53 protein-coding genes, 1 pseudogene and 1 riboswitch (1 of these 55 running past the window's edge) are annotated in these 56950 nt (G+C 59.6%); of the genes and pseudogenes, 35 read left to right on the top strand and 19 right to left on the bottom strand.

Annotation, left to right across the window (positions count from 1 at the left end):
• From B5G34_RS04455 to B5G34_RS18880, 15 genes are all read left to right on the top strand, one after another.
• On the top strand, positions 1-568 hold the 3' portion of the coding sequence (locus tag B5G34_RS04455) for a DUF2877 domain-containing protein (RefSeq protein ID WP_162609419.1). 2 nt of this gene lie to the left of the window's left edge; only the last 568 of its 570 coding nucleotides appear in the window; only part of the start codon is in view: it crosses the left edge, with 1 base visible at position 1; its stop codon occupies positions 566-568.
• The gene (gene fdrA / locus B5G34_RS04450) at positions 555-2111 is read left to right on the top strand and encodes an acyl-CoA synthetase FdrA (protein ID WP_242956832.1); all 1557 of its coding nucleotides are present in this window, start codon (positions 555-557) and stop codon (positions 2109-2111) included. Before B5G34_RS04455 ends, fdrA begins: the two co-directional genes overlap by 14 nt.
• 15 nt (positions 2112-2126) lie before the next feature.
• Positions 2127-3551: a DUF1116 domain-containing protein gene (locus B5G34_RS04445; protein WP_087334660.1), complete on the top strand. Its 1425-nt coding sequence runs from the start codon at positions 2127-2129 to the stop codon at positions 3549-3551.
• A gap of 42 nt (positions 3552-3593) precedes the next feature.
• Entirely contained in the window at positions 3594-4394 is an 801-nt protein-coding gene (locus B5G34_RS04440; RefSeq protein ID WP_087334657.1) for a cyclase family protein, read from the top strand.
• Between the two features lie 80 nt (positions 4395-4474).
• A complete protein-coding gene (locus tag B5G34_RS04435) occupies positions 4475-5062 on the top strand; it encodes a hypothetical protein (RefSeq protein WP_087334655.1) in 588 nt (195 codons plus the stop codon).
• Positions 5059-5892, top strand: coding sequence for a xanthine dehydrogenase family protein subunit M (locus tag B5G34_RS04430; protein WP_087334653.1), 834 nt, complete (start codon positions 5059-5061; stop codon positions 5890-5892). The genes B5G34_RS04435 and B5G34_RS04430 overlap by 4 nt, the downstream gene beginning before the upstream one ends.
• A 13-nt stretch (positions 5893-5905) precedes the next feature.
• On the top strand, positions 5906-6382 hold the full coding sequence (locus B5G34_RS04425; RefSeq protein ID WP_087334651.1) for a (2Fe-2S)-binding protein: 477 nt from the start codon (positions 5906-5908) through the stop codon (positions 6380-6382).
• A complete protein-coding gene (locus B5G34_RS04420; protein ID WP_087334649.1) occupies positions 6379-8700 on the top strand; it encodes a xanthine dehydrogenase family protein molybdopterin-binding subunit in 2322 nt (773 codons plus the stop codon). Before B5G34_RS04425 ends, B5G34_RS04420 begins: the two co-directional genes overlap by 4 nt.
• Before the next feature lie 102 nt (positions 8701-8802).
• The gene (locus tag B5G34_RS04415; RefSeq protein ID WP_087334647.1) at positions 8803-10119 is read left to right on the top strand and encodes a uracil-xanthine permease family protein; all 1317 of its coding nucleotides are present in this window, start codon (positions 8803-8805) and stop codon (positions 10117-10119) included.
• Between the two features lie 136 nt (positions 10120-10255).
• A complete protein-coding gene (locus B5G34_RS04410; RefSeq protein ID WP_087334646.1) occupies positions 10256-10816 on the top strand; it encodes a sigma-70 family RNA polymerase sigma factor in 561 nt (186 codons plus the stop codon).
• The gene (locus B5G34_RS04405) at positions 10797-11873 is read left to right on the top strand and encodes a DUF4179 domain-containing protein (RefSeq protein WP_140397192.1); all 1077 of its coding nucleotides are present in this window, start codon (positions 10797-10799) and stop codon (positions 11871-11873) included. Before B5G34_RS04410 ends, B5G34_RS04405 begins: the two co-directional genes overlap by 20 nt.
• Before the next feature lie 503 nt (positions 11874-12376).
• Complete coding sequence (locus tag B5G34_RS04400; protein WP_087334642.1) at positions 12377-12778, top strand: hypothetical protein; 402 nt, start codon at positions 12377-12379, stop codon at positions 12776-12778.
• Entirely contained in the window at positions 12765-14057 is a 1293-nt protein-coding gene (locus tag B5G34_RS04395; RefSeq protein ID WP_162609418.1) for an IS4 family transposase, read from the top strand. The genes B5G34_RS04400 and B5G34_RS04395 overlap by 14 nt, the downstream gene beginning before the upstream one ends.
• A 495-nt stretch (positions 14058-14552) precedes the next feature.
• On the top strand, positions 14553-17339 hold the full coding sequence (locus tag B5G34_RS04390) for a DNA methyltransferase (protein WP_087334638.1): 2787 nt from the start codon (positions 14553-14555) through the stop codon (positions 17337-17339).
• The gene (locus B5G34_RS18880; protein ID WP_204245904.1) at positions 17339-18238 is read left to right on the top strand and encodes a hypothetical protein; all 900 of its coding nucleotides are present in this window, start codon (positions 17339-17341) and stop codon (positions 18236-18238) included. Before B5G34_RS04390 ends, B5G34_RS18880 begins: the two co-directional genes overlap by 1 nt.
• 120 nt (positions 18239-18358) lie before the next feature.
• On the opposite strand, the gene B5G34_RS04380 is transcribed toward B5G34_RS18880, so the two are convergent.
• Entirely contained in the window at positions 18359-19429 is a 1071-nt protein-coding gene (locus B5G34_RS04380; RefSeq protein WP_087334637.1) for an alanine/ornithine racemase family PLP-dependent enzyme, read from the bottom strand.
• 151 nt (positions 19430-19580) lie between these two features.
• Here B5G34_RS04380 and B5G34_RS04375 point away from each other — a divergent pair, with 151 nt between their 5' ends.
• Genes B5G34_RS04375 through B5G34_RS04365 form a run of 3 tightly spaced genes read left to right on the top strand, consistent with a single transcriptional unit; the run spans position 19581 to position 21458 of the window.
• A complete protein-coding gene (locus tag B5G34_RS04375; RefSeq protein ID WP_087334635.1) occupies positions 19581-19964 on the top strand; it encodes a GntR family transcriptional regulator in 384 nt (127 codons plus the stop codon).
• The gene (locus tag B5G34_RS04370; RefSeq protein ID WP_087334633.1) at positions 19957-20817 is read left to right on the top strand and encodes an ABC transporter ATP-binding protein; all 861 of its coding nucleotides are present in this window, start codon (positions 19957-19959) and stop codon (positions 20815-20817) included. The genes B5G34_RS04375 and B5G34_RS04370 overlap by 8 nt, the downstream gene beginning before the upstream one ends.
• On the top strand, positions 20814-21458 hold the full coding sequence (locus tag B5G34_RS04365) for an ABC-2 transporter permease (protein WP_087334631.1): 645 nt from the start codon (positions 20814-20816) through the stop codon (positions 21456-21458). Before B5G34_RS04370 ends, B5G34_RS04365 begins: the two co-directional genes overlap by 4 nt.
• 44 nt (positions 21459-21502) lie before the next feature.
• Here B5G34_RS04365 and B5G34_RS04360 read toward each other — a convergent pair whose 3' ends face one another.
• Positions 21503-22375: a rhomboid family intramembrane serine protease gene (locus B5G34_RS04360; RefSeq protein ID WP_343286553.1), complete on the bottom strand. Its 873-nt coding sequence runs from the start codon at positions 22373-22375 to the stop codon at positions 21503-21505.
• Between the two features lie 110 nt (positions 22376-22485).
• Positions 22486-24807, bottom strand: a complete 2322-nt coding sequence (locus B5G34_RS04355) for a polysaccharide pyruvyl transferase family protein (RefSeq protein ID WP_087334629.1) — start codon at positions 24805-24807, stop codon at positions 22486-22488.
• Between the two features lie 251 nt (positions 24808-25058).
• Here B5G34_RS04355 and B5G34_RS04350 point away from each other — a divergent pair, with 251 nt between their 5' ends.
• The 4 genes from B5G34_RS04350 (at position 25059) to B5G34_RS04335 (ending at position 30226) form a co-directional block, all read left to right on the top strand.
• Positions 25059-26015 (top strand): radical SAM protein, encoded by a 957-nt coding sequence (locus tag B5G34_RS04350; RefSeq protein ID WP_087334627.1) that lies wholly within the window; start codon positions 25059-25061, stop codon positions 26013-26015.
• Positions 26016-26017: 2 nt separating this feature from the next.
• Positions 26018-27262 (top strand): adenosylhomocysteinase, encoded by a 1245-nt coding sequence (locus B5G34_RS04345; protein WP_087334625.1) that lies wholly within the window; start codon positions 26018-26020, stop codon positions 27260-27262.
• A 94-nt stretch (positions 27263-27356) separates the two neighbouring features.
• Positions 27357-27451: riboswitch (SAM riboswitch) on the top strand.
• A gap of 74 nt (positions 27452-27525) precedes the next feature.
• Positions 27526-28707, top strand: coding sequence for a methionine adenosyltransferase (metK, locus tag B5G34_RS04340; RefSeq protein WP_087334623.1), 1182 nt, complete (start codon positions 27526-27528; stop codon positions 28705-28707).
• A 133-nt stretch (positions 28708-28840) separates the two neighbouring features.
• Positions 28841-30226, top strand: coding sequence for an MATE family efflux transporter (locus B5G34_RS04335; RefSeq protein ID WP_242956829.1), 1386 nt, complete (start codon positions 28841-28843; stop codon positions 30224-30226).
• A 79-nt stretch (positions 30227-30305) separates the two neighbouring features.
• Here B5G34_RS04335 and B5G34_RS04330 read toward each other — a convergent pair whose 3' ends face one another.
• From B5G34_RS04330 to B5G34_RS04320, 3 genes are all read right to left on the bottom strand, one after another.
• A complete protein-coding gene (locus tag B5G34_RS04330; protein ID WP_140397191.1) occupies positions 30306-31961 on the bottom strand; it encodes a hypothetical protein in 1656 nt (551 codons plus the stop codon).
• An 81-nt stretch (positions 31962-32042) separates the two neighbouring features.
• Positions 32043-32711: a response regulator gene (locus B5G34_RS04325; protein WP_087334619.1), complete on the bottom strand. Its 669-nt coding sequence runs from the start codon at positions 32709-32711 to the stop codon at positions 32043-32045.
• Positions 32712-32716: 5 nt separating this feature from the next.
• Entirely contained in the window at positions 32717-34333 is a 1617-nt protein-coding gene (locus tag B5G34_RS04320; protein ID WP_087334617.1) for a sensor histidine kinase, read from the bottom strand.
• A gap of 202 nt (positions 34334-34535) precedes the next feature.
• Between B5G34_RS04320 and B5G34_RS04315 the strand changes: the two genes are divergently transcribed.
• The 8 genes from B5G34_RS04315 (at position 34536) to atpC (ending at position 40906) form a co-directional block, all read left to right on the top strand.
• Positions 34536-35237, top strand: a complete 702-nt coding sequence (locus B5G34_RS04315; protein WP_204245903.1) for a F0F1 ATP synthase subunit A — start codon at positions 34536-34538, stop codon at positions 35235-35237.
• 35 nt (positions 35238-35272) lie between these two features.
• Positions 35273-35491: an ATP synthase F0 subunit C gene (atpE, locus tag B5G34_RS04310; protein WP_207754525.1), complete on the top strand. Its 219-nt coding sequence runs from the start codon at positions 35273-35275 to the stop codon at positions 35489-35491.
• A 14-nt stretch (positions 35492-35505) separates the two neighbouring features.
• On the top strand, positions 35506-35994 hold the full coding sequence (gene atpF / locus B5G34_RS04305) for a F0F1 ATP synthase subunit B (RefSeq protein ID WP_087334611.1): 489 nt from the start codon (positions 35506-35508) through the stop codon (positions 35992-35994).
• Entirely contained in the window at positions 35991-36515 is a 525-nt protein-coding gene (atpH, locus tag B5G34_RS04300) for an ATP synthase F1 subunit delta (protein ID WP_087334609.1), read from the top strand. Before atpF ends, atpH begins: the two co-directional genes overlap by 4 nt.
• On the top strand, positions 36512-38032 hold the full coding sequence (gene atpA / locus B5G34_RS04295) for a F0F1 ATP synthase subunit alpha (protein WP_087334608.1): 1521 nt from the start codon (positions 36512-36514) through the stop codon (positions 38030-38032). The genes atpH and atpA overlap by 4 nt, the downstream gene beginning before the upstream one ends.
• Positions 38020-38901 carry an ATP synthase F1 subunit gamma gene (gene atpG, locus B5G34_RS04290; RefSeq protein ID WP_087334606.1) on the top strand — a complete coding sequence of 294 codons (882 nt, stop codon included), beginning with the start codon at positions 38020-38022 and terminating at the stop codon, positions 38899-38901. Before atpA ends, atpG begins: the two co-directional genes overlap by 13 nt.
• A gap of 199 nt (positions 38902-39100) precedes the next feature.
• Positions 39101-40501, top strand: coding sequence for a F0F1 ATP synthase subunit beta (atpD, locus tag B5G34_RS04285; protein WP_087334604.1), 1401 nt, complete (start codon positions 39101-39103; stop codon positions 40499-40501).
• Positions 40502-40906, top strand: a complete 405-nt coding sequence (atpC, locus tag B5G34_RS04280; RefSeq protein ID WP_087334602.1) for an ATP synthase F1 subunit epsilon — start codon at positions 40502-40504, stop codon at positions 40904-40906. It abuts the gene before it with no gap.
• 53 nt (positions 40907-40959) lie between these two features.
• Here atpC and B5G34_RS04275 read toward each other — a convergent pair whose 3' ends face one another.
• The 12 genes and pseudogenes from B5G34_RS04275 to B5G34_RS04225 all read right to left on the bottom strand — a co-directional run bounded on the left by B5G34_RS04275 (position 40960) and on the right by B5G34_RS04225 (position 50566).
• A complete protein-coding gene (locus tag B5G34_RS04275; protein WP_087334600.1) occupies positions 40960-42810 on the bottom strand; it encodes an ABC transporter ATP-binding protein in 1851 nt (616 codons plus the stop codon).
• Positions 42807-43358: pseudogene (locus B5G34_RS04270) on the bottom strand (ABC transporter ATP-binding protein); the annotation flags it as partial. The pseudogene B5G34_RS04270 and the gene B5G34_RS04275, both read right to left, overlap by 4 nt.
• Before the next feature lie 663 nt (positions 43359-44021).
• Positions 44022-44288, bottom strand: a complete 267-nt coding sequence (locus B5G34_RS04265; protein WP_087334598.1) for a Txe/YoeB family addiction module toxin — start codon at positions 44286-44288, stop codon at positions 44022-44024.
• Positions 44278-44556, bottom strand: a complete 279-nt coding sequence (locus B5G34_RS04260) for a type II toxin-antitoxin system RelB/DinJ family antitoxin (RefSeq protein ID WP_007493621.1) — start codon at positions 44554-44556, stop codon at positions 44278-44280. Before B5G34_RS04260 ends, B5G34_RS04265 begins: the two co-directional genes overlap by 11 nt.
• Before the next feature lie 161 nt (positions 44557-44717).
• On the bottom strand, positions 44718-45218 hold the full coding sequence (locus B5G34_RS04255; protein WP_087334596.1) for a hypothetical protein: 501 nt from the start codon (positions 45216-45218) through the stop codon (positions 44718-44720).
• A 720-nt stretch (positions 45219-45938) separates the two neighbouring features.
• Positions 45939-46481, bottom strand: coding sequence for an NADH peroxidase (locus tag B5G34_RS04250; protein WP_087334595.1), 543 nt, complete (start codon positions 46479-46481; stop codon positions 45939-45941).
• A 146-nt stretch (positions 46482-46627) separates the two neighbouring features.
• Positions 46628-46798 (bottom strand): hypothetical protein, encoded by a 171-nt coding sequence (locus B5G34_RS18695; protein ID WP_162609417.1) that lies wholly within the window; start codon positions 46796-46798, stop codon positions 46628-46630.
• A gap of 13 nt (positions 46799-46811) precedes the next feature.
• The gene (locus tag B5G34_RS04245; RefSeq protein WP_087334593.1) at positions 46812-47177 is read right to left on the bottom strand and encodes a helix-turn-helix transcriptional regulator; all 366 of its coding nucleotides are present in this window, start codon (positions 47175-47177) and stop codon (positions 46812-46814) included.
• A 228-nt stretch (positions 47178-47405) separates the two neighbouring features.
• On the bottom strand, positions 47406-47849 hold the full coding sequence (locus tag B5G34_RS04240; RefSeq protein ID WP_087334591.1) for an Hsp20/alpha crystallin family protein: 444 nt from the start codon (positions 47847-47849) through the stop codon (positions 47406-47408).
• 311 nt (positions 47850-48160) lie between these two features.
• Positions 48161-48757 (bottom strand): cytidylate kinase-like family protein, encoded by a 597-nt coding sequence (locus B5G34_RS04235; protein WP_087334589.1) that lies wholly within the window; start codon positions 48755-48757, stop codon positions 48161-48163.
• 61 nt (positions 48758-48818) lie between these two features.
• Entirely contained in the window at positions 48819-50081 is a 1263-nt protein-coding gene (locus B5G34_RS04230; protein WP_087334588.1) for an anti sigma factor C-terminal domain-containing protein, read from the bottom strand.
• Complete coding sequence (locus B5G34_RS04225; protein WP_087334586.1) at positions 50078-50566, bottom strand: sigma-70 family RNA polymerase sigma factor; 489 nt, start codon at positions 50564-50566, stop codon at positions 50078-50080. The genes B5G34_RS04230 and B5G34_RS04225 overlap by 4 nt, the downstream gene beginning before the upstream one ends.
• Positions 50567-50844: 278 nt before the next feature.
• Between B5G34_RS04225 and gdhA the strand changes: the two genes are divergently transcribed.
• A complete protein-coding gene (gene gdhA / locus B5G34_RS04220; protein ID WP_087334584.1) occupies positions 50845-52200 on the top strand; it encodes an NADP-specific glutamate dehydrogenase in 1356 nt (451 codons plus the stop codon).
• A 26-nt stretch (positions 52201-52226) separates the two neighbouring features.
• Here gdhA and B5G34_RS04215 read toward each other — a convergent pair whose 3' ends face one another.
• A complete protein-coding gene (locus B5G34_RS04215) occupies positions 52227-52670 on the bottom strand; it encodes a hypothetical protein (protein ID WP_087334583.1) in 444 nt (147 codons plus the stop codon).
• 80 nt (positions 52671-52750) lie between these two features.
• Here B5G34_RS04215 and B5G34_RS04210 point away from each other — a divergent pair, with 80 nt between their 5' ends.
• The 4 genes from B5G34_RS04210 (at position 52751) to B5G34_RS04195 (ending at position 56630) form a co-directional block, all read left to right on the top strand.
• Positions 52751-52969 (top strand): helix-turn-helix transcriptional regulator, encoded by a 219-nt coding sequence (locus B5G34_RS04210; protein ID WP_087334581.1) that lies wholly within the window; start codon positions 52751-52753, stop codon positions 52967-52969.
• Positions 52970-53029: 60 nt separating this feature from the next.
• Positions 53030-54613 carry an FAD-dependent protein gene (locus tag B5G34_RS04205; protein WP_087334579.1) on the top strand — a complete coding sequence of 528 codons (1584 nt, stop codon included), beginning with the start codon at positions 53030-53032 and terminating at the stop codon, positions 54611-54613.
• Between the two features lie 102 nt (positions 54614-54715).
• On the top strand, positions 54716-55201 hold the full coding sequence (locus B5G34_RS04200) for an RNA polymerase sigma factor (RefSeq protein ID WP_087334577.1): 486 nt from the start codon (positions 54716-54718) through the stop codon (positions 55199-55201).
• The gene (locus B5G34_RS04195) at positions 55194-56630 is read left to right on the top strand and encodes a hypothetical protein (protein WP_087334575.1); all 1437 of its coding nucleotides are present in this window, start codon (positions 55194-55196) and stop codon (positions 56628-56630) included. The genes B5G34_RS04200 and B5G34_RS04195 overlap by 8 nt, the downstream gene beginning before the upstream one ends.
• Positions 56631-56950 lie beyond the last annotated feature (320 nt).

Here is a 56950-nt window from a genome sequence, read left to right as displayed (position 1 = left end):
GCTGAGAGCCGGACCAACCCCGCCATTGTCCGCTGCCAGAAGCCTGCGCCGCTTTCTGGCCTGCGCCCCCGGCGACGGGCTCTCACCTCTGGCCCTAAACCGGGTGGAGGGTCCCTTTGCCACCCTGCTTGTCCCCCGGCTGGAGGTGCTGCGGCGTGCAGTGCGCGCCGGAGACAGCACTGCGGCTCTGGCTGCCGCCCGGCGAGTGGCCGGCTGCGGTCCCGGCCTGACCCCATCCTCCGATGATCTTCTCTGCGGATATCTGTCCCAGCTGCCCCGTTCCAGCCAGTGGGCCGATCTGACGGCCGGTCTGGCCCGGGCGGCGGCGGAAGAGACCAACGATATCAGCGCCGCCCTGCTGCTTCGGGCGGGAGACGGACTGTATTCAGAAGATGTGCTGGCCCTGATCGCCTGTCTGAGGCACGGACGCGACGGCCAGGAACTGACCGCCTGCCTGCTGCGGGTGGCCCGTTTCGGCAGTAGTTCCGGCTATGATTTCCTCACAGGGGTCTACTTCGGCATCCTTGACGCCTGTGCCATTGGAGGGATACACATTGGTCAAACTTGAGGTACGAAAAAACGCCTACTTCGACTCTGTTACCTTGATGATCATTTCCAAGGATGTGAAAAAGCTCCCCGGCGTCAAAGAGGCTCTGGTGGGCATGGGCACAGACCTGAATCGTGAGATCGCGGAAAAGATCGGCCTGGCCGGCGAGGGCTTCGACTCCGTCACCGCCAACGACTTCTTTGTGGCTGCGGAGTGCGACAGCGAAGCGGATTTCCAGGCTGTGGTCGCCAAGGTGGACGAGTTGCTCAACAAAAAGGCGGAAAGCAAGGCGGCCGCCTATACCCCTCCCACCCTGGAGGGCGCATTGAAAATTGATCCCAATATCAACATGGCGGTCATCTCGGTTCCCGGCAAATACGCCTATGAGGTGGCTCAGAACTGTCTGGAGCACGACATCAACGTCATGCTCTTCAGCGATAACGTAACTCTGGAGGAGGAAAAGGCGCTGAAGGAATACGCCGCTTCCAAGGAGCTGCTGGTCATGGGACCGGACTGCGGCACTGCCATCGTCAACAACACGCCCCTGGCCTTCGCCAACGTGGTGCGCAGCGGCGACATCGGCATGGTGTGCGCCTCGGGCACCGGCGCACAGGAGGTCTCCAATCTGATCGACCAGCTGGGCGGCGGTATCTCCCAGCTGCTGGGCACCGGCGGTCGTGATCTGAAGCTGGACATCGGCGGCATCATGATGCGCCTGGGATTAGATGCCCTGATCCACGATCCCAAGACCAAGGTCCTTACCCTGGTCTCCAAGCCCCCCGCCGCTGAGATCGCCGCCCAGATCCTGGATCAGGCGGCCGCCGGCGGCAAGCCAACGGTGGTCTGCTTCATCGGCGGCGACCCCACCGAAATCGAGAAGCGGGGCCTCTACGCCGCCGTCTCTCTGGAGGACGCCGCCCACAAGGCCGTGGCCCTCTCCCGGGGCGAGACGCCGGAGGATTTCACCGGCTTTGCCATGGGACAGCAGCAGGCGGAGGAACTGGCTTCCGCCGAGGCCGCCCGGATGCTTCCCGGCCAGAAATATGTCCGTGGTCTGTACACCGGAGGCACCCTCTGCGACGAGGCCATGAAGCTGATGATCGGCAAGCTGGGCCACATCTGGTCCAACATTCCCCTGCATCCGGAAGACCTGCTGGAGAATGCCCGCAACGGCAGCAGCAAGGAGCACACCTTCCTGGATTTCGGCGACGACGAGTTTACCGTGGGCCGTCCCCACCCCATGATCGACCCCTCTCTGCGGGCCGAGCGGGTGATCACCGAAGCGGCCGACCCCGGTGTGGCAGTCGTGCTGGTGGACTGCGTGATCGGCTACGGTTCCCACGAGGATCCGGCCCAGGATCTGTCCCAGGCCATCCGTACCGCCAAAGAGCTGGCCGCCAAGGAGGGCCGTTACCTGGCGGTGGTGGCCTCCGTATGCGGCACCGAGGGCGATCCCCAGAGCCTGTCCGGCTCCCAGATGAAGCTGGCCAATGCAGGGGCGGTGGTGCTGCCTTCCAATGCCCAGGCCACCCGCTTCGCTCAGCTCATTCTGGACCGTCTGTAAGGAGGGGGGAGCAAAATGAGCAAAGTCAACGAATTGTTTGAGAAAAAGTTGTCGGTAGTCAACTTCGGCATTGAATCCTTCTATCAGGATCTGCTCAAGCAGAACAAGCCCGCCATCCATGTGGACTGGAAGCCTGTGGCCGGCGGCGACAAGAAAATCGCCGGCTATCTGCGCAAGCTGCGCAAGCCGCCTCTGGGTGAGGAGATCGCCCAGGCCAATCAGGAGGCCCTTCGCCGCATCCTGGCGGCCCAGCCCACCCTGGTGGGTATGTCCACTGCCGGCGAGGCCATCCCCGGCATGACCCCCACCACCATTCTCCATGCCGGACCTCCCGTCACCTGGGAGCGGATGTGCGGCCCCGTCCGGGGCGCCGTCATGGGCGGTCTGATCTACGAAGGCCTGGCCAAGAATCTGGAGGAGGCGGAGGCCCTGGCCGCCAGCGGCAAGATCACCTTCTCCCCCTGCCACCACCACGACGCGGTGGGCCCCATGGCAGGCGTGGTGACCTACTCCATGCCCGTGTGGCACATGGTAAACAAGGCCTTCGGCAATGACGCCTACTGCACCATGAATGAAGGTCTGGGCAAGGTCCTCCGCTTCGGCGCCTGTGATCAGGAGGTCTTTGACCGCCTCCATCGGATGCGGGACGTCTACTATCCCGTGCTCAAGCAGGCTCTGGAACGCCACGGCGAGATCGACATGAAGGTCATGATCGCCCAGGCCCTCCAGATGGGCGACGAGGCCCACAACCGGAACAAGGCGGGCACCTCCCTCTTCATCCGTGAGATCCTGTCCGATCTGTTGGACACCGACTTCTCCATGGAGCAGAAGCAGGCGGCCCTCTCCTTCCTCAACAACAACGACCACACCTTCCTCAACCTGTCCATGCCGGTGTGCAAATGCACCATGGACCCCATTTTCGATATTCCCCACTGCACCGTGGTGGCTACCATGTGCCGCAACGGCACCGATTTCGGCATCCGTATTGCCGGTCTGGGGAAGGACGCCTGGTTCACCGCCCCCGCCGAAATCGTCAAGGGCCTCTACTTCCCCGGCTTTGATGAGGCCGACGCCAATCCCGACCTGGGCGACAGCTGCATCACGGAGACCACCGGCATCGGCGGCTTCTGTATGGCGGCCGCACCGGCCATCGTCCAGTTCGTGGGCGGGCAGGTCCAGGACGCCATCAACTACTCCACCCAGATGTACGAGATCACGGTGGGAGAGAGCAACACCTACAAGATCCCCGCGCTGGACTTCCGGGGCGGCGCGGTGGGTATCGACCTGCTGAAGGTGGTGGAGACCGGCATCCGGCCCATCATCAATACCGGTATCGCCCACAAGGATTACGGCGTAGGCCAGGTGGGCGCCGGACTGGTCCATCCCCCGGAGGAGTGCTTCCGTAAGGCGATCGAAGCCTGTGCGCAGGCTTGGACCTGAAGAAGAAAAAACCGCAATCAACTGCAGACAGGAGGTATTCACATGAGTAAGTGGTCTGACATCAAGATGTACGAGTTGTCCATCCCCATCGGCGTCAACACGCCCCCCTGGCCCACCTATGAACCGCTGCAGATGAAGTTCTTCAAGCGTCTGGCCCCCAACGGCGCCAACGGTCAGCTGATGACCCACTCCAACCACGTGGGCACCCACCTGGACGGACCGCTGCACTTTGATACCGCCGGCCGCGACATGGCCTCGCTGGAGCTGACCAAGCTGTGCGCCCCCGGCGTCGTGGTGGACCTGTCCGATCAGAAGGAAGACTTCGGCATCTACACCCCCGAAGACATCGAGAAGCGTGTGGAAGTCAAGGAAGGCGATATCCTCATCATCAACACCGGCTATCACATCTACGGCTGGGACTCCCCCACCGCTGACGAGCGCCGGTACATGCTCCGTCACCCCGGTCCCTCTCTGGACTTCGTGAAGTGGGTGCGCGAGAAGAAGATCAAATGGATCGGCGTGGACTGCGGCTCCGCCGACCACCCCATGAACACCAAGATCCGTGAGTGGGAGCCCATGGAGGCCCAGAAGTGCGACAAGATCTTCCAGGAGAAGTACGGCAAGTCCCTCAACGAGATCTATCCCTGGCCCGATCACTATCAGGCCATGCACATCGAGCTGTTCTGCCAGCCCTACGAGGCCATTCACGCCGAGTGCCTGGGCGGCGATATCGACAAGCTGTCCAACAAGCGTGTCGTCATCGGCTGCTTCCCCTGGAAGCTGGTGGGCGGCGAAAGCTGTATCTCCCGCATCATTGCGTTTGACGGCTTCGAAGACGTATAATCGCCCGAATCGCGGGCAGTTCCTTCCCCCCGCTGGAACTGCCCGCCCTTGCCCTGTCCGCGGGAAGGGAGGCGTGAGGAATGCCCCAGCAACTGTACGCTTATGGGGGTATGATCCTGGTCATCGCGGTCATCACCCTGCTTTATTATTGGAAAAGCACACCGGCCCGACAGGCCGCAGACCGGTTCGGTCTGCTGTTTCTGGAGGCCCGGGATTATGCTATGAACGGCTGGAGGTCCACGCCGGAATATGACGAACGGCCTGACGGGGGCATCTGCCTGCGCCCTGCGGCGGAGCAGCCTCAGCCGGCCCGGAACGCCATGGAACGGGGACGCGATCCCACCTTTGCCCGGTACGACAAGGAGCTGGAGTCCGCGCTGAGGGATCTGTTCCAGGCCTTGGGCTCCAGCGGCGCTCTCAAACGGCGCTACTACGATTATTACAACAACGTCTATCTGCTCCATAAAAACTTTTCCAACATCTGTTTCCAGCCTGAGCCGGTCTGTCTGAGCCGGGATGAGTGGGACGATCTGGCCACCTACACCGGCGACCGCGGCAGGATTATTCAGATCCTGGCCCAGCGGCTCTCCGACAAGGCCCGGCGGCAGTTGCTGGAGCAACGTACCAACAGCGGCACTTTGCCCTGTGAGAAGGAGGGGATCGGATGAAAGCATTTGAGTATTTCGCACCCGCCAGTCTGGAGGAGGCCTTTGATCTGCTGGACCGGTTTGGCCCGGAGGGCAAGCTCTTCAACGGCGGAACGGATGTGGTGATCCAGCTGAGAGACCACCTGATCGCCCCTAAGGCGGTCATCGATATCAAGCGCATCCCCGGCCTGAAAACCCTTACCTATGATCCCCAGGGCGGCCTGACCATCGGTGCCTGCATGACCATGAACGAGATTGGAAACGATCCCCAGGTCATTGCACATTATCCCACCCTGGCCAAGGCGGCCCTGAGCGTAGGTTCCAAGCAGGTGCGCAATCGAGCCACCTGCATCGGCAATATTGTCAACGCATCTCCCCTGGCAGATACCTCCACCCCCCTGCTGGCCCACAACGCAGTGGTCATTGCCCGCAGCCGGGAGGGAGAGCGTTCCATCCCCCTGGAAGAATTTTTTGTCTTTGTACGGAAAACCAGCCTGAAGCCCGGCGAGATCGTCACTGCCATTCAGGTTCCCCCCGCACCCGGAAGCCGCGGAGAGTTCACCAAGATCTCCCGCCGGCGGGAAGTGGACCTGTCCACCATCTGCGCCACCATTTTGAAGGCAGAGGATGGCTGGCGGGTGGCCTATGGTTCTGTGGCTCCCACCCCCATCCGGCTGAAAAAGACCGAGGCTCTGCTGAACGAAGGGCCCCTGACCGACGCGGTCATCGAAGAAGCCGTGGAGCTGGCCCGCTCGGAAGTCTCTCCCATTGACGACGTGCGCGCCACCAAAGCCTACCGGCTGGAGGTCGTGGGCGTGGTACTGGCCCGGAGCCTGCGGGCCCTGATGTAAGGAGGGACGGGGCATGAAATACCGAGTCAATTTCTTTGTCAACGAGGAGCCGGTGGAGCTCTACGTAGACGCTAACAAAACCATGCTGCGGGTCCTCCGGGAGGAACTGGCCCTCACCGGCACCAAGGAAGGCTGCGGCGCCGGCGAGTGCGGCGCCTGTACCGTTATCGTGGACGGCAAACCTATCAACGCCTGTCTGGTGCTGGCCCCCGAGCTGGACGGCATGCACATCACCACCGTGGAGGGACTGGCAAAGGACGGACAGCTCACCAATGTGCAGCAGGCCTTTGTGGACCTGGCCGCGCTCCAGTGCGGCTTCTGCACCCCCGGTTTCATCATGTCCGCCACCGCCCTTCTGCAGGAAAATCCCTCTCCCTCCCGGGATGAGATCGTGGACGCCATCAGCGGCAACCTGTGCCGCTGTACCGGATATGCCCGGATCATCGAAGCCATTGAACTGGCTGCCAGGAAAGGAGGCGGACAGACATGAAGTCGGTGGGCGTCTCTTACCAGCGGGTAGATGCCATCAAAAAAGTGACCGGTCAGGCCACCTATGTGGATGACATCATCATGCCCAGAATGCTCTATGCCCAGGTCAAGCGCTCCCCTTATCCCCATGCAAAAATCCTGAAAATCGACATCTCCAAGGCCCAGGCCCTGCCCGGCGTGCGCAGCGTCATCACCGGCGATGAGTACACCAAGCGCTGCGGCCTCTACCTGGAGGATAAGAACTTCCTGGCCGTCGGTACCGCCAAGTATCGGGGCGAGGCGGTGGCTGCCGTGGCCGCTGAGACCCCTGAGATTGCTGACGAGGCCGTCTCTCTCATCGAAGTGGAGTATGAGGAACTGCCCGCGGTGCTCAACGCTCTGGAGGGCATGAAGCCCGACGCTCCGCTGATCCACCCGGACCTGCACACCTACAAGGTGGCCCCCATCTTCCATCCAAAGCCCCATACCAACATCTCCCACCACTATAAACTGCGCAAGGGCGACGTGGACGCCGCCTTCGCCCAGTGCGATGTAGTCACCGAAAACTCCTACTACATCCCCCATGTACAGCACGTTCCTCTGGAACCCCACTGCGCCGTGGCCCAGTACGAGCTGGACGGCAAGATCACTGTCTGGGGCTCCATCCAGTCTCCCTATGCGGTGCGTCAGGCTCTGTCCACCGCCTTTGACATCCCGCTGAACAAACTGCGGGTCATCTCCCCCTACGTGGGCGGCGGCTTCGGCGCCAAGGCGGGCACCACCCTGGAAGGTATCATCATCCCCCTGGCTAAACGCAATCCTGGCCGTCCGGTGAAGCTGTGCTACAGCCGAGAGGACGAGTTTGAGAACTCCTATGTGCGCCAGGGTCTCCACGCCAAGATCAAGACGGGCATCAACAAGGATGGCAAGATCATGGCCGTCAAGACCGAGTTCGTGTGGGACGGCGGCGCCTACACCGAGTACGGCGTCAACATCACCAAGGCCGGCGGCTGGGCCTCTGCCGGACCCTACGACATCCCCAATGTGTGGACCGACAGCTACTGCGTCTATACCAACCATCCCGTGGGCGGTCCCTACCGCGGCTTCGGTATGTGTGAGATCCACTTTGCCATCGAGCAGAACATCGACGAGGTGGCCGAGGCCATCGGCATGGATCCCATGGATGTCCGCCGCATCAACGGCCTGCGGGTGGGCGGCGTCACCGGCACCGGCGAGGTGATGGAGGTCTCCGGCTTCCATGACTGTCTGGAGCAGGTGGTCAAGGACATCGAGTACGACAAGCCCGCCGTGGACGTTTCTCCCACCATCAAACGCGGCAAGGGCATTGCAGCAGGATGGAAGTCTCCCTCCCAGCCCACCAACGCCGGCAGCTCCGCCATTATCCGCATGAATGAGGACGGCACCTATATCCTTATGACCAGCGGACAGGAGATCGGCCAGGGCTCGGAGACCGCGCTGATCCAGATCGCCGCGGAGACCCTGGATGTGGACCCCGATCTGATCTCCTGCCGGTTTGGCGACACCGACCATACCCCCTACGAGTGGCAGACCGTGGCCAGCCGTACCACCTACTGCGCAGGCAACGCCATCAAGCTGGCCTGCGAGGACCTGAAGAACAAGATCCTGGACATGGCCCAGATCAAGCTGGGCGCCTGGAAGCGGGATCTGGAAATCAAGGACGGCTATGTGGTCCATAAGATATACCCGGACCGGAAGGTACCTCTCAGCGAGTTTGCTCTGGGCCTGGCCTTCCCCGACGGCTCCGGTGTAGGCGGCCCGGCCATCGGCGTTGGTACCTTTACCCTGGAAAACAACCTGAATGTGGACCACGAGACCGGTATGGGCTCCCATCCCGCCGCCTTCTGGACCATCGGCTTCAACGGCGCCGAGGTGGAGGTGGATACCGAGACCGGCCGCATCAAGGTCCTGAAGATGTGCTCCTGCTTTGACGCCGGCAAGGTCATCAATCCTCTGACCTATACCTGCCAGGCGGAGGGCGCCATGGTGCAGTCTCTGGGCACCGCCCTCTTTGAGGAGCTGAAGCTGAAGGACGGCAAGATCCTCAACAAGAGCTTTGTAGACTATAAGATCCCCACAGCGGACGACGCCCCCGAGCTGATCGTCAAGTACGTGGAGCATGCTGAACCCACCGGCCCCTACGGTGCCAGAGGCGTGGGCGAGCCTCTGATGGTCCCCGGCGCCCCCGCCATCGCCAACGCAGTTTATGACGCCATCGGCGTTCGTTTCTCCCGCATGCCCATCACGCCGGACGACGTCCTTCGGGCCCTGCGGGAAAAGAGGGAGAGAGAAGCAACCTGACATTTCGGACCGCCGGTCCGCAGAGAGAGGGGGAAAAGGGCGGACCGGAACTTGACAGCGTGCAGAAAGAGAGTATTATAATCGTTGGAGGGAGGTAATCCAATGGCCAGAAAGATCGACACCAGCCAAGGCATTTACAATGCCCCCGAACAGCTGGGATGGCCCAGAACACTGGTTCTCGGCTTCCAGCACATGTTCGCCATGTTCGGCGCCACTGTCCTGGTCCCCATCCTCACCGGCCTCAGCATCTCCACGACCCTGCTCTGCGCGGGCGTGGGCACCCTGCTCTTCCACCTGATCACCAAGGGCAAGGTCCCCGCGTTCTTAGGATCTTCCTTCGCGTTCCTGGGCGGCTTCGCGGTCGTCGCGCCCCTGCTGGAGGACGGCTCTCCCAATAAGGAGATGCTGCCCTACGCCTGCGGCGGCATCGTCATCGCCGGTCTGCTCTACCTGGTCCTCTCCGGTCTGATCACCGTGTTCGGCATCAAGAAGGTCATGCGCCTGTTCCCGCCGGTGGTGACCGGCCCCATCATCATCCTCATCGGCCTGATCCTGTCCCCTTCGGCCATCACCAACGTGCAGAGCTGCTGGTGGCTGGGCGTCATCACCATGGCCATCATCGTGGGCTGTGCCGTGTTCGGCCGGGGCATGATCGGCATCATCCCCATCCTGCTGGGCGTGGTGGGCGGCTATGTCATCGGCGCCATCACGGGCCAGGTAAGCTTCACCCTGCCGGATGCCGTGGTGGCTATCCCCGACTTCACCCTGGCCAAGTTTGAGATCGGCGCCATCCTGACCATGGCTCCCATTGCCCTGGCCACCATGATGGAGCATGTGGGCGATATCTCCGCCATCAGCGCCACCTGCAAAAAGAACTTTATCGCCAACCCCGGCCTGAACCGCACCCTGCTGGGCGACGGTCTGGCCACCTCGCTGGCCGGTCTGGTGGGCGGCCCTGCCAACACCACCTACGGCGAGAACACCGGCGTGCTTGCCCTGTCCAAGGTCTATGACCCCCTGGTCATCCGCATCGCGGCCATCCTGGCGGTCATCATGTCCTTCATTCCCTTCCTGGAGACTATCATTGCCGCTATGCCTTCCGCCGTTATCGGCGGCGCGTCCTTCATCCTCTATGGCATGATTTCCGCAATCGGCGTGCGCAATATGGTAGAAAACCAGGTAGACCTGACCAAGCAGCGCAACCTGATGATCGCCGCTATCATCCTGGTCTCCGGCCTGGGCATCAACTCCATCGGCGGCCTGCAGCTGGGCCCCTATGTCAACCTGTCCGGTCTGGCCTGCGCCGCTATCTTCGGTATCATCCTCAACGCTATCCTGCCCGGCAAGGACTTCGAGTTCGATATGAGTGATCTGGCAGATCAGGACTCTTCCATCACCATCATGAACAACGAAGAATAAGCTATGGGCTGACGCCCTGACTGCTTCTCCCCCTCTGACGCCCCCCGGCTGTGGCCGGGGGGCAATTTTTATGAAACCAATTTCCCCTTTTCGGTGTTAAGATAGGTGAAAGCGCTTTCGCTCTGGAGGTGAGTGGATGGAGGAAATGGAGCTGATCCGGCGCATGAAACGGAGGGATCCCAAAGCCCTGGAGGCTTTGATGGACCGGGATATGACCTTTGCCTGTGGGGTGGCCTCCTCCATTCTGCGGGACGCCCCCAGGGATGTGGAGGAAATCGTATCCGACTCCTTCCTGGCTCTGTGGGACAATTCCCACAAGCTGGTGCCCGGCAAGGTGCGGGGCTATCTGAGCACCATCGTCCGCAACCGAGCCAAAAACCGCCTGCGGGAGCTGGGACGGGAGCTGCCCCTGGAGGAGGACCTTCTGGATCTGGAGCCCTCAGCCGCACCAGGCCCCGCCGAATCCCTGGAGCAGGCGGAACGTCAGGCCCTGATGGCCCAGCTGCTGGATGCTCTCTCCTGCCAGGACCGGGCCATTTTTTTGCGCCACTATTATTACGGCCAAACGGTGGCCGAGATCAGCGCCGCCCTGGCTGTCAATCCCTCCACCGTGAAAGTGCGTCTCCACCGGGGACGCAAGAAGCTGAAGGAACTGCTGCTGAAAAGGGGGTATCTCTGTGAAAACGCGGATTTCTGACCTGCTGGACGGTTGGGGGGATCACTCGGTGGAACTCTCTCCCGGGCCGGAGGTGTCCCCGGAAAGGATACGGGAACGCACCATGAAACTACTGCATACCAAACCCAAACGCCGGCTCCTGCCCCGGCTGGCGGCCTGTGCCGCCGTGGCTGCGGCTCTCACCATCTCCGCCGTGGCTGCCTATCAGATCTGGGGCCCTGGCAGCCTATTCGACTCCTTTTTTACCATTGAAAACGGCGCTCTGGACGAGGGGCAGAAGGCTCTGCTGGACGAGATGGGTACCACCGATCTGGAACCCTCCGTCAGCAATGGCATTACCATTACACCGTTGGCCTCGGTGGCCGATGAGTACAGCTGCTACCTCCGTCTGCGGGTGGAGGCCCCGGAGGGTACCGTCCTGCCCGATATGGATACCCAGGAGGATCATGTGTTCCGGGATGTGGACCTGCGGGATACCGCTACCGAGGAAAGGCTGGACTGGGGGATGCAGAAAGCGCGCTTCCTGCCCGACAGCACCCCTGGAGACAATGTGGTGGAACTGGTCTTTATGCTCTATGGCCGTCCGGGCGGTGCAAACTGGAACGACGGTGTATCCAAGACCCTGTATCTGACCGATCTGGTACTCTCCCCTCGGGAGAACACCTCCGGAGATGAGTCCATGGTTCTGGAGGGCACGTGGAGTTTTTCCATGGATCACCTCTACCAGAGCAAAAGCCTGGAGGTGGACCCCGCCGGGGCCGTCCGTCTGGACGCTGAGACCCAGACCGCGGTCACGATGGAGTCGCTGACGCTCTCTCCGCTGTCCGTCAGCTTTATCCTCTCCTACCCTTCAGACGCGGGCCCCTTTGTCCACTATGAATTGACCTTCGTCTGCAAGGATGGCTCTGCCGTCACCATCAACGGGGCAAACGGATATGGCGATCCAGGCCCGGATGGACCGGGAGGCCGGGATTATTTCTACGGCGTCTCTGCCTTTGATATCCCGATCCCGCTGGAGCGGATCGACCACATCCAGTTCGGGGACTGTTCCATTTTCCTGCCGGAAACAACTCAATAGGTAAAAAGGTCCCAGGCCGTTGGCCCAATACTATTAAGTTAGGACCTGCCAAGGGGCAAATCTTCGGATTTGCCCCTTAACTCTTTTTTTCGGGCGGCAAGAAGCGTAAAGTTAAACCTTGAACTTTCTTGCAAATTATTCATAAAATGTTCGTAAAAAGTACATAATAAGTTCACAGGTGTATACCATTATAAAATTGGCAAATGGCCTTGGTAGCCCACATAGCCCACAAACTTATTGGATTTGTAAGAGAGACAACACAGTTTTTGAATTAGATGTTTTGAATAGCTAAATGTAGACAGAATTTTCTTTCAAAGTGACAGATTGCTATCATATTTGACCGATACGCACTGCACGCAATAACGGTTTAGCCCCGCCGGAGGGCTGCCGTTAGGCGTGCAGTTTTTTATTTTCCGGCGAGCTGACGCAGGCGCTCTGGACGGTGGAGCATCGCAAGCCGACAGCTTGAACACAGACAGCCGTCAGATAAAGGAGCATCAATTATGAAGATGAAGATATTTGTTGTTAAATTTTTAATTAAGCACGGCCTTCTTCCAGAGGAAGAACTGAAGGTCGAGATTCCTGTCCCCGCTACGGAGACTTCTGGCAATGTAAAGCTGAACGCAATGATGCTTGTCGGGTTTGTCCTTGCCGTACTGACCCAGGCTCTTAGCGATAACAGGGGTGGCGTTGTGTGTCACATGGCCACTTCCGTTTCCGTTACGGTAAGTTGTGACGGCCTATCTCGCAAGGTGTATGAGAGTAGTAGCCTCATCCCTTGCAATGGTCGTGAGCATCACCTCTGGCTGCTGAACATACGCAAGAGCATCCATAGGCCGTTAGAGACATTCCTGGTGAATGCCGCCCTGCATGACCAAGTGGTGGCCGACCATGAGCACGGATGACATACTAGCCGCCCTGGACAGCACAATCGCCGACACAGCCGCTGAGAACAGCGGGGACCGGGAATTTTCCCGGTCCCGCCGTCTCACACTCCCGGTCATGCTTCGTCTGCTCATCGGAGCCGAGGGCGGGTCCTTGGCCTCCGTCCTACGGGCCGCAGGCATCGAAGTGACCCCCGCCGCGCTGTCCATGCGTCGCGGCCAGATAGACCCCGAGGTCTTCCAGGAGGTATTCGACCGATTTAACGCCGCTTGCACCGACACAGCCACCTTCCGGGGCTACAAGGTACTGGCCTGCGACGGCACCGCCGTCAACAAGCCCCGCAACCCCGACGAACCCAGCTTCGTGACCCACGGAGGCACGCCGGAGGGATACAACCAGCTCCACCTAAGCCCCCTATACAATCTTTTGGACCGCACATTCACCGACGCGGTCATCCAGCCCGCTCCCCAAAAGGACGAAATAGGCGCGTTGGTGGAGATGGTGCAGCGGAATAATTTTGATCAGAAAACGGTCCTAATTATGGATAGAGGGTATGAAAGTTATAATTTGATGGCACATTGCATCGAAAAACCGAACTTGGACTTTGTGCTGCGGGTCAAGCAGAACCACTCCGCTATGCGGGAGATTGCCCGCCTGCCCATGTTCGAGTTGGACTGTGACATCGCGTTCACTGTCTCCACCACGCAGACAAACGAGGACAAGGCGCGGGGGTACATCCATCTGCACGTGCCGAAGAAGAGCAAGCCCGGTTCCAAGACCAGCCGCACCCGTTGGGACCATCCCAGCCCCTACTCCATGCGGTTAAGGATATGCCGTTTTCAACTCGACGATGGGGCGGGGACCTTCGAGACGATAGCCACCAGCCTGCCCCGGTCCTTCACGCTTCAAGATATCAAGGAGCTGTACCATATGCGCTGGGGCATCGAAACAAGCTTTCGTGATTTAAAGTATAGCATCGGCCTGGTCAACCTCCACGGCAAGTCAGACGCCTATGCCACCCAGGAGATATGGGCCGCGCTGACCGCGTTCAACGCCAGCAGCCGCATTGTCCGCGAGGTGGTGGTTCGGCAGCCGCCGGGGAGCGCCTACGCCTACCGGGTGAATTTCAAACAGGCGGTGGCCATTGTAAAAGAGGCTATCCGCAATCCGAGCGGGGACTACTCCGACCTAGAACGCCAAATCGGCAGAAACCTGGTGGCCGTCCAGCCGGGGCGGCATGACCAGCGCAACCTGCGGGCCAAGGGCTGGGTAGGCTTTTTGTACCGCGTGGCGGCATAATGCACAAAAGAGACAGGGGGTGCGGTTTTTGGACCGCACCCCCTGCTGGCATTTATTTTTGAAAAGGCCGAAATTAGAGGTCCAAACCGGGGATTTTCAAAAAATAAATGCCAACCCCACAGCGGGGTGGGCGGGGGCTCGGCCAGACAGCGGACGCCGTGAAAAAATCTCAACTAGTCCGCCCCATGCCCTAAAAATTCGTTCAAATCTTGAAAATGCCCGAGAATGACGCTGTTGCGTTCCTCTCTACTAGTCCCCGGAACGGGCCAAAAATTCGGTTCCTTGGTTTTCGGGAAAACCACCGCCGTCATTTTCACAAGAGGAACAGTGTCGTTAAGATAGCAAAAACCGAAACTCTCAACTAGTCACCGCAATGCCTAAAAAATTGCCGCAGAACGAAAGAAACGCAATAGCCGCTTGCTCCATCTGGAAAAATCAACTAGTCTGTGGTATGCTAAAGAAAATCAGAAAATCATCCGCAGGAGGACACACGCCATGACAGATGCACAACAGCGGAGTGCCGCGAAACAGTTTGCCGCCGACTGGGCTGGCAAGGGCTACGAGAAGGGACACAGCCAGACCTTTTGGCTTGCCCTGCTTTCCAAAGTCTATGGCGTGGCCGAGCCGGACAAGTTCATCACCTTCGAGGACCAAATCATGCTGGACCACACCAGCTTCATCGACGGCTTCATTCCGTCCACCCATGTCCTGATTGAGCAAAAGGGCATCGGCAAGGACCTGAACAAGCCCATCAAGCAGTCCGACGGTTCCCTGCTGACACCGTTCCAGCAGGCCAAACGCTATGCCGCCGAGTTGCCCTACTCCCAGCGCCCACGCTGGATTGTGACCTGCAACTTTGCCGAGTTCCATGTCTACGATATGGAGCGGCCCACGGGCGAGGCTGAGGTCATCAAGCTGGCCGATTTGGAAAAGGAATACTACCGCTTACAGTTCCTGGTGGACACCGGGGACGAGAATGTGCGAAAGGAAATGGAGATTTCCCTGCAAGCAGGTGAACTGGTGGGCGTTCTCTATGACGCGCTTTTGAAGCAGTACAAGGACCCTGGCGACCAGGAAACGCTGAAAAGTCTGAATATGCTGTGCGTCCGTCTGGTGTTCTGCCTGTATGCCGAGGACGCGGGCATCTTCGGCGGGCATGGTATGTTCCACAACTACTTGCAGGCGCACCAGAGCGAGGCCCGCCGCGCCCTTATCGACCTGTTCAAGGTGCTGGATACCAAGCCGGAGGACCGGGACCCGTACATGGACGACGACCTCGCCGCGTTCCCCTATGTCAACGGCGGTCTGTTCGCCAATGAGAGCATCATCATTCCCCGGCTGGATGAGGCCATCGTGGATCTGATCCTGAACCGGGCCAGCGCAGACTTCGACTGGTCCGCAATCTCGCCCACTATCTTCGGCGCTGTCTTTGAAAGCACCTTGAACCCGGAGACCCGGCGCGCCGGCGGGATGCACTACACCAGTATTGAGAACATCCACAAGGTCATTGACCCGCTGTTCCTGGACGGACTGAAAGAGGAACTAGAAACCATCAAGGAAATCACCGTAGACCGTACACGGGACGCAAAGCTGCGGAGCTTCCAGATGCGGCTTGCAGGCTTGACCTTCCTCGACCCCGCCTGCGGCTCCGGCAACTTCCTGACGGAGACCTATATCTCCCTGCGGCGGCTGGAAAACGAGGTGTTGTTCCTGTTACAGCGCGGCCAAATCGCCTTTGGCGACGGCGGCGCGTTCAATCCCATCCAAGTGTCCATCGGCCAGTTCTACGGCATCGAAATAAACGACTTCGCCGTGACCGTTGCCAAGACCGCCCTGTGGATTGCGGAAAGCCAGATGATGAAGGAGACCGAGGACATCGTGCATATGTCCCTGGACTTCCTGCCGCTGAAATCCTACGCCAACATCGCAGAAGGCAACGCCCTGCGGCTGGATTGGGAGGGTATCGTGTCCAAGTATGAGTTGGACTACATCATGGGCAACCCGCCGTTTGTAGGCTACTCCCTGCAAAGCAAGGAGCAGAAGGACGATATTCTCTCCATCTATGTAGACGAAAAGGGCAAGCCCTACAAGACCTCCGGAAAAATTGACTATGTTTCCGGTTGGTATTTCAAGGCCGCCCAGTTGATGCAGAATACTGCCATTCGGACAGCCTTTGTGTCCACCAACTCCATCACCCAAGGCGAACAGGTAGCGGGCGTCTGGAAACCGTTGTATGACCGTTTTGGTATCCATATCGACTTTGCACACCGTACTTTCCGCTGGGATAGCGAGGCCAGCTTAAAAGCCCATGTGCATTGCGTAATTGTTGGCTTTAGTATTGCGGAGAATCAGCAGAAAAAGCGGCTCTATACATCCGAGCGAATGCAGATTGTAGAGAATATCAATGCGTATCTTCTCGATGCACCGCTTGTATTTGTTGAAAGCCGGAACCGCGTAATTGCAGATGTTCCCAAAATGGTTTATGGCAACAAGCCAGTTGACGGCGGCAATTTGATTATTGAAGCGAGCGAATACGACGACTTTATTAAACGCGAACCGTTAGCGCAAAAATACATCAAACGGCTGGTTGGGGCAAGGGAATTTATCAACGGTGAACTTCGCTGGTGTCTATGGCTTGTTGGCGTATCTCCCGCAGAATTGCGGCATATGCCCGCAGTCATGGAACGAATTGAGAAGGTAAAGAAAATGCGGGAAAATAGCCCGGATGAAGGGGCGAGGAAGTTGGCGCTGACACCTGCACAATTCCGTGAAACAAATAATCCTCCATCTGCTATTGTTGTTCCTTGTCACTCAAGTCAAAATCGCAGATATGTTCCGATGGACTTTATCGATGATTCCATTGTTGTAACAAATGCGGTTCTATTTATTCCGGCTGCATCTATTTACCACTTTGGTATTCTGACCTCCAATGTTCATATGGCCTGGATGCGGGCGGTCTGTGGCCGTCTAAAGAGTGACTACCGCTATTCCAAGGATGTTGTCTACAACAACTTCCCATGGCCGACGCCCACGGACGAACAGAAGGCCAAAATCGAGCAGACCGCCCAGGCCATTCTGGATGCCCGCGCCCTATACCCGGATTGCAGTCTGGCCGACCTCTACGACGAGGTAGCCATGCCCCCGGAACTCCGCAAGGCTCACCAGCAAAACGACCGCGCCGTCATGCAAGCCTACGGCTTCGACATCAAGACCACCACCGAAACCACCTGCGTGGCTGACCTCATGCGGATGTATCAAGCATTGACCGAAAGGAGCAAATGATGAAACAGTTTATTTACCTTGATACGGATATTGTGAATTCCATTATTGCTCAAAAAGAAAAGGGTCTCGTTCTTGAAATGGCAAGTGAGCAAGAGGACACTTCGGGCGACAACAAAGCTAAATCTGGAAGTGTCACGCTTGATGGTTCGGTCGGTGGCGGTATCTGGAAATTTGCGCAAGCCCAGGCTGAGCTAAGCGGCACGGGAGAATTAACGCTTAATAGCCATTCTCAAACCGTTCTTAAAGAAATCGCGACAAAAACTTTACATGATGCGGCATTTGATATTGCTTATAAGCAAATCAAAACAGAACGCGATACAGACCCAACCAACGCAGATTTGGGTTCCTTTGTCGAACTGACGCAAACCTTTGATTTTGTTGACTTGGAATATATTGAAAACCTTTTTTCGGACAAAAACAGTTTTTTAGCCTTCATGAAGAAATCCGAAAGGGAAAAAATCGAAGCTCGAGCGGCGCAAGAAATCTCTGAGCACCTCAATCGAGAGCAACAGCGAAAAAACGGGAACGAACTCAAAAACAGAGTAAAAGAACTCGTTGAAGCAAACAACAGGCAGTATGAGAACATTTCTGATATTGTAAAAGCCATGCGACAGATAGTTCCATACACTCGTATGCTGGTATCTCCCGATGGCTATTTAATTCCTCTGGAGGATAAATATTTCCGAGACAACCCGCAGACTATGGGATTCAAACATGGCGGATATGTTACCTGCGTAGGCTATGTTACCAACGTAATTGGAGAGACCAGCACTCCGGACTCGGACAACATTTTCGCTCAATTGCAATTTATGGTAAATCAAGTTTTGGTTTCGATTTTGCCGACAAGAGAGAAAGATTTGTTCGTTATTCACCCGATAGCGATTTATTATGGGGAATGACGCTTACAGTAAAAAAGGCCCCACCCACCTGTTTCAAGAAACAGGTGGGTGGGGCCTTTTTTATAATAGGATTTTTCTTATCTTAATTGTATTGGCCGTTGGCCTGGGACCTTTTTCTGCTTATTTCACCACGATATCCACATAGGCGGAGGTGGTGGCATCCAGCACCGCCATATAGCCGCACCGGAATTCCAACCAGTCCCCCACCTGCACCCGCCCGGCGCAGTCCTCCACGTCCACGATCAGGTGGTCGGAGCTGGCCCCGATCATCTCCGCCCCCGGCAGCACGGGGGTCAGAGCGGCCCAGGCCACATCCTGCTTGCCGGCGGCGCAGATGGCCCGCAGGCGCACGCCACGGTCCGGGTACTCCGGGGTGTCCCCCTTGCCGTCCCGGCCCAGCTCCCCGATGGGCACCGAGGGCTTGCGCCGCAGCTCCACCACCTGGACCTTGAACCGGAAGGCATCCTGATGGAGGCCCTCCAAAAACCGGTTGCCGGTGGTGTCCTCGCCGTAGAGCACCGCCTCTCCCATCCGCAGCTGGTTGACTCCGACGGGCATGACCCCCTCCTCCAGCAGCCTGAGGGCGCAGGTACCGCCCGCCGACACCACCGAGATGGAAAAGCCGTAGGTTTCATTGAGATAGTCCCGCAGCTCCACCAGGATGGCGGTATTATCCACCGAGGGCAGCACGCTGCCGTAGCACCCCACATTGGTGCCCAGGCCCACCAGTTCCACCCCGGCGCACCCCTTGATCTGGGGGGCGATTTCATCCAGCTGCTCCCGGCCGAACACCCCCTCCCGCAGGTCGCCCACGTCGATCATCAGGATGATGGGGTGGACCTTGCCCTGCCGGAGGGCAGCGTCAGACACCGCCCGGATCACCTCGATCTGGCTATGCATGCTCCAGTCCGCCCAGCGGACCACGTCCTCCGCCTCCGGGATGGCGGGGATGCGGATGAGCAGATACTTCAGGCCGGGAATGGTCTCCTTGGCGGCCCTGATATTGCGCAGGCGGCTATCGGCAAAGGAGGTGATTCCCCCCGCCATGGCCGCCCGGATCACCTCGGGCCGGGCGGAAAAGCCCTTGGTGGCAAAGGCCAGCTCCACCCCCCGCCGGGTACAGAAGTCATGGAGTTTTTTGGCGTTTTCCGTCACTTTTTTGGTATCAATCTCCAGGATAGGCGCATACATGACACGTTCCTCCTTTTGATGCTCTTCTGTTTCCATCATACCGGGTATTTGCACCCCTGGCAAGAAAATTTTTCCCACCCCTTGACAAGCGTGTATATCTGTGTTATTACTGTATATGTCAAGTATATACAGAATGACAACGAGGTGCACCATGGATATCATCATCAGCAATTCCGGCGGCGTGCCCATTTATGACCAGATCACCCGGCAGATGAAGGGCCTCATCCTCCGGGGGGAGCTGCGTGAGGGGGAGGCCCTGCCCTCCATGCGGCTGCTGGCCAAGGAGCTGCGCATTTCCGTCATCACCACCAAACGCGCCTATGAAGAGCTGGAGCGGGAGGGGTTCATCACCACGGTGCCAGGCAAGGGGTGCTTTGTGGCTCCCCGAAACCTGGAGCTGGTCCACGAGGAGACCCTCCGCCGGGCAGAGGAGCATCTGTCCCAGGCGGTGGACATCGCCAAGACCGGCGGGATCACCCTGGCCGAACTGACCGAAACCCTCAGCCTTCTGTATGGAGAGGAAAGCTATGAATAACGCATTGGAAGTATCCCATCTCACCAAGGACTACGGCTCCTTCAAGCTGGACGACGTGTCCTTCACCGTGCCCGGCGGCACCATCATGGGGCTCATCGGGGAAAACGGGGCAGGCAAGTCCACCACCATTAAGTGCATCCTGAACCTCATCCATCGGGACGGGGGGACCATCACCGTCTTTGGTCGGGACAACCGGGAGGAAGAGCGGGAGGTAAAGGAACAGATCGGCGTGGTGCTGGACGAGTGCCTGTTCCACGACCTGCTCCAGCCCAGACAGATCGGCAAGATTCTCTCCAGTCTCTACCCCAACTGGGACAACAAGCTTTTCGAGCACTACCGAAAGAAGTTCGGCCTCACCGAAAACAAGACGGTGAAGGAGTTCTCCCGGGGCATGAAGATGAAGCTGGCCATCGCCGCCGCCTTTGCCACCCGGCCCCGGCTGCTCATCTTGGATGAGGCCACCTCCGGCTTGGACCCGGTGGTACGGGACGAGATTCTGGACGAATTCCTGGAGTTCATCCAGGACGAGAACCACGCCATCCTCATCTCCAGTCATATCACCAGCGACCTGGAGAAGGCAGCCGACTACATCACCTACCTGCATAAGGGCAAGGTGGCCCTCACCGGGGCCAAGGATGAGCTGCTGGACACCTACGGCAAGCTGGTATGCAGCCGGGCCGACCTGGAGCAGGTGGAGCCCGCCCTGCTGGTTGGCGTACGCACCAGCCAGTTCGGCTGTGAGGCGCTGGTGAAGGACCGCCATGCCTTCACCCGGCGCTATCCGGCCCTGACGGTGGACCCCGTCACCCTGGAGGATATCATGGTCCTGACCGGAAAGGGGGATGCCCGATGAAGGGTCTTATTTACAAAGATTTTGTGATGCTTCGCAAGCAGCTGACCACTTACCTGGTCTTTCTCATCGTCTACGGCGGCTTCTGCATTGCCGGGGTCTTTCCCACCTCTATCCTGGTGGCCCTGGTGGCAGCGGTGGGCCTCACCGTCCCTCTGTCCTCGGTGGCCACCGACGATGCCACCCACTGGGACCGCTATGCCGTGTCCACCCCCGTCAGCCGCCGGGGCATCGTGGCGGGCAAATATCTGTTCGCCGTCTTGGTCATCCTCTTGGGCGCAGTGGTCACTGCGGTGCTGATGCTCCTCTTCTGGAGCTTTGGCATGGCGGACGCCTCCCTTGAAGAGCTGCTGTCCATGGTGGCTGCTTGTATTTTCCTTACCCTGCTGCTCAATGCCGTCACCCTTCCCTTCCTGCTGAAATACGGAGCGGAGAAGGCCCGCATGATCAGTATGGTGCTCTTTGTGAGCATCTTCGGCGGCTCCATCCTGGTGGGCGGCCTCATCAGCCGGGGACTGGAGCTGCCCCGGTTCCCCGACTGGGTCCTGCTGTCCGGGCCGATCCTGCTGGCGGTGTTCTGTGTGGCAGCCTACCTGGTCTCCTACCTGATTTCCCTGGACATCTACCGCAAAAAAGAATTCTGACCACACAAAAACAGCCCCGGAGCTATGCTCCGGGGCTGTTTTTGTCATTGGATATGCACGTGGTTGTGGATGTGCTCCGAGCAGTAGCAGTAGTAGCCGTTGCACTTGGAGCAGTACCGGAACTCCTCGTCCGGGTAGTCGGTGTCGGTCTTGCCGCAGACCGCACACTTGTGGATATACCCCTTCGTTTGCTGGGCATGCTTGGTAGCCTGCTTGAAATTGACGGTCTGCCGGGAGGTCCGGTGGGCGGTCTGCCGCTTCACCCGGCCCATGGTAGCCATCAGATCATCCCAGAAGAAGATCAGGTAGTTCAGGATGGCCACAATGGGGGCCACCACGCCCACCAGGGCCAGCAGACCCAGTGAGGGAATCTTCGCCAGAGCGAGGATAATATCAAGTGCAAAGAGGGCGGCGTCCGCCCAGGCCAGCCACTTGACCTTGACGGGGATGATGATGAGCAGCACCTGCATGTCCCCGTACAGGGTGGCAAAGGCGAAGAACATGGACAGGTTCACATAGTGCATGGAAATGGTGGCCACCGGGTAGGGCAGCACCAGATAGAGGATAAAGCCCGCGATGATATTGAGCACCAGGCCCAGCAGATAGAATACCGTGAATTTTGTGGTGCCCCACTGCCGCTCCAGAATGGAGCCGATCCAGTAGTAAAAATACAGCGAGATGGCCAGGAGCAGGACCTTGTTGGTGGTAGGCACAAAGACGAAGGTGACCAGCCGCCACACCTCGCCCCGCAGGATATAGTAGGGGACAAAGGACAGGACGGAGGACAGGGAAAAGCCGGGGCTGAACTGGTCCAGCAGCCAAACCAGCGCATTGCCGATGACCACCACCAGCATCAGGTTGGGGATACCGAACCGGGAATGCTTGTAGCAGAACCGGTCCAGCCAGCGTTGTATCACACTCAAAATATTACCTCCCGTGGAACGGCTCAGCCGCCCCATTTTCCATGTGCCCCAGTGTAGCAGGGCCGCGGGGAAAATTCCCAAACAAATTGTAAATTTTACATTCGTTATTTCAGGATCTTGCGGATCTTCTCCTTCATGCCGGGGGTGAGCACCTTGGCCGCCGCACGGTAGGGCAGGGGCGGCGGGGTGAGATACTTCTGCTCCACCTGGTCGAAGGGCATGGCGGCGAAGGCCGCAAAGAAGGCCCCCCGCTTGGCGTTGTGGGTCAGGGGGAAGGCCAGCCGGGGATTGCCGGCCACCGCCTCGGCCAGAGGCCGCTCCGTCTGGCCCATCTGATCCGCCAGGGCGTCAAATACCTTCTGGCCCTTGGCGCTGTTGACCAGCACCAGGGACACCCCCTTCTCCCGGTCGGTGGGCAGGTTCAGCTTGGGGTCCAGCCCCCAGAAGTCGCCCAGAGTCAGATCCGCCGGGCGGCTGGTGCTGGTGTACCGGCACTTGGCACACACCGGCCGCAGGAAGAGCTGCATGCCGAAGCCCCGGCCGAAGGTGGTGCGGTGGAGGGGTGTGGCGGTGGTGCCACCGTCGGCAAAGCGCACTGTCATGTTGGAGTGGGACCAGCTGCCGCGGGTCTTGTCCCGGAAGCGCAGACCGGTGACAGGGGCGCCGTGCTCCGCCCCCAGCTTCTTCAGCCAGGCCTGGAACACCGCGGGAGAGGGCACGCCGTTGCACACCAGGTCGCAGGTCAGCAGATTGCCGTAGTCCCGACCCAGATAGTGCTTCAGGCCGTCCACCTGGCAGGCAAGGCCGGTAAAGAGTACCGGCTTTCCCTCCTCCAACTGCTCCTTCACCTGATGGAAGGTTTCCCCAAGATCGCTCTGAACATACTTGGAGCCCCGCATGGCGGCCAGCTCTTTCTCATTGGTAGCGCAGGTGTGCCGCACAGTCATATACCCGTCAAAGGCCGCGCCGAACACCACGCCGCCCTGATCCAGCACATGGCCCGCCAGCAGGGAGAACACGCCGCCGGAGGTGCTGCCCCCCCGGACGGTCTCATCCCGGTTCCAAACCGCGTGGGCACAGTTGGGATCGGGGCCCTTCACCGGCTGGGTGAGGGCGGGGCAGGCCTTTTCACACTTGCGGCAGAGGATGCAGTTTTCCCCCACCACCGGGCGCAGGAAGCCCTCGTGGTCGGGCTTCATCTGGATGGCCCCCACGGGACAGACGGCGGCGCAGGCGGTACAGCCGGTGCAGTCCTCCGCCTTGCACAGATCAGGGCCGTTGGTTCCCTGTGGGATGGTCTCCTCCTCCGGCATGGCGGTTCCCTCCACCGCCGCTTTCAGGTAGGCAAGAGAGTCAGCCCGGGCGGCCTCCAGCCGCTCATAGACCTGATCGTAGTCCATTTTGGCATCAATGGGGGCGGTGGTATCCAGTCCGATGATGCGGTCGGCGCACCCCAGACGAGAGAGCAGGCTGTAGATCCGGGAGAAGGTGGGCTCCCGCCGCTCCTTGGGGGACATGGAGGTAAAGAAATCCTTCCTGAACTGTAGGGAGAAGGCAGCGCCGTGGAAGGAGTTGGTCACCACAGCGGCGGCGTGCTGGAACAGGCCCAAAAACTCCCGGGGACCCGCGTCAAAGACGATCTCCCTGGCGCCCTCGATCTTCCGCCGGGCGCCTGCCAGCTGAACAATAGGCCAGCCGGTCCGCTTGGACAGCGCCAGGGCATAGGGGGCCGCCTCGCCGGGATCGGAGACGAAGTAGCACAGGATATAAGGTCCCTGGTGCTGGGGAGGCGCAGCCAGCTTGCCCCAGTCGTCGCCATTGAGCAGCAGGGTGGGGTCCAGCACCACCTTGGCCTGTCGGCCCGCCGCCTCCCGGACCAGCACCTGTCCCCGCTTCTCCCGAACAGAGAGGGCGGAGAAGGGCTCCAGAAAATGCTTCAGCTCTGCCGCCTTGTCCTCCGGCAGCTGGGGGACGCCCAGGCTGGGAGCGTAGGCAATGCGGCGGCCCTCCTTTACAAAGTCCAGCAGGAAGGCGGGGTCAAACTGCTTGTCCTGAAAAATATAGGGGTTCCAGATCTGGTCACTGCCCGACACGTAGACATCGTAGGCCGGGGGCCCCTCCCGCAGCTGCGCAAAGGAGGTATAGCGCTGAGGAGACAGTTCCATCTCCTGGGCCACAAAATCCTCAAAGCGCTGAAACCGCCGCTGGAAAGCGGCGTAGTGAAGGGCGGTATGGGCGTCAGATGCCATGTCACGTACCGCCCGGCTCTTCTTGAAGATCTGGTTGGTGCGGGTGGTGTGGGGCAGACGGTAATCAATGATCTGGCACTCATGGCCCAGGCCCTGGATGGCCTTCATGGTGGCCAGGGCCTGGAGCTGGGCGCCGTAATGATGAGCAAAATGGAATGTGATGAGTCCGGTGCGCATAGGCTCACTCCTCGTTTGTAAGCGAATGATACTGATTTTATTTAGTATATCACAGGTCGGCCCCGTTGTATATCGCCGGATTAGACATTCCGTTTATTCTGTCCGAAATACAGACAGCATTTTCTTTTTGTCTATGGCATTGCGGGAGCGAAACCGGTATGATATGATTATCTTATTCTGGATTGCCTCTGCATTTGGCGGAAGCAGGCCCGGCTTTTTCTGAGAAAGCTGTGAAAGGAGGGTGTACATCTATGAGCATACCGGCCCGGCTCAAGGCCTTCGGCATGGCAAAGGCCCTGGATTATTTGGAGCGGGATCCGGACGCCAACCTTCCAAGACTGATGGAGTGGGTGGACAGATACGCGGGGGAACGGCTTCCCCTCCCCTATCGGGATCTGTTTCATCAGGTGATGACCGATCCGGACAACAACTGGCATCGGCTGATCCGCAGTATGTATACCGACATCGACAACCGTGTTCTGAAAAAGATCTTTGAAAATTTTGTTATCCACGGCGGTCTGCTGGAGTGGCCCGCCAAGAAGGAGCAGGGTCTGCTCAATCAGGACCAGTCCCCCTGGTCGGTGATCATCTCCCCCTCCTTCCCCTGCAACATGGACTGCACCGGCTGCGGCGCGTCCATCTTCGGCGTGCGCCCCTCCATGGAGTTTGACAGTCTGGATCAGGAGTTGGAGGTACGCAAGGCCCGGGGCTGCCACCTGTTCATCTTCAGCGCCGGTAACCCTCTGTCTCAGCAGGAGGAGATCATCGCCCTGTGCAACAAGCACTCCGACTGTGTGTTTGCCGCCTTTACCCCGCCCGGCGACATCACCCCCTCCCTGTGCGCCGACCTGCTGCGGGTGGGCAACCTGTTCCCCGCCATTCAGGTGGATGTGGACCCGGCGGACGCCCAGCGGGCCTCCGACCTGCTGAAGTCGTACAAGCTGCCCTTCGGCGTGGCCTGCCGCTGTACGGCGGACAACTGGCAGCGGGTGGCTACCGAGGAATATTACGACCGGGTCATCGACAGCGGCGCCAAGTTCTGCTGGTTCTTTACCTGTCCGGCCTACGGCGGCCCGGCCTCCCCCTCTCAGGAACAGCTGGTGGATCTGCATCGCCGCATCCAGGCCTTCCGCAAAACCAAACCCCTGCTTACCCTAGATTTCTGGGACGGGCCCAGCCCTTCGGCGGCCCCCCAAGGAGGTTCATGATTATGAGTATTGTAAAAGACCCCTCTCTGGCCCCCTCCGGACGGCGGAAAATCAGCTGGGTACGGGACTTCATGCCCGCCCTGGGCAGCATCGAGGCCCGCTTTGAGAAGGAGCAGCCCTTTGCCGGCCTGCGGGTAGCGGTTTCTGTCCATTTGGAGGCCAAGACCGCCAATCTGGGCTATGTGCTTTCCAAGGGCGGCGCCGAGGTGCGGCTCACCGGCTCCAATCCTCTGTCCACCCAGGACGACGTGGCCGCCGGCCTGGCCGATCTGGGTGTGGAGACCTTCGGCATCCACGGCGCCACCGCCGAGGAGTATGAGAGCCACCTTATTGAGACCCTGAAATTCAAGCCCCACCTCATCGTGGATGACGGCGGCGACCTGGTCCACCTGCTGGGGGGCAAGTGCGCCGATCTGGGAGAAAATCTCATCGGCGGCTGTGAGGAGACCACCACCGGCATTCTGCGGCTGAAGGCCCGGGAGCGGGAGGGCATCCTGCCCTGCGCCATGATGGCGGTTAACGACGCCAAGGCCAAGCACTACTACGACAACAAGTACGGCACCGGCCAGTCCGTGTGGGACGCCATCATGCACACCTCCAACCTGGTGGTGGCGGGCAAGACCGTGGTGGTGGCCGGCTACGGCTGGTGCGGCAAGGGCGTGGCCATGCGGGCTTCCGGCATGGGGGCCAACGTGATTGTCACTGAGGTGGATCCCTTCAAGGCCCTGGACGCCACCATGAATGGCTTTCGGGTCATGCCCATGGATGAAGCTGCCGAGTACGGCGATATCTTTGTCACCGTCACCGGCTGCAAGGACGTCATCACCCCCCGCCACTTCGCCGTCATGAAGAACAACGCCATCCTCACCAACGCCGGCCACTTCGACTGCGAGGTGGACGTGAAGAGCCTAGCTGAGATGGCGGTCAAGCGGGAGATCCGCCGGGACAACATCGAAGGCTTCACCCTGCCCGACGGCAAGGTGCTCAATGTCATCGGCGAGGGGCGGCTGGTCAATCTGGCCGCCGGCAACGGCCACCCTGCCGAGATCATGGACATGTCCTTCTCCGTCCAGGCCCTGGCCCTGGAGTGGCTGGTCAAGCACCAGGACTCCCTGGAGAAGAAGCTCTATCAGGTGCCCGCCGAGATCGACGACGAGATCGGCCGGGTAAAGCTGGCCGCCATGGGCTTCGCCATTGACAAGCTGACTCCGGAGCAGGAGGAATACCTCAACGGTTGGAAGGCCTGATCAAAAAGGCCCTTTGACTCTATACAGATTCGTCCATTTGTCTATTGAAAAAGTGGGAAAAAACCGCTAGAATAGCCACAGTCAAATTGAATAAGCCTTATCGAGAGTGGTGGAGGGAACGGCCCGATGAAACCCGGCAACCTGCTTTTGCAAGGTGCCAAATCCGGCGAGGTAATCGAAAGATGAGGATGGACGAGTTCTCCGCGCTCCGCCATCCGGCGGAGCGCGTTTTTCACGTCCTACACAGAAAGGAAGGTATAACTATGGCACACCGTCTGTTCACCTCGGAGTCCGTCACCGAGGGTCATCCCGACAAAGTATGCGACCAGATCTCTGACGCCGTCCTGGACGACATCCTGGCCGCCGATCCTACCGCCCATGTGGCCTGTGAGACCTTTACCACCACCGGTATTGTCACCGTGATGGGCGAGATCACCACCTCCCACTACACCGACATTCCCGCCATCGTCCGCCGCACCGTGCAGCGCATCGGCTACACCGATCCCGCCTACGGCTTTGACTACCGCTCCTGCGCCGTCATGACCGCCATCGACGAGCAGTCCCCCGACATCGCCATGGGCGTCAACCAGTCCTTCGAGCACCAGGAGGGCGGCACCGACGCCGCCGACCTCATCGGCGCCGGCGACCAGGGCATGATGTTCGGCTACGCCTGCGACGAGACCCCCGAGCTGATGCCCGCCCCCATCTCCATGGCCCACAAGCTGTCCCGCCAGCTCACCGACGTGCGCAAGGCCGGCAAGCTGAAGTGGCTCCGCCCCGACGGCAAGAGCCAGGTCACCGTGGAGTATGACGACGACGGCAAGGTGCTCTCCTGCCCCGCCATCGTGGTTTCCACCCAGCATGACCCCGACATTGCCCTGAAGGACCTGCGGGAGGCCGTGGTGGAGGAGATCATCAAGCCCATCATCCCCGCCCAGTACATCACCAAGGACACCAAGTTCTACGTCAACCCCACCGGCCGCTTCGTGGTGGGCGGCCCCGTGGGCGACACCGGCCTCACCGGCCGCAAGATCATCGTGGACACCTACGGCGGCTCCGCTGCCCACGGCGGCGGCTGCTTCTCCGGCAAGGACCCCACCAAGGTGGACCGTTCCGCCGCCTACATGGCCCGCTACATTGCCAAGAACCTGGTGGCTGCCGGCCTGTGCCGCAAGTGCCAGATCGAGCTGGCCTACGCCATCGGCGTGGCTCACCCCGTCTCCGTGCTGGTGGACACCTACGGTACCGGCACCCTGTCCGAGGAGAAGCTGTCCGCCATCGTCAACGAATGCTTCGACATGCGCCCGGCCAAGATCATTGAGAAGCTGGACCTGCGCCGCCCCATCTACGAGCAGACTGCCGCCTACGGCCACTTCGGCCGCACCGACATTGACCTGCCCTGGGAGCACCTGGACATGGTGGAGAAGCTGAAGAGCTATCTGTAAAAATCGACCTATTTGAAAAAGTCTGCCGTGTGTATTCCACACGGCAGACTTTTTTGTGGAAAAACGACTCGGCTGCGTCGTCCGTGTGGTATGATATCCATGTATTATCCTTGGAAAGCTCAGGTGTGGCACTATGCAAGCAAAGACGGGCTCCGCCCAGGAAACGGTATTTCAGGATCTTCCCATCCCCTCCGCCCTGTGTAAAATGATCATTCCGGCGGTCACCAGTCAGCTGATCGTTCTGATCTACAACATGGCGGACACCTTTTTTGTGGGACAGACCAACAATCCCTATATGGTGGCAGGCACCTCATTGATCCTGCCCGTGTTCAACATCACCCTCTGCCTGGCCGGATTGGCGGGCATCGGCGGCGGCTCCCTGATCTCCCGCCTGCTCGGCCAGTCCCGACCCGATGAGGCCCGGCGGGTCAGCGCCTTCTCCCTCTGGCTGGGGCTGTTTATCGCAGCTCTCTTCGCCGCGGGCGTGGGCATCTTTATGGACCCGGTCCTCGGGCTGCTGGGCGCTGGAGACAACACTTACGCCTACGCCAGACAGTACGCCCTGTGCGTCATTGTGGTGGGCGGCATCCCTACAGTGCTCTCCAACGTACTGGCTAACCTGATCCGCAGCATCGGCCGTTCCAGGACGGCCAGCACCGGCATCATTCTGGGCGGGGTACTGAACATCGCCCTGGACCCTCTGTTTATGTTCGTGCTGCTGCCGGAGGGCCACGAGGTGCTGGGCGCGGGGCTGGCCACCTGTCTTTCCAACTGTGTGGCCTTTCTCTTCTTCCTGTCCGTCCTGCTGCGGATGGGCCGAAGTTCCATCATCACCTTTCTCCCCAAAGGCGGCCTGCCCGGCCGGGACAGCATCCTGGCCGTATTCGGCGTGGGTATCCCCTCCGCCATTACCACCTTCCTGTTTGATCTGGACTATGTCATCATCGACAAGCTGATGGTCTCCTACCACGATCTGGCCCTGGCCGCCATCGGTATCGTGCTGAAGGTGGAGCGCTTCCCGCTGAATGTGGGCGTGGGCATCTGTCAGGGCATGCTGCCCCTGGTGGCCTACAACTACTCCGCCGGCAATGAGCAGCGCATGAACGATGCCATCCGCCTCTCCCGCAGGCTGGGCCTGATCGTGGCCGGCATCAGTATCGTGCTGTATGAGGTCTTTGCCGTCCAGTTCTCCCACCTGTTCATCTCCGATCCCCAGACGGTGGAGCTGGCCTCCCAGTTCCTGCGCATCCGGGTACTGGCCACGCCCCTGATGTTCTTGAGTTTCTTCACCGTCTATCTGTTCCAGTCCTTCGGCAAGGGACGGATCTCCCTCTTCCTGGGGGTGACCCGGTGGCTGGACTTCAACATCCCCATGCTCTTCCTTTTGAACGCACTTGTGGGCATGTTCGGCATCGTCTGGTCCCAGGTGACTGCCGACACCCTGACCGTTCTCCTGTCCTTCTACATCTATCGGAGGTACAAGCCTTCAGGCGCCTCCCTGGCCGAAAGAAAGCATTAAAATAACAGCAGCCCCAGGGTCCAAAGGACCCTGGGGCTGCTGTTGTTTATCAGGATTCGGACCGGTGCAGCCAGTCATTTTATTCTGCAAAGGGTTTCTTCCGCTTCACCAGCCAGCAGGCCCGCTCTCCCCGCAGGAAGCCCTGCTCCAGCAGGTGGTGGAGCTCATCGGTGAGGATGCCGGGCACCACGTTGGAATAGTCCAGCCCGGAGCCGTTGTGGTCGGTCTGGGCCGCAGCCATGGTGGCGGGATTGAGGAGCAGCAGCCGGGTGATCAGCTCCCGCACCGTGGGCACTGCCCCGCTCTCGGTCAGCTCCGCCAGCAGCTGCAGCTTCAGGGGGGACCAGAAGGGCTCCCGCATGGTCCGGCACGTCACCAGATGGACGCGCTCCCGGCCCGCCCGGCTGACGCAGCCCCCATACCAGGCCGCCATACTTTGGGCCAGCTCTCCCGATTGCGCTTCCTCCTGGAACAGGGCATGGAGCATCTCGGGCAGGGAAGTCCAGGGCTCCCGTCCCAGATCCCGGTACAGCTGCAGCAGCTGCCGGTAGCAGCCGGTGTAATAGTCTCTGTATGGAGCATCCAGCTTTTGAAAGAGCTCCTCTCCGCAGCCCGGCCGCTCCTCCTCGCACAGGGACAGAAAGAGCATGGCGCCCAGGGCCGGCGAGATCTCCCGTCCCTCCCCGCCGTTGCACAGGGTGGCGGAGAGAAAATCTACGGCCAGATTGAAGAGCCGACCCGGGGACAGTCCCACCTTATGGCTGTCCATGAGCCGGGTAAGGGCCGTGGAGGCCAGCTTCCGGACCAGATTCCACTCAGTGGCCGGGTAGATAGAGATGAGCCGCGGGGGCTGCCCCTCCTCCCGGCGGTAGGTGAAGGTATACTTTTCCCACCGGCTGCCGTGGAGCTTGTCCGGCACCAGGAGGGAGTGGTTCTCCGTCCAGGCGGAAAAGGGTCCGCAGTCCTCCAGGGTATAGCGGGTCACCAGCTGGGGCAGGGCCAGAGAGGCCTCCAAAATGCGGGTCTTTTTCCAGCTTTCGATGATGTGGGCGTCGATACCGCTGGCCTCGGATATGTAAGAGACGGGCAGGTCGTGGAGCAGCGCCCGATCCACCGCGTTTCCCAGGCGGAAGGTGCACAGGCCGGTATGGTCAAAACCGGGATAGGACCCGGCCATCTCCCGCAGGGCCTGGGGCCGTCGGCCTCTGGGATGCCACAGCTCCACCGTCAGCGGGCGGCCCCACAGGCGCAGGTCATGGATGTGTACCGCCTCCCAGGCAGGTTTTTTCCGCCGTCTCTTTGGCGCCTCCTCCTGCCACTCAAACACCGCCCGGAACCGGTCGGCAAAATCGTAGCAGCAGGCGGGTTTTCGCCCCATCTTCTCATAGCAGGGGCAGCCACTCCGGCAGAGCTCCTCTCGCACCTCATCCTGCTCATGTCCGAAGTGGATCAGCCGTGCCGGCAGCCTCTCATAGGGCTCCAGGCAGCGCTGCCGTCCCCCATTATAGTCGGGACTCTCTCCAGGTTCCACCTGCGCACATTCAAAGCGGGGGCAGAGAAACAGCCTGCCCTCCCCGCTGCCCGGCGCGGCCCATGAATCGGGGTCACCCTGCATCCAGTGCAGGGCAGCGTTTCCGCGCTCCTCCGGGGACAGCAGGCTCCACCGGTCATAGGACATGGCCCGGCTCTGACAGCAGTATCCCGCTCTCCCGGGCGTTTCATCCTTTCTCGCCATATATCCTCCAGCCTTTCCGCCGCCTATGGTCCTTTTCTCCATTTTACGCACAAAACGGGCCCCGGGCAAGGGGAAGTTTGCCTAGTTCTTCATGCGATACAGCCGGCAGGGGCGGCCGCCGGTATCATAGTTGATCACGCTGAAGGCCTCCCCCCGCTCCACCAGATAGTTGGCGTAGCGGCGCACGGTCACCACCGACAGATTGGTCTGGCGGGAGATGGCCTCGCTGGGCAGGCCCTGCTCCGGTGCGGCACGGAGGCATTCCCGGATGAGTTTCAGGGTGCTCTCCTGCAAGCCCTTGGGCACGGCGTGCTCCCCTGACTCCGGCGGGGCAAACAGCTTGTCCAGCTCCCCCTGGGTCACCGCCTCCCCTGTCACCGCCTCCCGGTGCCGGCAGAAGGTATCCAGGGCCTGCTGAAACCGTTCAAAGGTAAAGGGCTTGACCAGATAATCCACCACGCCCATTTTCAGCAGCTGGTCCACGGTGGCGGCGTCGTTGGCAGCAGTGACCATGATGGCGTCTACCGCCACAGCCCGTTCCCGGAGGGCCCGGAGCAGTTCCACCCCGGTAAACAAGGGCATATATACATCCAGAACCACCAGGTCCACCGGGTTCTGGCACAGCCACTCCAGGGCGGAGCGGCCGTCCTGGAAGGTTTGAACCACCCGAAAGCGGGCATCCTTTTCAGTGAAGGTACGGTCCAGCAGAGAGACCATGGGATCGTCCTCCACGATCACCACACGATACATGCCAATCACTCCTTGTCCACCGGGCCGTTCTCCCGGCAAAAGCTGAGAAAGAACGACGTACCCACGCCGCTCTCTGATTCCACCCGGATCTCCCCATGGTAGGCCTCCACCACCTCATGGACCAGGGACAGGCCGGTACCCCGGCTGCGTCCCTTGGTGGATACCCCCCGCTGAAACAGGGTCTCCCGCAGTTCGGCCGGGATGCCCGGTCCGGTGTCCTCCACACAGAGGAGCAGGCTGTCCTCTCCCTCCCGGATGCTCACCGAGATCTCCTTGGTGGTGCAGCGGGACTGGTTGAGCCCCTCAATGGCATTTTCGATCAGGTTGCCCAGGATGGTCACATAGGCCTCCGGCGGCAGCCAGGGGCTCTCCTCGCTGAGGGCGCTCTCCCAGTCCAGCCGCAGCCGGATGCCCAGTTCGTTGGCCCGGCTGGTCTTGCCCACCAGCAGCGCCGCCACCGAGGGCTGGCGGATCTGGCTCATGATGCGGCTCACCGCCTCCCGCTGGGTACGGGTGGTGTCCATAATGTACTGCTGAGCCTTCTCCGGCTCCCCGATCTGGAGCAGTCCCAGGATCACATGGAGCTTGTTCATAAATTCATGGGTGTAGGCCCGCATGGCCTCCACCATATGGCGCACACCGGTGAGATCGTCCGCCATGCGGGTAAGCTCGGTGCGGTTGCGGAAAATGCTCACCGCACCGGCCAGCTTGCCGTCCTCGCGGATGGGCAGGCGGTCAGCCAGCACCCGGATGTTCTTCAGGGACTGCATGCTCACATTGTACTCCGCCTGTCCGGTACGCAGCACCCGGTCCAGGGTGGAGCGGGGATAGACCTGATGGAGCGGACGGCCCAGGGCGGTCTTCCGGTCCATGGAGAGCATCTCCGCCGCTGCTGCGTTGAGAAATATCACCTTCTCCTCCCCGTCGATGGCCAGAATGCCCTCCTCCAGCGCGTCCAGAATGTCCTCCCGCTGGTGGAACTGCCGGGCAAAGGCGTCCGGTTCATAGCCCATCAGGGAGCGCTTGATGCTGCGGGACAGCCGCATGGCCAGCAGGCAGCCCAGCACCGCCGCCACCACGCCCACAGCCAGCAGCCGCAGGGCGGTACCCAGCCCCACCAGGGCCATACTGCGGAAATAGACCCCCACGATGACAAAGCCGATCACATCCCCCGCCTCATCCCGCACAGAGGCATAGGCGGAGTGGTCGGAGCCCATGGGGCCGGTTTCGTTGGAGGTATAGGGGGCGGCTCCCGCCAGGGCATCGGCCTGGGCGACGCCGGAATAGGCCGTGCCTATGAGAGACCGGTCGGGCACGTAGATCAGGGTGGACCGGGTGTCCCCCACCAGGATCAGGTCGATATCTGAGGTCAGCTCGGTGGTCTCGTCCAAATAATCGGCCAGTTCCTCCACGGTATATGCCCCTTGCAGGGTTTCCCGGAGCAAGGGCACCCGGGAGAGGATGGAGGCAGAGTTGAGCAGATTGTTGTCCAGCGCCCTCTGCTCACTGCGCAGGGTGAAATAGAGGGTCCCCGCCAGAGAGAGGGCAATGGACACAATGACGACGATGAGATTCATCCGCATGAGCCGGGCGCGGATGGAAGCTGAGGCCTGTATGGGCATGAGGATCCGCCTCCTTTGCTATCAGTATAGAAAAAACCAAAGGACCTGTCAAACAGGTCCTGGTCTCAGAATATCAGCACGCTTTCCTCTTAGTAACTATATATAATACAATGTTTTGTCAATTTTCAATACTTTTTTTACTTTCAAAAGGATTACGAAAACTCCGCTCCGGTAGTAAGATGATCCCTGCGAAAACGAGGTGATGCATTTGGAGGCATTCAAGGAAACCCTGGTGGAGGAGCTGGGGAACCGCGTGGCGTTCACCATCCCACTGTTTGGGGGGATCCCGGTGGCGGACTCCGTAGTGGTGACGTGGATCGTCATGGCAGTGCTGCTGGCGGCGGCCCTGCTGCTGACCCGGAACCTGAGCGTCCGCAATCCGGGCAAGATGCAGATCGCCCTGGAGAGCGCCGTGCAGTTCCTGAACGGCTTCGTCAAGACCAACATCGGCGAGCATTGGCGGCCCTTCGCTCCCTGGCTGGGCACGGTGGCGCTGTACATCGGATTTGCCAATATCATCGGCATCTTTGGTCTGACGCCCCCCACCAAGGACATCAGCGTGACCACGGCGCTGGCCCTGATGAGCATGCTGCTCATCTACGGGGCGCAGTTCCGGTACAACGGGCTGCTGGGCGGACTGAAAAAATTTGCCGCGCCCATGCCGCTGCTGCTGCCCATCAATCTGATGGAGGTGGTCATCCGGCCCCTGGCCCTGTGTATGCGTCTGTTCGGCAACGTGTTGGGCGCCTTCATCATCATGGAGATGCTCAAGTTCGTGGCTCCGGTGATCCTGCCGGCGGTGTTCAGCATCTACTTCGACCTGTTTGACGGGTTGATCCAAATGGTCGTCTTTGTATTCCTCACCACTTTGTTCACCGGCGAGGGCATCAAAGAGGAAGAGTGATCCAACAAACATTTGATTGACTGGAGGAAATTATCATGTCTATGGCTATCATTGCTGCTGCTGTCGCAGTCTTCACCGGCATCGGCGCCGGTATCGGCATCGGTTTTGCCACCGGCAAGGCCAGCGAGGCCATTGCCCGTCAGCCCGAGGCTTCCGGCAAGATCAACAGCGCCCTGCTGCTGGGCTGCGCCCTGGCAGAAGGTACCGCTATCTTCGGCTTCATCACCGCTCTGCTCATCATCTTCGTCGGTTAAAGGGGGCGTCCCCAATGCTGGAGTTCCATCTTTCCACCATTCTCTTTACCATCGTCAACCTGCTGATCCTCTTCCTGCTGATGAAGAAGTTCCTCTTTGCCCGGGTCAACGCCGTGCTGGAGCAGCGGGCCGCCCTGGTCAAGAGCGAAATTGCCTCTGCTGAGGACAACAACCGTCAGGCTCAGGAGCTGAAAACCCAGTATGAGAGCAAGCTGACCGACGCCCGGCACGAGGCCGCCAAGATCGTGGCCGACGCCCAGAACCGGGCCCAGCGGGTCTACGAGGGCAAGATGGCCGAGGCCGAGACCGACGCCAAGCGGCTGCGCAGCCAGGCGGAGGCTCAGATCCGCACCGAGCGGGACACCATGCTGCGGGGCGCCCGCAACGAGGTAGCCTCCCTGGCTCTGCTGGCCGCCGCCAAGGTGGCCCAGCGGTCCATGGACGGTGCGGCCGACAAGGCTCTGGTGGACACCTTTCTGTCGGAAGTGGGTGAGCAGGCATGAACGAGCTGGCCCGCCGCTACGCAGAGGCCCTCTACCAGATCTCTCCCAATGAGGATGCCCTGGACTCCACCGCCCAGGTTCTGATGGAGGACGCCCCTCTCTGGGAGTCCCTCCGCTCTCCCGCCATCCAGGCTTGGGAGAAGGAGCGGGTGCTGGCCCGGCTGCCCCAGTTGGACGGCCACGGTCTGCTGCTGCGCTTTTACTGCCTGCTGGCCCAAAAGGGCCGCATAGCCCTGCTGCCTGATATCCTGGAGGCCTTTCACGACAAGGCCCTGGCCCAGCGGGGGGCGGCCCGCTGCCGCCTGACCTGCGTCCGGGTTCCCGGCCAGGCGGAGCTGGAAAAGCTGAAAAAGGCCCTGTGCCGGCTCCACTACAAGCAGGATATCGTATTTGACATACGCACCGATCCGTCCCTGCTGGGCGGCTTCACCCTGGAGATCGAGGGCGTGACTTATGACAAGAGCGTCCGCGGGGCGCTGGTCGGCCTGACCCGGCAACTGGAAGAGAGGCGAATGGCATGAAAACCAAACCGGAAGAAATCGTCTCCATCCTGCGGGAGGAGATTGAAGGATATGATACCCGGGTCCGCCGGGATGAGACCGGCACCGTACTGGAGGTGGGCGACGGCATCGCCACCGTCTACGGTCTGGACAAGGCGGTGTACGGTGAGCTGGTAGAGCTGGACACCGGCGTGAAGGGCATGGTCATGAATCTGGCCCGTGACAGCGTGGGCGTGGTGCTGCTGGGCAGCGATGCCGGCGTCCGGGAGGGCACCGTGGTGCGCCGCACCGGCCGCCCCGCCGACGTGCCTGTGGGCGATGGTCTGGTGGGCCGGGTGGTGGATGTGCTGGGCCAGCCCATCGACGGTCTGGGCCCCATCAACGCCACCGAGACCCGCCCCATCGAGCATGAGGCCAGCGGCGTAGTCAGCCGGGAGCCCGTCAATGTGCCCCTCCAGACCGGCATTCTGGCCATCGACGCCATGGTACCCATCGGCCGGGGCCAGCGTGAGCTCATCATCGGCGACCGGCAGACCGGCAAGACTGCCATCGCTGTGGACGCCATTCTGAACCAGAAGGGCCAGGATGTGATCTGCATCTATGTGGCCATTGGCCAGAAGGCCTCCACCGTGGCCCGCATCCAGGACACACTGAAAAAGCACGGCGCCATGGATTATTCCATCATCGTGTCCTCCACCGCCAGCGAGTCCGCCCCCCTGCAGTATATCGCCCCCTACTCCGGCGCCGCCATGGGCGAATATTTTATGAGCAAGGGCAAGGACGTGCTCATCGTCTACGACGATCTGTCCAAGCACGCGGTGGCCTACCGTACCCTGTCCCTGCTGCTCAAGCGGTCCCCCGGCCGTGAGGCCTACCCCGGCGACGTGTTCTACCTGCACTCCCGTCTGCTGGAGCGTGCCTGCCGCCTGACCAAGGAATACGGCGGCGGCTCCATGACCGCCCTGCCCATCATCGAGACCCAGGCCGGCGACGTGTCAGCCTACATCCCCACCAACGTCATTTCCATCACCGACGGCCAGATCTATCTGGAAAACGACCTGTTCTTCTCCGGCCAGCGCCCCGCCGTCAACGTGGGCCTGTCGGTATCCCGTGTGGGCGGCTCCGCCCAGACCCGGGCCATCAAGAAGACCGCCGGTACCCTGCGCATCGACCTGGCCCGGTTCCGGGAGCTGGAGGTGTTCACCCAGTTTGCCTCCGACCTGGACCCCGCCACCCAGCAGGCTCTGGACCACGGCCGCCGTCTGCTGGAGCTGCTCAAGCAGCCCCTGTACCATCCCATGCCGGTGAGCCGCCAGGCCATGATCCTGTATGTGGCCACCAACGGTCTGGTGGACGACGTGCCCCTGGACAAGGTACGCTCCTTCGTGCTGGACTTTGCCCAGGAGATGGAGAACGAGCACGCCGATGTGGTAGATAAGATCGAATCCACCGGAAACCTGAGCGGTCCCGCCATCGAGACCATTCGCTCGATACTGGAGGACGCCAAGAAGCGGGTGAGTGCCACATGGCAAGCATAAAGGAGATCCGGACCCACATCAAGAGCGTGGAGCAGACCCTGAAGATCACCAACGCCATGTATCTCATCTCCTCCTCCAACCTGCGGAAGGCCCGCAAGCAGCTCACCGATGTGGAGCCCTACTTCCGGAAAATCGAGGTCACCATCTCCGATATCCTCCACCACTCCCCGGAGATCAGCCACGTCTTCTTTGACAAGCGTCCCGGCGTACAGCCGGCGGACCGGAAGATCGGCTATATCGTCATCACCGGCGACAAGGGTCTGGCCGGCGCCTATAACCACAACATTCTGAAGCTGGCCGAGCAGAAGATGAGCCAGAGCGCCCACACCAGCCTCTTTGTGGTGGGTCAGGTGGGCCGCTCCTACTTCCAGGAGCACGGGATACCCATCGACGTAGAATTTCTCTACACCGCCCAGGACCCCAACATGGCCCGGGCCCGGGACATGGCCGAGCTGATGCTGGACCTCTACCTGGAGGAGCAGCTGGACGAGGTATACATCATCTTCACCAGGATGGTCAATACCTTCCAGATGGAGCCCACCATCCACAAGCTGCTCCCCCTGGACCCGGACGTGTTCCCCGAGTATGAGAAAAACCGGGACAGCTACAACCGGGACGTGGCCTATGTGCCCTCGGTGAAGGCGGTCATGGATCGTCTGGTCCCCGGCTATGTGAAGGGGGACATCTTCGGCGCACTGGTGGAGTCCTACTGCTCCGAGCAGAATTCCCGCATGACCGCCATGAAGTCCTCCAGCGACAACGCCCGGGCCATGCTGCAAAGCCTGAACCTGTCCTACAACCGTGCCCGGCAGGCCGCCATCACCCAGGAGATCACCGAGGTGGTGGGCGGCGCCCAGGCCGCGTTCTAAGTTATCCAGGGGGGACTTTGTCCCCCCTAGATACGTCGGCAGTTCCAGAAGAAACTGCCGACGATACCCCCCTCACCCACCCACGGCGCGGGTGGTTGCGGCCGCCGCGGCCGCAAGCTGAGGTGTGCTGCGCAGGCGCATGTCCTGCTCCGCACTGATTTCATTTTCCGATGCTGAACGCCCGAAAGGGGATTGCAATATGAACGAAAACAAAGGAACCATCGTACAGGTCATGGGACCTGTAGTAGACGTGGCCTTCCAGGGCGGCGCCCTGCCTGAGATCAAGGAAGCCCTTGAGGTGGAGCTGGACGGCAAGCGCCAGGTCATGGAGGTGGCCCAGCACGTAGGAGGCGACACGGTGCGCTGCATCATGCTCTCCCCCAGCGAGGGTCTGGGCCGGGGCATGGAGGTAACCGCCACCGGCGCCCCCATCTCCATCCCCGTGGGCGAGGGCGTGCTGGGCCGTATGTTCAACGTGCTGGGCGACGCCATCGACGAAAAGGGCCCCGTCAAGTCCAAGGAGAAGTGGTCCATCCACCGTCAGCCCCCCGCCTTTGAGAACCAGCGCCCCGTGGTGGACATCTTCGAGACCGGCATCAAGGTCATCGACCTGCTGGCCCCCTACGCCAAGGGCGGCAAGATCGGCCTGTTCGGCGGCGCCGGCGTGGGCAAGACCGTACTCATTCAGGAGTTGATCCACAACATCGCCACCGAGCACGGCGGCTACTCCATCTTCACCGGCGTAGGCGAGCGTACCCGCGAGGGCAACGACCTGTGGCGTGAGATGACCGAGTCGGGCGTCATTGAGAAGACCGCTCTGGTCTTCGGTCAGATGAACGAGCCCCCCGGAGCCCGTATGCGTGTGGCCCTCACCGGCCTGACCATGGCGGAGTATTTCCGGGATCAGGAGAAGCAGAACGTGCTGCTCTTCATCGACAACATCTTCCGTTACATCCAGGCCGGCTCCGAGGTGTCCGCCCTGATGGGCCGTATGCCCTCCGCCGTGGGCTATCAGCCCACCCTGGCCAACGAGCTGGGTGCCCTGCAGGAGCGCATCACCTCCACCAAGGACGGCTCCATCACCTCCGTACAGGCGGTCTACGTCCCCGCCGACGATCTGACCGACCCCGCCCCCGCCACCACCTTCGCCCATCTGGACGCCACCACCGTCCTCTCCCGTAAGATCGTGGAGATGGGCATCTACCCCGCCGTGGACCCCCTGGAGTCCACCTCCCGCATTCTGGAGCCCGACGTGGTGGGCGAGCGCCACTACAAGATCGCCCGCAGCACCCAGGAGCTGCTCCAGCGCTACCGTGAACTCCAGGACATCATCGCCATCCTGGGCATGGAGGAGCTGAGCGAAGAGGACCGCCGCACCGTGGAGCGGGCCCGCCGCATTCAGCAGTTCTTCTCCCAGCCCTTCTCGGTGGCCGAGCAGTTCACCGGCCTGGAGGGCCGCTATGTAAAGCTGGAGGACACCCTCCGCTCCTTCGAGACCATCCTGGGCGGCGAGCTGGACAAGTACCCCGAGGCCGCCTTCAGCAACGTGGGTAACGTGGACGAGGTCATTGCCAAGGCCAAGAAGATGGGGGCGGTGTAAATGGCCGAGACCAGCACCTTCCATCTGGAGATCATCACCCCGGAGCGCCAGTTCTACATCGGCCCCGCCGAGGCCCTGGTGCTTCCTGCGGTGGACGGCCAGATGGGCATTTACCCCGGCCATGAGCCGGTGGTCACCGCCATTGAGCCCGGCGAACTGCGCTACAAAGCGGACGGCAAATGGGAGCCCGCCGCAGTGGGCGCCGGCTTTGCCGAAATCAAGCCGGACTATGTGATCCTGCTGGTGGGCTTTGCCGAGCACCCCGAGGAGATCGACCGGAAGCGGGCCGAGGCCGCCCGACAGCGGGCCGAGGAGCGCCTGCGCCAGAAGCAGAGCATCCACGAATACTATCACTCCAAGGCCGCTCTGGCCCGGGCCATGGCCCGGCTCAAAACCCGGCGCTGAACATAAAAAACGCCCAACTCCTATGGAGTTGGGCATTTTTGTTGTCTGTGGGTTCAGCTGGCCTCGCTCTCCTCAAACTGAGCGTTGTACAGTCCGGCGTAGAAGCCGCCCTTGTCCAGCAGCTCCTGATGGGTACCCTGCTCCACAATGTCGCCGTCCTTCATCACCAGGATGAGATCGGCCTCCTTGATGGTGGACAGCCGGTGAGCGATGACAAAGGAGGTACGCCCCTTCATCAGGTTGTTCATGGCGGCCTGGATCAGATGCTCGGTACGGGTATCCACCGAGGAGGTGGCCTCATCCAGGATCAGGATCCGGTTGTCCGCCAGAATGGCCCGGGCGATGGTAAGCATCTGCTTCTGGCCCTGGGACACGTTGGAGGCGTCTTCGTTAAGCTCCATCTGGTAGCCCCCGGGCAGGGTCTGGATGAAGTGGTGGACGTGGGCTGCCTTGGCGGCGGCGATGACCTCCTCGTCGGTGGCGTCCAGCCGTCCGTAGCGGATGTTCTCCATGATGGTGCCCTTGAACAGCCAGGTGTCCTGGAGCACCATGCCGAAGGCCTCCCGCAGCTTGGTACGGTTGAACTCCCGCACGTCGTGGCCGTCCACCCGGATGGCGCCGCCGTCCACGTCGTAGAACCGCATGAGCAGCTTGACCATGGTGGTCTTGCCCGCGCCGGTGGGGCCCACGATGGCCACCATCTGGCCCGGCTTCACCTGGGCGGAGAAGTCGTGAATGATGGTCTTTTCCGGCACGTAGCCGAACTTCACGTGGTCAAACTCCACCGCGCCGGTGAGCTGGTCGGCGGGTACAGGGCAGGTATCAGTCCGGCTCTCCTCCTCCTCGGCCAAGAATTCAAAGACGCGCTCGGCGGCGGCGGCCATGGACTGAAGCATATTGGATACCTGGGCAATCTGGGTCACCGGCTGGGTAAACTGCCGCAGGTACTGAATGAAAGCCTGGATGTCACCTACGCTGATGGCTCCGGTCACTGCCAGCATGGAACCCACCACCGCCACGGCCACATAGCCCAGATTGCCCACAAAGGTCATGATGGGCTGCATCATGCCGGACAGGAACTGGCTGAGCCAGGCCGACTTAAAGAGGACGGCGTTGGTCTGGTCAAACTCCCTGACCACTTCTTCCTCCCGGTTGAAGGCCCGCACCACGCTGTGGCCGGAGTAGGTCTCCTCCACCTGGCCGTTGATCTTGCCCAGATACTTCTGCTGGGCCACAAAGTACTTCTGACTGTGCTTGACCACCAGCATCACCAGGGCTGCCGACACCGGCAGGATTACCAGGGCGATGAGGGTCATCAGCGGGGAGATGGTAAGCATCATCACCAGCACGCCGATGAGGGTGGTCACTGAGGTAATGAGGGTAGTCACCGACTGGTTCAAGCTCTGGCCCAGGGTGTCCACGTCGTTGGTGATGCGGGAGAGGACCTCGCCCACGGTGCGGGACTCAAAGTACTTCATGGGCATGCGATGGATTTTTTCCGAGATGTCCCGCCGCAGACCGTAGCAGGTCTTCTGGGTCACTCCGCTCATGATCCAGCCCTGGATCAGACCGAAGCAGGCGCTGATCAGGTAGAGAATGATCAGGATCAGCAAAATCTGACTGATCTTGCCGAAATCAATGCCGCCGGTCCCCTGGACCTTGCCCACCAGGCCGGTAAAGATCTCTGTGGTGGCCTGGGAGAGCACCTTGGGGCCTACAATGTTGAAAATGGTAGAGCATACGGCGAAGATGCCCACCAGGGCCAGCTGGAGCTTGAAGCGCCCCATATGGGAGAGCAGTTTCTTCACCGTACCTTTAAAATCCTTGGCCTTCTCGCCGGGCACACCCGGGCCTCTGTGGCCCATGGGCCCCCGGGGACGGACCGCTGTGTGTTTCTCACTCATGCGCCCACACCTCCCAATTCCGCTTCTGACAGCTGACTACGGGCAATCTCCTGATAGGTGGGGCAATTGGCCATCAGCTCCTCATGGGTGCCGATGCCCGCCACCTTGCCCTCGTCCAGCACGATGATCTGCTGGGCGTGGAGGATGGTGGAGATCCGCTGGGCCACGATGATGACGGCGGCGTCCTTCACCTGCTCACTGAGGGCCCGGCGCAGAGCCGCGTCGGTCTTGTAGTCCAGGGCGGAGAAGGAGTCGTCAAAGAGATAGACCTTGGGACTCTTGGCGATGGCCCGGGCGATGGAAAGCCGCTGCTTCTGGCCGCCCGACACGTTGGTGCCCCCCTGGGCAATGGGGGATTCGTAGCCCTCCGGCTTGGCGTCGATGAAGTCGTCCGCCTGGGCAATGGCCGCCGCCTGGCACATGGCCTGGTCGGTAATGTCCTCCCCACCGAATTTCAGGTTGCTCTCGATGGTGCCCGAGAAGAGCACCCCCTTCTGAGGCACATAGCCCAGCAGGCTGTGGAGCTTGTGGAGGGACAGGTTTCGGATAGGGTCAAACAGAGCTGAATGGTTTTCGCCGTGGTGACAAAGGCCCAAAACTTGAATAGACCGTTTGCCGTTACTATTTACCCATCGAGGTTGAGCGTGCATATACTCAAAAAAGGAAAAGAAGTCATCTCCATTGAGTAAAGTAATCTTTTCCTCATAGTTCATGCTATCCCCTGATGGCGGCAGGTTCTAATTTTCCATCTTTTGGCTTCCTTTCTTTGTAGATTTAAGCAAACAGTAGGAAGCGTGTTGCCAGCACTTGGCGTTGCTGCCCGGAAGCATAGAACGGAAGCGCTCTACAAGATGGAAGGCCGCAACGCCTTTATCCTACTGCTTGTTTAAGCCTACAAAGGGAATGATAAATTATAAATCTCTTTTTCCTTTTTCTGTAAATATTATAACATAAAAATTTTTTTATGTCAAAGAAACGGTTTCGGCCTCAAATTTGCCTCATTCTGCAACAAAGTTGTTGCCTTTACTCTAAAAGTTGTTGCTGGATAATTGGAAGTTGCCGCTACTTCTCAAAAGTTGTTTCAGAGTTGTCGGTTTTTCTTACAAGTTGAATTCTTGTGCGTGGAGATCTGGTTTTGAAAGTGTAGTTTCAATTTGGAGCGGAACCGGACAACAAAAAAGTGAAGCGGCTGGCAACTCCGCTTCACTCACTCAATCGTCATAATGGCCTTTGTATTGATAAACTTCGACCTGTCCATCGACCATACGATAAACAAGCCTGTTCGTATCGTCAATGCGTCGGCTCCAATAGCCTGACAAGATTTCCTTCAATGGCTCTGGCTTGCCAATCCCTTCAAACGGACTTCTGCAAATGTCCTTCAACAAGGCATTTATCTTTTTCAGCGTTTTTCTGTCCCGTCCCTGCCATGACAGGTATTCTTCAAACGCCTGTTCCGTGAATGTGATGTTAGTCCCCATCGGCAAGCTGCTCCAACTCGTCCATAGACTTGACTACCACCTTGCCCTGCCCGGCCTGCTTGATACTGTTGTCCAATGCCCGCATGTTGCTGTCGCTGTAAAATGGGTCTGCGTAAATCTCAAAGGGAATTTTGCCCTGCCGCAAGGTCTGGCGCACAAAGATATTAAAGGCCGTTGTCATGCTCATACCCATGTCGGCAAAGACAGCTTCGGCACGCTCTTTCAGGTCTTTGTCAATGCGGATATTGAGGTTTGTCGTTTCTGCCATTGTGACCACTCCTTTCTATGGCACTACTATTCTATTCCTTTTTACGCGCAATATCAATACTTTGCGCGTAAATTTACATAGTATTCATGTTTGAAAGTGCACTTTCAATTTGGAGCGGAACCGCAGATCACGAGCGGCTGGCAATTTCCCTCACAAGAAGGTCAAAGGGTAGGCCGGGAGTACCCCCGGTGGAACGGAACATGAAAGCACCTCTCGGCGGCGGGGGATGGTTCCGGGAAAATGCAGTTGTAATTTCTGGCGGCGGCTTTTCTTGGGTGTTTTCCCGACCGCTGATAAATTACGGAGAACACGACCGGGGACGGAATTAACTGCAAAAATGAGGCAGAGTAGGGACGGGCGGCGGCGTTCATTTCCTTCGCCTCAGCAGAGGTGCCCCGGAGCATTTCAAACTCGGCCATGATGGTCTTGTCCTTGTCGTCGTGGGCGGCAATGTACTTCTTCATGTAATCGTAGGTCAGGCCCTTGAAGTTCTCTTTGCTCTTGGCGGTGCTGGTCTTGACAATGACCTTGTAAGTGGGGTTGTCCCTGCGGGCCTCCTGGAGCGCCTTGTACTCGTCGGAACCGAAGCGGCTGGCGGCTTTCTCAAACTTCTTGGTCATCTCGATGGTGCGGGCCTTGTTGTTGATGGTCAGGTTAGTCATGGTAATAATCTCCTTTTTATAAATATTTTTTGTTTTTCAGGGCTTTGCTTCCCTGTTCTTTATGGTCTTATTATAGCAGGGGCGGGACAGTCGTAAGTCGTTTTATTGGTACTCACTCAACCTACCATAACCTCAAAGTCGGGGTAGCGGTTTCGATAAGTAAAGTACAACTGCGCCTCGGCGCTATTCAGAATGTGTACTCGCTCCATGAGTTTGCGGGGAACATAAATCTTTCGCTTGTTCAAATCGGCCCAAACCAAAATCATAATGCGCTCAGATTACATTTTTACTCTTCCTTTCTGTTCGTGAGGTTTTGTGTTCCTCATCTCTTTTGTGACTTTAGTATAGCATTTCCAGAATAGCCACGTGTCGTTATAATGGTACTGATGCTTTGAAGTAAAAGAAAAAGCACGGTCAAAAATCAACCGTGCTTTCCCTCAAAAAATGGCAGCTAAAAAGATGCCTGAAAGATGTTATTTTCCTGTTTCAAAGATGTATTTTTCTTGCCTTCAAGATGCTCTGAAATGCTTGTATTTCAATGGATTCAGGGGTATCATAGAGATACGAAATGGTACATGTTTGTACCACTTGAAGAGAGAACATGGGGCCTGAAAAGCTTCATGTACCATTTTTGTACAAGGAGATAAGAAAAAGAGAGGGAACCGGTTTCCCGATTCCCTCTCAAAAAGTGCTTGATTGTTGCGATTTATCCGGTTTAGATTAGCCGAAGTAGCGCTTCAGCAGGCCCTCGAAAGCCTTGCCATGGCGGGCCTCGTCGCGAGCCATCTCGTGCACGGTGTCGTGGATGGCATCCAGGTTGTGCTGCTTGGCCAGCTTAGCCAGCTCGGTCTTGCCGGCGGTAGCGCCGTTCTCGGCGTCAACACGCATCTCCAGGTTCTTCTTGGTGGAGTCGGTCACGACCTCGCCCAGCAGCTCGGCAAACTTGGCAGCGTGCTCAGCCTCCTCGTAGGCGGCCTTCTCCCAGTACAGGCCGATCTCGGGATAGCCCTCGCGGTGAGCCACGCGGGCCATGGCCAGGTACATACCAACCTCAGAGCACTCGCCCTGGAAGTTCTCACGCAGGCCCTGGATGATCTCCTCGGGAGCACCCTTGGCTACGCCCACAACGTGCTCAGAAGCCCAGGTCTTGTCGCCGCCCTGGAGCACGAACTTCTCCTTGGGAGCCTTGCAGATGGGGCAGAAATCAGGGGCGGAATCCCCTTCGTGAACATAACCGCAAACAGAGCAGACCCACTTTTTCATGTGATTTTCCTCCTAAATTGAATTTTTATTTTATTTGATCTTGGTTTAGCGGAAGTGCTAATCAGTAATGATTATCATTTCTGATATAAAGATAGCACAACTTAACTTTCCCGTCAAGTCTTTTTTTCAATTTAGAAAAAGTTTTTTCACAGCTCACCTTTTCTGCGGCGGGTATACTTTCGATGCCCCACCACCAGGATCAGAATACCTGCCGCCGCCAGGGCCGCGCCCACCACGATCTGTATGATGAGGGGCAGGTAAATGGCCCACGCCATAGAACCGATACCATTATAATAAAGCTCAAGATCAGCGCTCATGGTTTCCCCCTCCTTATCCTACCGGCAGACGCATCATCTGCAAAAAACTCACTGTAGTGATCAGCGACATCAGCCCCCGCACCAGCAGGTAGCCCCCCAGGGCCAGGGGCAGGATGCCCAGCAGATACCAGCGGGGCGGATTTTTTTCGGGAGCGCCCTTCTCCACAAACTGAGGGTCCGGCATGGCACCCAGCAAAAGCTGGTCGGTGGTGATCCCGAACAGCTTTGCCAAAGCCACTACCTTGTCCAATTCCGGCTGGGCGGCATCTACCTCCCATTTGCTGACCGCCTGCCGGGACACCCCCAGCTGCTCGGCCAGAGCCTCCTGGGACAGTCCGGCCCGCTTCCGATAGCTCTGAATCCGTTCTCCCAATGTCATATGGTTCGCCTTCCTTTCCTCCGGCCTTTCCGGATGATCCCAGCCTACCAGAACAGTCGGTTTCCTGCTATCAAGTCCGGCTGGAATTTCCGCAACCAGTGGTTGCGAAGGCACCCAAACGGTAAACCCATCATAACACAGAGGACAATATGGATTCAAGCGCTCTCTCCGTAAAGTTTTAAGCGAAAAAGCGCCCGCCGCAGCTGCGGCGGGCGCTTCCTGTACTGTTTACTCGATGGCGATGGTGTGATTCACAGGCAGCTGTTGGACCGCCTTGGGCAGAGTGATCTTCAGGATGCCGTCCTCAAACTTGGCGGACACATCCTTGGGCTCCACCTGCTCGCCCACATAGAAGCTGCGGCTGCACTGACCGGCATAGCGCTCCCGGCGCAGATAGCGGCCATTCTTCTCCTCCTCGTCCTTGTCCAGACCCTTGGCGGCGCTGATGGTCAGACAGCCGTCCTTCAGCTCCAGCTGTACCTCATCCTTTTTGAAGCCGGGCAGGTCCACATCCAACTCATAGGTGTTTTCAGTCTCCCGCACGTCGGTCTTCATCAGGTTCTTGCCGTGCTTGCCATACAGCGGGTTGTGGGCAAACATATCGGGCATTCTGTCAAAGGGATCCTGGAAAAAGTCGTCAAACAGATTCTCACCAAACAGGCTAGGTAACATAAGTCATACCTCCATTCATCATCGACGGCTCGTAGCTGGGGGGATGGAACCCTCGCGGTGGCGAGCTTCTGTTACCTGTTCCGGACGGCGGTGTACCGGCCGGATGTTTCGGTTCTTTTTTGTCCCGGGATGGGCTCCTGTTGGGCCCCTCTCTTAAGGACACCCTTATTATAACACCAGAATTAGCACTGTCAAGCCAAGAGCGCTAAAGTTCACACAAGAAACAATTTTTGTTCACAATTTATCCGATTTTTGGCCGCAAAAAAGCTGTACCCGCTGGGGCGCAGCGGGTACAGCTTCTGATCTCACATTTAGGGCGCTTCCGTAATGGCCTCGGCGGCGGCCCGGATGACCTCCACGGCGGCATCGATACCGATGCGGCTGTTGATGCACAGGTCGTACTCCCGGCTCTGGCCCCAGCGGCCGGTGGCAAAGTAGTTATAATAGGAGGCTCTGGCCTTATCCTGGCGCATGACAAAGCTCTCCAGATTGGCCTCCTGCACACCATACTCCTCCCGGGCCCGGCGGATCCGCTGGTCCAGGGGCGCGTTGATGAACACCTTGAGGCAGTTGGGCTGATCCCGGAGGATATAGTCGGCGCAGCGGCCCACAATGACGCAGGACTCCCGGGCGGCAGCCTCCTTAATGATCTTGGCCTGGGCAATGAACACCTGGTCGGGGACCGAAGGGGTCTGGACGCTGGTGTAGAGGTCGTAGAGGAAGCTGTTGGTGGGGCGCTGATGCTCGGCATTGCGGATGAAGTGCTCGGAGAAGCCGGTCTTCTTGGCCACGTCGGAGATCAGCTGTTTGTCGTAGAACGTGATACCCATGTCCTCGGACAGCTTCTTGGCGATGAGCCGTCCGCCGGAACCGTATTCACGACCAATGGTAATGACGATGTGTTTCATAAGGACACCTCCAATCCTGACTTTAGTATAATACAGTTGGAGGATTTCGTCAAAGTACTTTTTAGCGCTGGAATTCTGCTCTGGCGGAGTAGCGGGAGGGCAGGACCTCTTCCAGAGACAGGCCGTCGATCTCTCCTCTCTCCCACATCCGCAGCAGCGCCTTGGGCTCGGCGTATACCAGAGCGCCGCCGATCCTGACTCCGTGCTCCTCCACGTAACTCTGAGCGGCGTCAAAGTTCCACAGCGCCTCCTCATAGATGGTCCCCACCAGCGCCTCCACCGCCTCGGAGCGGTCCGCCGCATAGGCAAGTACACTCTGGAAATGGGTCTCCATCTGGTAGCCGCTGTTGGCGCCGCGGTTGTTCCCAATGGAATCAAACCCATTTTCGGCAAAGTATTGATGGTAATCAAACAGAGGATATGTCTCCCAGGCAGGCGATACCCTTGCCTGTTCCTTGGCAGCTTCTTCGGGGATCACACCCAGGAAATGACTCATCCGCCCTGTATCCTCATTAAAATCGGACACCCGCACCCCTGCCCAGCGGAAGAAGATCCGGTTGTCGCGGTCCAAATCATAGGATTCCGCCAGCTGTCCAAACTGCACGCAGGTCAGGTCCTCGGGGAAATGGACCCAAGCGGTAACAAAGGAGGTCTCAGGCAGCTGAGACAGATGGTCTATTTCATCCCCGGACTCTCTTTCCTCCTGGGACGCCGGGGCCACGAAATCCAACCAGCCCAGTTCATAGTTCCCCCACCTGCTCTGCATCTGAGTGTCGTAGGTACCGGGCCGCAGCTTCTGGGTCACCGGCAGCATGTCCCCCGTCAGTCCATCCTCCGTCTGATAGGTAAGCGTGTAGCGCCCAAAGCCCTCGGCGTCCACCTGAACGTCCATAGGCGTCTGCCCCGGCACCAGCAGCTCATAAAGGGCTGTCAGATCCACCTCCACATCATCTCCTGCGGCGTACCTCATAGCAGCTTCGGCATTCCGCTCCTCATCCTGCCCCACCGTCCGGACATTGGGCTGATAATAAAAGGAGGACACCAGAGGATTGACCACAAACTGCACCGCCAGCACCACTGCCAGCACAATGGCCGCCGCCCACAGGGCGGTGCGGCGCAGCCGTCTGTTCATCGTCCGCTTTACCTTCTTTACCTCCGCGCCGGAGTCAGACAGGGTCTCTCCCCCCTCCTCCAGCGCCTCCAGGCCCTCAGCCAGGTAGTCGGCAATGGCCTCGCTCTTCTCCAGCTCCGCCTCCACCATGGCCCGTTCGGCCTCGGTAGCGGTGCCATTTTTGTATTTCTCCAACAATTCCCGGAATGTCATAGCGCTCCCTCCAATCTGGTCTTGAGCTTTTTACGGGCCCGGCACAGCATGGTCCGGGCCGCGCCGGGGCTGATGCCCATGGCCGCCCCCACTTCTTTCAGGGACAATTCTCCATAATAATATAAGGTGATGATCTCCCGGTCCAAAGGGGCCAGCTGCTGCACCGCCCCATAGACCGTCCGCCGGGTCTCCTCCCGGATCAGGTCCTCCAGCAGGTCGTCCTCCCCCGTCAGCCGCTCCGGGTCGGGGGGCTCCCCGGTCAGGTGCCTTTGGCGGCGGCACTGGTCCAGCCACAGGTTGCGGCACACCTTGAACAGCCAGCCCTTCCAGCCGTCCTCTTCCCCCTCCAGGGAGAGAAGGGCCCGGCAAAAGGCCTCGCTCATCAGGTCCTGGGCCTGGGACCGGTCCTGACAGAGGGAAAACGCATAAAGATACAGCTCTCCGGCATATCGTTGATAGAGCTCCTCCAGGCTCCTGGGCTCCACGCTCCTCCCCCCTTTCACCTAAATAACGCACCAGGGCGCAATATGTTACATCTCGTCATTCCGTTGCACGCTAAAGTATAGATTGGTGCAATACTTGCCAGTTTTCACGAAACTACCCGGTGGTTTTTGCAACTTTATAATTTTCCCTTGCATTTTCTGGGATGACGCATTATAATAGCACCAACATGTTGGAGCGGATGTCTTTCACACCGCTCCCAGTGTATCAAAATCCGGTTGGTCCGTCCATAATGGGCCGCCAGGCAAAGGGGTTTGGCAACATGGCATTTACTTTTACCAATTCGTACCTGCAGGGCGTCTATGAGAGCGTCTGCGCCAAGAATACCCATGAGCCCGAGTTCCTTCAGGCTGTGGGCGAGGTGCTGGAGTCCCTCCAGCCCGTCTTTAACCAGAAGCCCGAGCTGGCCCGGGCCGGCGTCATCGAGCGTATGGTGGAGCCCGAGCGCAGCCTGCTGTTCCGTATCTCCTGGGTGGACGACCACGGCCAGGTTCAGGTGAACCGGGGCTACCGGGTGCAGTTCTCCACCGCCATCGGCCCCTCCAAGGGCGGCCTGCGCTTCCACCCCTCCGTCAACCTGTCCATCATCAAGTTCCTGGGCTTTGAGCAGGTCTTCAAGAACTCCCTGACCGGCCTGCCCATGGGCGGCGGCAAGGGCGGCTCCGACTTTGATCCCAAGGGCAAGAGCAACAATGAGGTCATGCGCTTCTGCCAGTCCTTCATGACCGAGCTGCAGCGCCACATCGGCCCCGACACCGACGTGCCCGCCGGCGACATCGGCGTGGGCGCCCGTGAGATCGGCTACCTGTTCGGCCAGTATAAGCGTATCCGCAACGAGTTCAACGGCGTGCTCACCGGCAAGGGCCTGAGCTACGGCGGCTCCCTGGCCCGTACCGAGGCCACCGGCTACGGCCTGTGCTACTTCACCAATGAGATGCTCAAGGCCGCCGGCAAGTCCTTCCAGGGCCAGAGCGTGGTCATCTCCGGTTCCGGCAACGTGGCCATCTACGCCAACCAGAAGGCCACCCAGCTGGGCGGCAAGGTCATCGCCATGAGCGACTCCAACGGCTACATCGTGGACGAGAACGGCATTGACTACAAGGTCATCAAGGAGATCAAGGAGGTCAAGCGGGACCGCATCAAGACCTACCTGGATTACGTCCCCACCGCCAAGTACTACGAGGGCTGCCAGGGCATCTGGACCGTTCCCTGCGGCATCGCCCTCCCCTGCGCCACCCAGAACGAGCTGCCCCTGGAGGGCGCCAAGGCTCTGGTGGAGCACGGCTGCTTCGCCGTGGCCGAGGGCGCCAACATGCCCTCCACCCCCGAGGCTGTGGCCTGGTTCCAGCAGCACGGCGTGCTGTTTGCTCCCGCCAAGGCTTCCAACGCCGGCGGCGTGGCTACCTCCGGTCTGGAGATGAGCCAGAACTCCATGCGCCTGAGCTGGAGCTTTGAGGAAGTGGACCAGAAGCTCCACGACATCATGACCAACATCTATCACAACACCGCCAAGGCCGCCGAGGAGTACGGCATGCCCGGTAACCTGGTGGCGGGCGCCAACATCGCCGGCTTCATGAAGGTGGCCGACGCCATGATCTGGCAGGGTGTTTCTTACTAATCTTGAAACAAAAATGGCATCCATCCTTACAACGGATGGATGCCATTTTTCTTTTCTGCCTCTTCCATACCCAATACACACATATACGCCGCTTCCTGTGTACGGCAATATGCTTCAACACGGCAGAACAGCTTCCAGAGCATAAACATCTCTTCACTATAGGATTTCATGACCCGTTCCACACTTTTACGTGCCTCCGCTGCCATTCTCTGCCCAGTTAGCAACTCACCCTCCGGCTGATTATCAGGGACTGTGCCGCATTCCATGGCACATCCCCAATTATAGTGTCTGTTGTATTGTTCCTCCCTCTGCTTTTCCAGCTGCACAAGAAAGGTTTTAAAATCCTCCGATATGGGGCCTTCGTTGCAAAAGAGATCTGCCAGTTCATCGTACAACTTCCAACAGATGCGGTATGTATGATTTTCACGGCTCATTTTTTCCTTGTACTCTTCCCGCATTTCCTGTATCATAGCATCACCCCAATCATAATAGGTCAATTTCACCATAATTTCAATAGGTCAAATCACCCATAATTATCTGGGGTGATTTTATGTCTCGTCTCAAAGACCTGCGTGAAAAACGTGGTTATACCCAGATTTATATGCAAATGAAAACCGGAATTAACCAAAGCGATTTCTCTAAGATCGAAAACGGAAAGCGCTATTATACCTTTGAACAGTGCAAGCGAATTGCACTTGCTTTAAATACCAGCATGGATTATCTGGCTGGCCTGACTGATGTGGAGGACCCTTATCCCCGCGCAGAATAAACGTAGGGGCGACCTTTATGGTCGCCCGCGCCCCCATCCTTTCTTACGAGGTACTGTACTATGCTCCGTATTCAAAATATCCCCCTGCCCATTGACGGCGGACTGGGCCAGCTGAAAAAGAAGGCCGCCCGCATTCTGGGCGTCAGGCCGGACGCCATCACCAGCCTGTCTCTGGCCCGGCAGTCCATCGACGCCCGGAAAAAAAGCGACGTCCACTACGTCTGCACCGTGGACGTAAGTGTGGCCGACGAGGGCAGGATCATGGCCCGGTGCCGGGATAAAAATGTCTCCCTCCACCAGAGCGCCCCCTACGTCTTCCCAACCGTGCGGCGCACCTCCTCCCTGCCGCCGGTGGTGGTGGGCATGGGTCCCGCCGGGCTCTTCGCCGCTCTCTTTCTGGCCCGGAACGGGCTGGCTCCCATTGTGCTGGAGCGGGGCCGCCCGGTGGAGGAGCGCACCGCCGACGTGGAACGATTCTGGTCCACCGGCATGCTGGACCCCGCCTCCAACGTCCAGTTCGGCGAAGGAGGCGCGGGCACCTTCTCCGACGGTAAGCTGACCACCGGCACCCACGATCCCCGGATCTCCACCGTGTTCCGCACCCTGGTGGAGGCGGGAGCTCCGGCGGATATCCTCTACCAGCACAAGCCCCACATCGGCACCGACGTGCTGCGGGATGTGGTGAAAACCATCCGGCTGGAGCTCATCCGCCTGGGCTGTGACGTGCGCTTCGGCCACCAGCTCACCGGCCTCACCCTCCGGGACGGAGCAGTAGCCGGCCTCACCGTAACAGGCCCTCAGGGGCCCTACGACCTGCCCTGTGACGCTCTCATCCTCTCCCCTGGCCACTCCGCCCGGGACACCTTCCAGATGCTCCACGAGGCCGGGGTGCCTATGGAGCAGAAGGCCTTCGCCATCGGCGTGCGCATTGAGCACCCCCAGAGCGCTATTTCTCAGGCCCAGTTTGGGCCCGCCTGGGAGAAACTACCCGCCGCCGACTACAAGCTGGCCTGCCACCTGCCTAACGGCCGCTCCGCCTTCACCTTCTGCGTCTGCCCCGGCGGCCAGGTAGTAGCCGCTGCCTCGGAGGAGGGGCGGCTGGTGACCAACGGCATGAGTCACCGGGCCAGAGACGGTAAAAACATCAATGGCGGCTTCCTGGTGGGGGTCAGCCCCGCCGACTTCGGCTCGGAGCATCCTCTGGCGGGCGTGGCCTTCCAGCGGCACTGGGAGGAGGTTGCCTTTCAGCTGGGCGGCGGCAACTACCACGCCCCGGCCCAGACGGTAAAGGATTTCCTGGCCCGGCGTGCCTCCAAGGCTCTGGGGTCCGTGGCGCCCACCTACCGGCCCGGAGTTACCCCCACCGATCTGGACCGCTGCCTGCCCGGCTACGTCACCGACACCCTCCGGGGGGCGCTGCCGGTCTTTGACCGCAAGCTCCACGGCTTCGCCGCGCCGGACAGCCTGCTCACCGGCGTGGAGACCCGTTCCTCCTCTCCGGTGCGTATTCTTCGGGGAGAAAATTATCAATCCGTTATCACCGGACTCTATCCCTGCGGGGAAGGAGCAGGCTACGCAGGGGGAATCACCTCCGCCGCCGTGGACGGTATCCGGGTGGCCGAAGCAGTTGCCGCACAGCCATAAAGTAAATTTCGCCGCCGCATTGCTGCGGCGGCGAAATTTTTTACTTCCGATGCAATCATTGGCCCTTCTCAGGTGTGTACAGGGCAGAAAGGAGAGAGCGCCATGGCCATGCAGCTCCGGGGGGACGCCCCCTTCTCCTACGCAATGGAACACCATCTGGACACCGTATACCGGGCGGCCTGCCACAACGCCCCCACCATACAGGATGCGGAGGATGTGACCCAGGAGGTCTTTGAGGCCCTGCTGCGCAGCGGCAAGGGCTTTCAGGACGGGGAGCATCTGAAGGCCTGGCTGCTGCGGGTGACCATCAACAAGTGCAAAAATCTCCGCCGGGCCAAGCGCAGCGGGGAGGTCCCCCTGCCGGAGCAGTTTCCTGCCCCAGCCGGGGAGGACGGCTCGGTGCTGGACGAGGTGCGCGCCCTGCCGGATCCCTACCGCAACGCCATCTATCTGCACTATTTTGAGGGCTACACCGCCGCCGAGATCGGGGAGATTCTGGGGGCCAAGCGGAACACGGTGCTGTCCTGGCTCTCCCGGGGGCGGCAGGCCCTGCGGGAACGGATGATCGGAGGCTTTGAGGATGAATAAGACGGATTATCTGGCCCAGGTCAAGGACCTCCACGCCTCTCAGCAGCTGCGTGAGCGGATCGCCGCCCTTCCCGCTGCCCGCAGACGCTCCCGGCGATTCAAGCCCTGGATGGGGGTGTGCGCCGGTCTGGCGGTGATAGTGCTGGGCGGGGCCTGGCTGCTGCCCCGGATAGGAGGCAGCAGCGGCGGAGGCGGGGCTGGTCATGACGAGGCCTCCACCTTCATGTCCTACGCCGGGCCCATTTTCCCCCTGACCACGCTGGAGGATGTGGGACTGACCGCCCAGCGGCACATCACTCTGGACTTTGCTCCCTGGCAGGACGGGAAAAGCACCGACATCCAGGTAAAAGACTCCTATGTGCTCACCAACCCCACCGATACCGACCAGACCGTTACCCTGGTCTATCCCGTTGCCGGGAGGTTCTATGAGCTCTATCCCGTTACCTTGACGGCAGACGGCACGGAGCTGGAGACCACCATCTACCCCGGTGTAGGCGGGAGCCAGCACATGGAATCCTGGGAGGAATACGCGGCAATTGTGGCGGACGGAGATCTGACGGCCGCCCACCAGGAGGCCCCCACCCTGGATACCCCGGTGACGGTCTATTCCTTCACCGATTTTGTCCTGCCGGAGAGCGACGCCCCCGCCCCCACCCTGGCGGTGACCTATCCCTGGTCGGAGAGCAGCCCCGCTGTATTGACCTATGGCTTCAATGGAGGCGCTCTTGACCAGGAAGCAGGCTGGGCCCAGCGTCAGTTCTCTCTGCCCGATTCCAACTCGCCCCATGCCGAGGATCCCCGTCTGCTCATCGTAGTGGGTGATCCACTGGAAGACTACACCCTTCAGGGCTACCGGGACGGCGGCTGCGACCCCGGTGAGGAGCTTGCAGGCGTCACCGCCACCGTCACCCAGTACCAATCCACACTGAGGGAGGTGCTGGACGCCCTGTGCCAGGGGCCGAACACCTTGGATCAAAAGTACGGAAAACCAATGGGCGTTCTTGCACTTCCCAGAGAAGTATTCTTCGACACCCTCTGCAAGAGCTTTGGAACCTCCATCCCGTCCAACATGACGATGCTGGAGATGGTATTTGAATGGTGCAACATCCAGGAACGCATTTTTTACGGGGAGGCTACCCTCACCATCCCCGCCGGGGAGCGTGTCACGGTGGAGTCCTCCTTTACCAAGGAAGGCAGCTACGACTTCGTGTGCGCCCACACGGAGAACCGCGGAATCTACGGCTATGATCTTCTGACTCAGATGGGTTCCAATCTGAGCTGTACAGAGCAGACCGCCACTCTGGAGGACCACGGACGAATCCGGATCGTCCGGCAGAATTTCGGCTTTGACCTGAAACAGGGGATCAAAACCGTCACCCTGGATCCGTCGACCGAACACTACTACCTGGAGGTCCGCAGAGCCAATTGAGCAAAAAAGAGCCGCCCTAAAGGAGCCCCCGCAAAAGGACAACAAAAAACCAATTTTGCGCATCAGCGTGGAAGAGCCTGCGGAAAATCCGCAGGCCCTTCTTTTTGCGCACGTCAGAAAAGGGCGAAAACAGCCGGTTAACTGTCCTCGCCCCCGCTATTTGAAAAGTGCTGCGAAAAACGATCTCTCGATACGGGTTAAGCCCCATAGGTACACAATGTGCACCTATGGGGCTTAACGCTGTGTACGGGAAACGCCTATGGATGCGAACAAATTGCATCCACAGGCGTTTATACTTTGCACGTGAGGTCTTAACGGTA

The sequence above is a fragment of the Flavonifractor sp. An82 genome (assembly GCF_002159265.1).
In the GTDB taxonomy this organism is placed as follows: Bacteria; Bacillota; Clostridia; order Oscillospirales; family Oscillospiraceae; genus Flavonifractor.
Note: the sequence above shows the minus strand (reverse complement) of the source record. Positions and strands in the feature narration are given on the sequence as shown.

Excerpts from the sequence above, each read along its gene's own strand:
- atpD (WP_087334604.1), top strand. The coding sequence starts at position 39,101 with ATGAACGAAAACAAAGGAACCATCGTACAGGTCATGGGACCTGTAGTA.
- B5G34_RS04355 (WP_087334629.1), bottom strand. The coding sequence starts at position 24,807 with ATGCGCACCGGACTCATCACATTCCATTTTGCTCATCATTACGGCGCC.
- B5G34_RS18880 (WP_204245904.1), top strand. The coding sequence starts at position 17,339 with ATGAAACAGTTTATTTACCTTGATACGGATATTGTGAATTCCATTATT.
- B5G34_RS04415 (WP_087334647.1), top strand. The coding sequence starts at position 8,803 with ATGGCCAGAAAGATCGACACCAGCCAAGGCATTTACAATGCCCCCGAA.
- B5G34_RS04325 (WP_087334619.1), bottom strand. The coding sequence starts at position 32,711 with ATGTATCGTGTGGTGATCGTGGAGGACGATCCCATGGTCTCTCTGCTG.
- B5G34_RS04370 (WP_087334633.1), top strand. The coding sequence starts at position 19,957 with ATGAATAACGCATTGGAAGTATCCCATCTCACCAAGGACTACGGCTCC.
- B5G34_RS04425 (WP_087334651.1), top strand. The coding sequence starts at position 5,906 with ATGAAATACCGAGTCAATTTCTTTGTCAACGAGGAGCCGGTGGAGCTC.
- B5G34_RS04250 (WP_087334595.1), bottom strand. The coding sequence starts at position 46,481 with ATGAAAAAGTGGGTCTGCTCTGTTTGCGGTTATGTTCACGAAGGGGAT.
- B5G34_RS04195 (WP_087334575.1), top strand. The coding sequence starts at position 55,194 with ATGAATAAGACGGATTATCTGGCCCAGGTCAAGGACCTCCACGCCTCT.
- atpG (WP_087334606.1), top strand. The coding sequence starts at position 38,020 with ATGGCAAGCATAAAGGAGATCCGGACCCACATCAAGAGCGTGGAGCAG.
- atpC (WP_087334602.1), top strand. The coding sequence starts at position 40,502 with ATGGCCGAGACCAGCACCTTCCATCTGGAGATCATCACCCCGGAGCGC.
- B5G34_RS04210 (WP_087334581.1), top strand. The coding sequence starts at position 52,751 with ATGTCTCGTCTCAAAGACCTGCGTGAAAAACGTGGTTATACCCAGATT.
- B5G34_RS04320 (WP_087334617.1), bottom strand. The coding sequence starts at position 34,333 with ATGCCCATACAGGCCTCAGCTTCCATCCGCGCCCGGCTCATGCGGATG.
- metK (WP_087334623.1), top strand. The coding sequence starts at position 27,526 with ATGGCACACCGTCTGTTCACCTCGGAGTCCGTCACCGAGGGTCATCCC.
- atpA (WP_087334608.1), top strand. The coding sequence starts at position 36,512 with ATGAAAACCAAACCGGAAGAAATCGTCTCCATCCTGCGGGAGGAGATT.
- B5G34_RS18695 (WP_162609417.1), bottom strand. The coding sequence starts at position 46,798 with ATGAGCGCTGATCTTGAGCTTTATTATAATGGTATCGGTTCTATGGCG.
- B5G34_RS04430 (WP_087334653.1), top strand. The coding sequence starts at position 5,059 with ATGAAAGCATTTGAGTATTTCGCACCCGCCAGTCTGGAGGAGGCCTTT.
- B5G34_RS04345 (WP_087334625.1), top strand. The coding sequence starts at position 26,018 with ATGAGTATTGTAAAAGACCCCTCTCTGGCCCCCTCCGGACGGCGGAAA.
- B5G34_RS04390 (WP_087334638.1), top strand. The coding sequence starts at position 14,553 with ATGACAGATGCACAACAGCGGAGTGCCGCGAAACAGTTTGCCGCCGAC.
- atpH (WP_087334609.1), top strand. The coding sequence starts at position 35,991 with ATGAACGAGCTGGCCCGCCGCTACGCAGAGGCCCTCTACCAGATCTCT.
- B5G34_RS04235 (WP_087334589.1), bottom strand. The coding sequence starts at position 48,757 with ATGAAACACATCGTCATTACCATTGGTCGTGAATACGGTTCCGGCGGA.
- B5G34_RS04395 (WP_162609418.1), top strand. The coding sequence starts at position 12,765 with ATGAGCACGGATGACATACTAGCCGCCCTGGACAGCACAATCGCCGAC.
- B5G34_RS04205 (WP_087334579.1), top strand. The coding sequence starts at position 53,030 with ATGCTCCGTATTCAAAATATCCCCCTGCCCATTGACGGCGGACTGGGC.
- B5G34_RS04265 (WP_087334598.1), bottom strand. The coding sequence starts at position 44,288 with ATGGGGACTAACATCACATTCACGGAACAGGCGTTTGAAGAATACCTG.
- B5G34_RS04335 (WP_242956829.1), top strand. The coding sequence starts at position 28,841 with ATGCAAGCAAAGACGGGCTCCGCCCAGGAAACGGTATTTCAGGATCTT.
- B5G34_RS04240 (WP_087334591.1), bottom strand. The coding sequence starts at position 47,849 with ATGTTACCTAGCCTGTTTGGTGAGAATCTGTTTGACGACTTTTTCCAG.
- B5G34_RS04375 (WP_087334635.1), top strand. The coding sequence starts at position 19,581 with ATGGATATCATCATCAGCAATTCCGGCGGCGTGCCCATTTATGACCAG.
- B5G34_RS04230 (WP_087334588.1), bottom strand. The coding sequence starts at position 50,081 with ATGACATTCCGGGAATTGTTGGAGAAATACAAAAATGGCACCGCTACC.
- B5G34_RS04400 (WP_087334642.1), top strand. The coding sequence starts at position 12,377 with ATGAAGATGAAGATATTTGTTGTTAAATTTTTAATTAAGCACGGCCTT.
- B5G34_RS04200 (WP_087334577.1), top strand. The coding sequence starts at position 54,716 with ATGGCCATGCAGCTCCGGGGGGACGCCCCCTTCTCCTACGCAATGGAA.
- gdhA (WP_087334584.1), top strand. The coding sequence starts at position 50,845 with ATGGCATTTACTTTTACCAATTCGTACCTGCAGGGCGTCTATGAGAGC.
- B5G34_RS04410 (WP_087334646.1), top strand. The coding sequence starts at position 10,256 with ATGGAGGAAATGGAGCTGATCCGGCGCATGAAACGGAGGGATCCCAAA.
- B5G34_RS04260 (WP_007493621.1), bottom strand. The coding sequence starts at position 44,556 with ATGGCAGAAACGACAAACCTCAATATCCGCATTGACAAAGACCTGAAA.
- B5G34_RS04330 (WP_140397191.1), bottom strand. The coding sequence starts at position 31,961 with ATGGCGAGAAAGGATGAAACGCCCGGGAGAGCGGGATACTGCTGTCAG.
- B5G34_RS04380 (WP_087334637.1), bottom strand. The coding sequence starts at position 19,429 with ATGTATGCGCCTATCCTGGAGATTGATACCAAAAAAGTGACGGAAAAC.
- atpE (WP_207754525.1), top strand. The coding sequence starts at position 35,273 with ATGTCTATGGCTATCATTGCTGCTGCTGTCGCAGTCTTCACCGGCATC.
- B5G34_RS04365 (WP_087334631.1), top strand. The coding sequence starts at position 20,814 with ATGAAGGGTCTTATTTACAAAGATTTTGTGATGCTTCGCAAGCAGCTG.
- B5G34_RS04215 (WP_087334583.1), bottom strand. The coding sequence starts at position 52,670 with ATGATACAGGAAATGCGGGAAGAGTACAAGGAAAAAATGAGCCGTGAA.
- B5G34_RS04435 (WP_087334655.1), top strand. The coding sequence starts at position 4,475 with ATGCCCCAGCAACTGTACGCTTATGGGGGTATGATCCTGGTCATCGCG.
- B5G34_RS04315 (WP_204245903.1), top strand. The coding sequence starts at position 34,536 with ATGCATTTGGAGGCATTCAAGGAAACCCTGGTGGAGGAGCTGGGGAAC.
- B5G34_RS04350 (WP_087334627.1), top strand. The coding sequence starts at position 25,059 with ATGAGCATACCGGCCCGGCTCAAGGCCTTCGGCATGGCAAAGGCCCTG.
- B5G34_RS04255 (WP_087334596.1), bottom strand. The coding sequence starts at position 45,218 with ATGACTAACCTGACCATCAACAACAAGGCCCGCACCATCGAGATGACC.
- B5G34_RS04440 (WP_087334657.1), top strand. The coding sequence starts at position 3,594 with ATGAGTAAGTGGTCTGACATCAAGATGTACGAGTTGTCCATCCCCATC.
- atpF (WP_087334611.1), top strand. The coding sequence starts at position 35,506 with ATGCTGGAGTTCCATCTTTCCACCATTCTCTTTACCATCGTCAACCTG.
- B5G34_RS04420 (WP_087334649.1), top strand. The coding sequence starts at position 6,379 with ATGAAGTCGGTGGGCGTCTCTTACCAGCGGGTAGATGCCATCAAAAAA.
- B5G34_RS04245 (WP_087334593.1), bottom strand. The coding sequence starts at position 47,177 with ATGACATTGGGAGAACGGATTCAGAGCTATCGGAAGCGGGCCGGACTG.
- B5G34_RS04275 (WP_087334600.1), bottom strand. The coding sequence starts at position 42,810 with ATGAGTGAGAAACACACAGCGGTCCGTCCCCGGGGGCCCATGGGCCAC.
- B5G34_RS04445 (WP_087334660.1), top strand. The coding sequence starts at position 2,127 with ATGAGCAAAGTCAACGAATTGTTTGAGAAAAAGTTGTCGGTAGTCAAC.